Source organism: Peribacillus sp. NPDC101480, from assembly GCF_050277335.1.
Classification (GTDB): Bacteria; Bacillota; Bacilli; order Bacillales; family DSM-1321; genus Peribacillus.
Genome location: NZ_JBNNSB010000007.1, coordinates 57,672 through 115,342 on the forward strand (window position 1 = coordinate 57,672; position 57,671 = coordinate 115,342).

At 41.1% G+C, this 57,671-nt stretch carries 57 protein-coding genes (2 of these 57 cut by a window edge); 44 read left to right on the forward strand and 13 right to left on the reverse strand.

Annotation, left to right across the window (positions count from 1 at the left end):
- From ACQKMF_RS21120 to ACQKMF_RS21135, 4 genes are all read left to right on the forward strand, one after another.
- Window positions 1–181 carry the end of an ABC transporter ATP-binding protein gene (locus ACQKMF_RS21120; protein ID WP_427574810.1) on the forward strand. The gene continues 884 nt to the left of window position 1, outside the view, so 181 of the gene's 1,065 nt are visible here — the last part of the coding sequence; its start codon lies off the left edge, out of view; the stop codon is at window positions 179–181.
- Window positions 182–197: 16 nt separating this feature from the next.
- Window positions 198–1,916 (forward strand): adenine deaminase C-terminal domain-containing protein, encoded by a 1,719-nt coding sequence (locus tag ACQKMF_RS21125; protein WP_402940762.1) that lies wholly within the window; start codon window positions 198–200, stop codon window positions 1,914–1,916.
- A gap of 198 nt (window positions 1,917–2,114) precedes the next feature.
- Window positions 2,115–2,267, forward strand: coding sequence for a hypothetical protein (locus ACQKMF_RS21130; RefSeq protein WP_153246156.1), 153 nt, complete (start codon window positions 2,115–2,117; stop codon window positions 2,265–2,267).
- 654 nt (window positions 2,268–2,921) lie between these two features.
- Window positions 2,922–4,826 (forward strand): endonuclease MutS2, encoded by a 1,905-nt coding sequence (locus ACQKMF_RS21135; RefSeq protein ID WP_427574812.1) that lies wholly within the window; start codon window positions 2,922–2,924, stop codon window positions 4,824–4,826.
- A gap of 164 nt (window positions 4,827–4,990) precedes the next feature.
- Here the strand turns inward: ACQKMF_RS21135 and ACQKMF_RS21140 are convergent, their stop codons facing one another.
- Window positions 4,991–5,134 carry a YrzO family protein gene (locus tag ACQKMF_RS21140; RefSeq protein ID WP_133350491.1) on the reverse strand — a complete coding sequence of 48 codons (144 nt, stop codon included), beginning with the start codon at window positions 5,132–5,134 and terminating at the stop codon, window positions 4,991–4,993.
- 33 nt (window positions 5,135–5,167) lie between these two features.
- Window positions 5,168–6,127 carry a DMT family transporter gene (locus ACQKMF_RS21145; RefSeq protein ID WP_427574814.1) on the reverse strand — a complete coding sequence of 320 codons (960 nt, stop codon included), beginning with the start codon at window positions 6,125–6,127 and terminating at the stop codon, window positions 5,168–5,170.
- Between the two features lie 137 nt (window positions 6,128–6,264).
- On the opposite strand from ACQKMF_RS21145, the gene ACQKMF_RS21150 reads away from it, so the two are divergent.
- The 5 genes from ACQKMF_RS21150 (at window position 6,265) to ACQKMF_RS21170 (ending at window position 10,448) form a co-directional block, all read left to right on the forward strand.
- Window positions 6,265–7,161 carry a LysR family transcriptional regulator gene (locus ACQKMF_RS21150; protein ID WP_402940772.1) on the forward strand — a complete coding sequence of 299 codons (897 nt, stop codon included), beginning with the start codon at window positions 6,265–6,267 and terminating at the stop codon, window positions 7,159–7,161.
- 417 nt (window positions 7,162–7,578) lie between these two features.
- Window positions 7,579–7,755 (forward strand): hypothetical protein, encoded by a 177-nt coding sequence (locus ACQKMF_RS21155; RefSeq protein WP_402940775.1) that lies wholly within the window; start codon window positions 7,579–7,581, stop codon window positions 7,753–7,755.
- 317 nt (window positions 7,756–8,072) lie between these two features.
- Window positions 8,073–8,777, forward strand: a complete 705-nt coding sequence (locus tag ACQKMF_RS21160; protein WP_402940778.1) for a hypothetical protein — start codon at window positions 8,073–8,075, stop codon at window positions 8,775–8,777.
- Window positions 8,778–9,049: 272 nt separating this feature from the next.
- On the forward strand, window positions 9,050–9,904 hold the full coding sequence (locus ACQKMF_RS21165) for an RNA polymerase sigma-70 factor (protein ID WP_427574817.1): 855 nt from the start codon (window positions 9,050–9,052) through the stop codon (window positions 9,902–9,904).
- An 82-nt stretch (window positions 9,905–9,986) separates the two neighbouring features.
- Window positions 9,987–10,448 carry a carboxymuconolactone decarboxylase family protein gene (locus ACQKMF_RS21170; protein ID WP_264895571.1) on the forward strand — a complete coding sequence of 154 codons (462 nt, stop codon included), beginning with the start codon at window positions 9,987–9,989 and terminating at the stop codon, window positions 10,446–10,448.
- A gap of 64 nt (window positions 10,449–10,512) precedes the next feature.
- Here ACQKMF_RS21170 and ACQKMF_RS21175 read toward each other — a convergent pair whose 3' ends face one another.
- From ACQKMF_RS21175 to ACQKMF_RS21190, 4 genes are all read right to left on the reverse strand, one after another.
- Window positions 10,513–10,740 (reverse strand): hypothetical protein, encoded by a 228-nt coding sequence (locus ACQKMF_RS21175; protein ID WP_402940784.1) that lies wholly within the window; start codon window positions 10,738–10,740, stop codon window positions 10,513–10,515.
- The gene (locus ACQKMF_RS21180) at window positions 10,740–11,060 is read right to left on the reverse strand and encodes a YbjQ family protein (protein WP_402940787.1); all 321 of its coding nucleotides are present in this window, start codon (window positions 11,058–11,060) and stop codon (window positions 10,740–10,742) included. Before ACQKMF_RS21180 ends, ACQKMF_RS21175 begins: the two co-directional genes overlap by 1 nt.
- Before the next feature lie 449 nt (window positions 11,061–11,509).
- The gene (locus ACQKMF_RS21185) at window positions 11,510–11,674 is read right to left on the reverse strand and encodes a hypothetical protein (protein WP_427574820.1); all 165 of its coding nucleotides are present in this window, start codon (window positions 11,672–11,674) and stop codon (window positions 11,510–11,512) included.
- Between the two features lie 17 nt (window positions 11,675–11,691).
- Complete coding sequence (locus ACQKMF_RS21190) at window positions 11,692–12,381, reverse strand: response regulator transcription factor (RefSeq protein ID WP_402940790.1); 690 nt, start codon at window positions 12,379–12,381, stop codon at window positions 11,692–11,694.
- 259 nt (window positions 12,382–12,640) lie between these two features.
- Here ACQKMF_RS21190 and ACQKMF_RS21195 point away from each other — a divergent pair, with 259 nt between their 5' ends.
- The 4 genes from ACQKMF_RS21195 to ACQKMF_RS21210 all read left to right on the forward strand — a co-directional run bounded on the left by ACQKMF_RS21195 (window position 12,641) and on the right by ACQKMF_RS21210 (window position 17,423).
- Entirely contained in the window at window positions 12,641–14,425 is a 1,785-nt protein-coding gene (locus ACQKMF_RS21195; protein WP_402940793.1) for a LytS/YhcK type 5TM receptor domain-containing protein, read from the forward strand.
- Complete coding sequence (locus tag ACQKMF_RS21200; protein WP_402940796.1) at window positions 14,422–15,168, forward strand: LytR/AlgR family response regulator transcription factor; 747 nt, start codon at window positions 14,422–14,424, stop codon at window positions 15,166–15,168. Before ACQKMF_RS21195 ends, ACQKMF_RS21200 begins: the two co-directional genes overlap by 4 nt.
- Window positions 15,169–15,309: 141 nt before the next feature.
- Window positions 15,310–17,103: a carbon starvation protein CstA gene (cstA, locus tag ACQKMF_RS21205; protein WP_402940799.1), complete on the forward strand. Its 1,794-nt coding sequence runs from the start codon at window positions 15,310–15,312 to the stop codon at window positions 17,101–17,103.
- 164 nt (window positions 17,104–17,267) lie between these two features.
- Window positions 17,268–17,423, forward strand: coding sequence for a DUF1540 domain-containing protein (locus tag ACQKMF_RS21210; RefSeq protein ID WP_065310844.1), 156 nt, complete (start codon window positions 17,268–17,270; stop codon window positions 17,421–17,423).
- A gap of 436 nt (window positions 17,424–17,859) precedes the next feature.
- Here ACQKMF_RS21210 and ACQKMF_RS21215 read toward each other — a convergent pair whose 3' ends face one another.
- The 4 genes from ACQKMF_RS21215 to ACQKMF_RS21230 form a co-directional block, all read right to left on the reverse strand.
- A complete protein-coding gene (locus ACQKMF_RS21215; RefSeq protein WP_427574823.1) occupies window positions 17,860–18,501 on the reverse strand; it encodes an O-methyltransferase in 642 nt (213 codons plus the stop codon).
- Window positions 18,488–18,823 carry a hypothetical protein gene (locus ACQKMF_RS21220; RefSeq protein WP_402940806.1) on the reverse strand — a complete coding sequence of 112 codons (336 nt, stop codon included), beginning with the start codon at window positions 18,821–18,823 and terminating at the stop codon, window positions 18,488–18,490. The genes ACQKMF_RS21215 and ACQKMF_RS21220 overlap by 14 nt, the downstream gene beginning before the upstream one ends.
- Before the next feature lie 433 nt (window positions 18,824–19,256).
- The gene (locus tag ACQKMF_RS21225; RefSeq protein ID WP_101224365.1) at window positions 19,257–19,685 is read right to left on the reverse strand and encodes a MarR family winged helix-turn-helix transcriptional regulator; all 429 of its coding nucleotides are present in this window, start codon (window positions 19,683–19,685) and stop codon (window positions 19,257–19,259) included.
- 133 nt (window positions 19,686–19,818) lie between these two features.
- On the reverse strand, window positions 19,819–20,910 hold the full coding sequence (locus ACQKMF_RS21230; protein WP_260356778.1) for a low temperature requirement protein A: 1,092 nt from the start codon (window positions 20,908–20,910) through the stop codon (window positions 19,819–19,821).
- Window positions 20,911–21,154: 244 nt separating this feature from the next.
- Between ACQKMF_RS21230 and ACQKMF_RS21235 the strand changes: the two genes are divergently transcribed.
- From ACQKMF_RS21235 to ACQKMF_RS21355, 25 genes are all read left to right on the forward strand, one after another.
- Window positions 21,155–21,715, forward strand: a complete 561-nt coding sequence (locus ACQKMF_RS21235; protein ID WP_427574826.1) for an NADPH-dependent FMN reductase — start codon at window positions 21,155–21,157, stop codon at window positions 21,713–21,715.
- 170 nt (window positions 21,716–21,885) lie between these two features.
- A complete protein-coding gene (ycaC, locus tag ACQKMF_RS21240; protein ID WP_101224362.1) occupies window positions 21,886–22,527 on the forward strand; it encodes an isochorismate family cysteine hydrolase YcaC in 642 nt (213 codons plus the stop codon).
- A 1,014-nt stretch (window positions 22,528–23,541) separates the two neighbouring features.
- Complete coding sequence (locus ACQKMF_RS21245; protein WP_427574828.1) at window positions 23,542–25,116, forward strand: BglG family transcription antiterminator; 1,575 nt, start codon at window positions 23,542–23,544, stop codon at window positions 25,114–25,116.
- A 36-nt stretch (window positions 25,117–25,152) separates the two neighbouring features.
- Window positions 25,153–25,608 carry a PTS sugar transporter subunit IIA gene (locus ACQKMF_RS21250; protein ID WP_427574830.1) on the forward strand — a complete coding sequence of 152 codons (456 nt, stop codon included), beginning with the start codon at window positions 25,153–25,155 and terminating at the stop codon, window positions 25,606–25,608.
- Complete coding sequence (locus ACQKMF_RS21255; RefSeq protein WP_048883162.1) at window positions 25,605–25,871, forward strand: PTS sugar transporter subunit IIB; 267 nt, start codon at window positions 25,605–25,607, stop codon at window positions 25,869–25,871. Before ACQKMF_RS21250 ends, ACQKMF_RS21255 begins: the two co-directional genes overlap by 4 nt.
- Before the next feature lie 17 nt (window positions 25,872–25,888).
- Complete coding sequence (locus ACQKMF_RS21260; RefSeq protein WP_048883161.1) at window positions 25,889–26,155, forward strand: PTS sugar transporter subunit IIB; 267 nt, start codon at window positions 25,889–25,891, stop codon at window positions 26,153–26,155.
- Between the two features lie 31 nt (window positions 26,156–26,186).
- Window positions 26,187–27,455 carry a PTS ascorbate transporter subunit IIC gene (locus tag ACQKMF_RS21265; protein WP_230177169.1) on the forward strand — a complete coding sequence of 423 codons (1,269 nt, stop codon included), beginning with the start codon at window positions 26,187–26,189 and terminating at the stop codon, window positions 27,453–27,455.
- Between the two features lie 119 nt (window positions 27,456–27,574).
- On the forward strand, window positions 27,575–28,420 hold the full coding sequence (locus ACQKMF_RS21270; RefSeq protein WP_230177170.1) for an HAD family hydrolase: 846 nt from the start codon (window positions 27,575–27,577) through the stop codon (window positions 28,418–28,420).
- A gap of 1,058 nt (window positions 28,421–29,478) precedes the next feature.
- Complete coding sequence (locus tag ACQKMF_RS21275; protein ID WP_101224356.1) at window positions 29,479–30,504, forward strand: LacI family DNA-binding transcriptional regulator; 1,026 nt, start codon at window positions 29,479–29,481, stop codon at window positions 30,502–30,504.
- 265 nt (window positions 30,505–30,769) lie between these two features.
- On the forward strand, window positions 30,770–31,537 hold the full coding sequence (locus ACQKMF_RS21280; protein ID WP_101224355.1) for an SDR family NAD(P)-dependent oxidoreductase: 768 nt from the start codon (window positions 30,770–30,772) through the stop codon (window positions 31,535–31,537).
- 34 nt (window positions 31,538–31,571) lie between these two features.
- A complete protein-coding gene (locus ACQKMF_RS21285) occupies window positions 31,572–32,759 on the forward strand; it encodes an iron-containing alcohol dehydrogenase (protein ID WP_427574835.1) in 1,188 nt (395 codons plus the stop codon).
- 4 nt (window positions 32,760–32,763) lie between these two features.
- Complete coding sequence (locus ACQKMF_RS21290) at window positions 32,764–34,197, forward strand: aldehyde dehydrogenase family protein (RefSeq protein ID WP_427575031.1); 1,434 nt, start codon at window positions 32,764–32,766, stop codon at window positions 34,195–34,197.
- Between the two features lie 63 nt (window positions 34,198–34,260).
- Entirely contained in the window at window positions 34,261–34,884 is a 624-nt protein-coding gene (locus tag ACQKMF_RS21295; protein ID WP_063594732.1) for a hypothetical protein, read from the forward strand.
- A 2-nt stretch (window positions 34,885–34,886) separates the two neighbouring features.
- Window positions 34,887–35,585 carry an alpha/beta fold hydrolase gene (locus tag ACQKMF_RS21300; RefSeq protein ID WP_427574837.1) on the forward strand — a complete coding sequence of 233 codons (699 nt, stop codon included), beginning with the start codon at window positions 34,887–34,889 and terminating at the stop codon, window positions 35,583–35,585.
- 54 nt (window positions 35,586–35,639) lie between these two features.
- Window positions 35,640–36,416: an HpcH/HpaI aldolase family protein gene (locus ACQKMF_RS21305; protein ID WP_427574839.1), complete on the forward strand. Its 777-nt coding sequence runs from the start codon at window positions 35,640–35,642 to the stop codon at window positions 36,414–36,416.
- 56 nt (window positions 36,417–36,472) lie between these two features.
- Entirely contained in the window at window positions 36,473–37,711 is a 1,239-nt protein-coding gene (locus ACQKMF_RS21310; RefSeq protein WP_427574841.1) for an ester cyclase, read from the forward strand.
- 64 nt (window positions 37,712–37,775) lie between these two features.
- The gene (gene hisD, locus ACQKMF_RS21315; protein ID WP_427574843.1) at window positions 37,776–39,044 is read left to right on the forward strand and encodes a histidinol dehydrogenase; all 1,269 of its coding nucleotides are present in this window, start codon (window positions 37,776–37,778) and stop codon (window positions 39,042–39,044) included.
- Window positions 39,045–39,265: 221 nt separating this feature from the next.
- Window positions 39,266–40,489, forward strand: a complete 1,224-nt coding sequence (locus ACQKMF_RS21320) for an MFS transporter (RefSeq protein ID WP_101224458.1) — start codon at window positions 39,266–39,268, stop codon at window positions 40,487–40,489.
- A gap of 439 nt (window positions 40,490–40,928) precedes the next feature.
- Entirely contained in the window at window positions 40,929–41,897 is a 969-nt protein-coding gene (locus ACQKMF_RS21325; protein ID WP_101224349.1) for an ABC transporter substrate-binding protein, read from the forward strand.
- A gap of 85 nt (window positions 41,898–41,982) precedes the next feature.
- The gene (locus ACQKMF_RS21330) at window positions 41,983–42,987 is read left to right on the forward strand and encodes a FecCD family ABC transporter permease (protein ID WP_402940849.1); all 1,005 of its coding nucleotides are present in this window, start codon (window positions 41,983–41,985) and stop codon (window positions 42,985–42,987) included.
- Window positions 42,984–43,997, forward strand: coding sequence for a FecCD family ABC transporter permease (locus tag ACQKMF_RS21335; RefSeq protein WP_427574846.1), 1,014 nt, complete (start codon window positions 42,984–42,986; stop codon window positions 43,995–43,997). Before ACQKMF_RS21330 ends, ACQKMF_RS21335 begins: the two co-directional genes overlap by 4 nt.
- A gap of 15 nt (window positions 43,998–44,012) precedes the next feature.
- Window positions 44,013–44,804 (forward strand): ABC transporter ATP-binding protein, encoded by a 792-nt coding sequence (locus ACQKMF_RS21340; RefSeq protein WP_230177179.1) that lies wholly within the window; start codon window positions 44,013–44,015, stop codon window positions 44,802–44,804.
- A 170-nt stretch (window positions 44,805–44,974) separates the two neighbouring features.
- On the forward strand, window positions 44,975–45,952 hold the full coding sequence (locus tag ACQKMF_RS21345; protein ID WP_427574848.1) for a zinc-dependent alcohol dehydrogenase family protein: 978 nt from the start codon (window positions 44,975–44,977) through the stop codon (window positions 45,950–45,952).
- Window positions 45,953–46,141: 189 nt separating this feature from the next.
- Window positions 46,142–47,452 carry an amidohydrolase family protein gene (locus ACQKMF_RS21350; protein WP_402940859.1) on the forward strand — a complete coding sequence of 437 codons (1,311 nt, stop codon included), beginning with the start codon at window positions 46,142–46,144 and terminating at the stop codon, window positions 47,450–47,452.
- A 138-nt stretch (window positions 47,453–47,590) separates the two neighbouring features.
- The gene (locus ACQKMF_RS21355; protein WP_402940862.1) at window positions 47,591–47,857 is read left to right on the forward strand and encodes a hypothetical protein; all 267 of its coding nucleotides are present in this window, start codon (window positions 47,591–47,593) and stop codon (window positions 47,855–47,857) included.
- A gap of 51 nt (window positions 47,858–47,908) precedes the next feature.
- On the opposite strand, the gene ACQKMF_RS21360 is transcribed toward ACQKMF_RS21355, so the two are convergent.
- Window positions 47,909–48,862 carry a bile acid:sodium symporter family protein gene (locus tag ACQKMF_RS21360; protein ID WP_101224343.1) on the reverse strand — a complete coding sequence of 318 codons (954 nt, stop codon included), beginning with the start codon at window positions 48,860–48,862 and terminating at the stop codon, window positions 47,909–47,911.
- 275 nt (window positions 48,863–49,137) lie between these two features.
- Between ACQKMF_RS21360 and ACQKMF_RS21365 the strand changes: the two genes are divergently transcribed.
- The 4 genes from ACQKMF_RS21365 to cobT all read left to right on the forward strand — a co-directional run bounded on the left by ACQKMF_RS21365 (window position 49,138) and on the right by cobT (window position 52,342).
- Window positions 49,138–49,554: an RrF2 family transcriptional regulator gene (locus ACQKMF_RS21365; RefSeq protein ID WP_101224342.1), complete on the forward strand. Its 417-nt coding sequence runs from the start codon at window positions 49,138–49,140 to the stop codon at window positions 49,552–49,554.
- A gap of 114 nt (window positions 49,555–49,668) precedes the next feature.
- Window positions 49,669–50,376, forward strand: coding sequence for a nitroreductase family protein (locus ACQKMF_RS21370; protein WP_230177184.1), 708 nt, complete (start codon window positions 49,669–49,671; stop codon window positions 50,374–50,376).
- Window positions 50,377–50,627: 251 nt separating this feature from the next.
- On the forward strand, window positions 50,628–51,164 hold the full coding sequence (gene lepB / locus ACQKMF_RS21375) for a signal peptidase I (protein WP_402940867.1): 537 nt from the start codon (window positions 50,628–50,630) through the stop codon (window positions 51,162–51,164).
- Between the two features lie 131 nt (window positions 51,165–51,295).
- Window positions 51,296–52,342: a nicotinate-nucleotide--dimethylbenzimidazole phosphoribosyltransferase gene (gene cobT, locus ACQKMF_RS21380; RefSeq protein ID WP_402940870.1), complete on the forward strand. Its 1,047-nt coding sequence runs from the start codon at window positions 51,296–51,298 to the stop codon at window positions 52,340–52,342.
- A gap of 87 nt (window positions 52,343–52,429) precedes the next feature.
- On the opposite strand, the gene ACQKMF_RS21385 is transcribed toward cobT, so the two are convergent.
- Window positions 52,430–53,833, reverse strand: a complete 1,404-nt coding sequence (locus ACQKMF_RS21385) for a sigma-54 interaction domain-containing protein (RefSeq protein WP_427574854.1) — start codon at window positions 53,831–53,833, stop codon at window positions 52,430–52,432.
- Window positions 53,834–54,077: 244 nt separating this feature from the next.
- Between ACQKMF_RS21385 and ACQKMF_RS21390 the strand changes: the two genes are divergently transcribed.
- Together ACQKMF_RS21390 and ACQKMF_RS21395 are read left to right on the forward strand one after the other, a co-directional pair.
- The gene (locus tag ACQKMF_RS21390) at window positions 54,078–55,751 is read left to right on the forward strand and encodes an alpha-keto acid decarboxylase family protein (RefSeq protein ID WP_402940876.1); all 1,674 of its coding nucleotides are present in this window, start codon (window positions 54,078–54,080) and stop codon (window positions 55,749–55,751) included.
- Window positions 55,752–56,744: 993 nt separating this feature from the next.
- Window positions 56,745–56,948 carry a hypothetical protein gene (locus tag ACQKMF_RS21395; RefSeq protein WP_101224336.1) on the forward strand — a complete coding sequence of 68 codons (204 nt, stop codon included), beginning with the start codon at window positions 56,745–56,747 and terminating at the stop codon, window positions 56,946–56,948.
- 673 nt (window positions 56,949–57,621) lie between these two features.
- On the opposite strand, the gene ACQKMF_RS21400 is transcribed toward ACQKMF_RS21395, so the two are convergent.
- On the reverse strand, window positions 57,622–57,671 hold the 3' portion of the coding sequence (locus tag ACQKMF_RS21400) for a C40 family peptidase (RefSeq protein WP_402940880.1). 1,108 nt of this gene lie beyond the right edge of the window; 50 of the gene's 1,158 nt are visible here — the last part of the coding sequence; its start codon lies off the right edge, out of view — the gene reads right to left on this strand; it ends in the stop codon at window positions 57,622–57,624.

Genomic DNA, 57,671 nt, shown 5'->3' on the forward strand with positions numbered 1-57,671 from the left:
TCAGGAAAATAGTTTACCTGGCCGAGTCAAGGTAAGTACGTATCTTGGAAGAAGCTATCAATATGTCGTTGAAACTCCAATAGGGGATTTCACTGTGAACAAGGAAATGGCGGAATCCTATCGGACGGGTCAGGAAATCATCCTTGAAATTCCGAGAAACCAGATGGTGCTTGTTGACTAGCTTAGGAGGGTAAGTTATGCGAATGGATATGCTTGTAAGGGATATCAACGTGTTTAACAGCTATTTTAAAAGATTCATTAAAGGGAATGCAGCCATCAAGGATGGAAAGTTCTATTATATTGGAGAACGTGAATTGGATGCCTTCGAGCCGGATACAATCGTCGATGGACAGGGGAAGTATATGGTTCCAGGTCTGATCGATATCCATCTCCACATTGAAAGTACGATGGTGACGCCTGCGACTTTTTCCTACGGGTTAATCAAAAACGGTGTGACGACGATCGTGCCGGAACCGCATGAAATGGCCAATGTTTTCGGCATTTCCGGTGTGAAGGAAATGATCAAAGCAAGTCAAGATTGCGTAGCGGATATGTTTTATGCCATCCCGAGTTCCGTTCCAGCCACATCGATGGAAACAACAGGCGGTTCGATCGAAATAGATGATATTGACGAATTGATGCAAACAGAGGACATTATATGTCTCGGCGAGATCATGAATTACTATGAGGTCATAACCGACCCGGATTGCAAAACGAATAAGATCTTGTCCCATATCCGTTCCCGTTATCCAGATTTGATCATAGAGGGTCACGTTCCAAAGCTGCTCGACTTGGACTTGCAAAAGATTATAAATGCCGGAGTGAATTCAGATCATACACACCAGACTGTGGAAGGGATGGATGCGAGGATCGCTGCCGGGATGTTCATTGAGATTCAAGAGAAATCAATGACTGAAGAAGTGATAGATTACTTGAAGGAAAATCAGGTGGATGAACATTTCTGCTTTGTCACCGATGATGTCATGACCGATTCTTTCCAAAACAGAGGACATCTGAACGTCCTTTTAAAGAAAGCCGTTCAAATGGGGATGACTCCGGAAAAAGCCATTTATGCATGCACCTATACACCTGCACAGCGGATGCGGATGTATGACCGCGGCGCCATTGCACCTGGAAAAACAGCAGATTTCCTGCTGCTATCGGATTTGGAAACATTTGAAATTGAACAAGTATACAAAAAAGGTGAGCTAGTTTATGAATCTTCACGGCCATATGTCCAAGAAGTGAAGGAAGAACAATTTCCTGAGCATTTCTATCAAAGTGTGAAGCTTGCGGAACTTACCGAAAACGATTTTAACATCACGATCCCGGATAGGCTTGAAAGCAGCAAGTGCCGGATCATAAACGTGCAGAACGGTTCTACTTTCACATCTGAAACCAATGATCATTTAGATGGGAAGAATGGTCAATTAAGCTGGGAGGAAAGCCCTTATGGTTTAATCGCCACATTCGAACGATACGGGAAAAACGGTAATCGGGCACACGGGTTGATTACCGGCGATGTATTGAAGCGTGGAGCTGTCGCAACAACCTATTCGCATGATAACCATAATCTTTTGGTGATTGGCCATAACAAGCAGGATATGATGATTGCCGCTAACGAAGTAATAAGGAAGCAAGGCGGTGTCTGCTGCGTCCACGATGGCAAGGTCCTATCGATGATTCCTCTGCCGGTAGGAGGGATTCTTTCCGAAGAGCCGATGGACATCGTATCAAAGCAAGTTCAGCACCTGACAGATGCACTTAAATCGTTAGGCTACGAACATTATAATGTCATTATGTCATTAAGCACCTTATCGCTTCCTGTCAGCCCGGCTCTGAAAATAACCGACCATGGATTGATCAACGTGAACGAAGGGAAAACAGTCCCTCTCATAATGAGTGATGAAGCTTAAACCGAAAAGGGGATTATCCAATGGATAATCCCCTTTTATTAATGACTTACCTGGCGTCAAATGTTAGCTGGACTTGTTTATTTTCATATAATTACCATTAAGGTAAAAATATGATAAAATAGAGGAACAACTGAGGATAGAGTGGTAGGTCACGCTTTGCTTTTCCATCTAATGATAGATTGGAAAGGAGGTGACCGCTTGATTCATTTCTTATTGAACTTGATTACAGATATGGGTAAAGAGATATTTGTTGCTGTAGCAACCAGTCTTATCCTGTCTATGTTCGCCAAGAAACGGAAAAAGAACCACTCATCCTCCCAAGATGGCAATGGTTCTTCTTCTGACGATTAATTAAGTTAGTTGTGACCAGCCACTCTTGCTAGTTGTCAGCCTCATGTTAGCGCATGAGGCTGTTTTTAGTTTATGTCAATATAAGGATAACATACCCCGATTTTAAAGTAAATATTCAGACAATGAAAAGGGGAGAACCATGGGCTTGGCTGCATTGTTTTCTTGAATCTTTTAATAAAAATTTGGAAAATGGCAAAAAACGAATTGACTCTTTCTTACTGATATGGTATGTTAATTCCAATCTAAGAAAAGGTGTGGTGTTTTATGTCGGGAGTAGGTATCAACTAATTTAGTTGAATAAGGTATTTAATCACTGATATGTCAGTGGATTACGTATGCCTTTTTTCACAGTGTAATTCTGCATTGTGAATACCTACCTTAAGACTGCTTCCTTTTCCATAAATCGTGTAACATGCAGGTGTTACGGCGAAAAGCATGGTGGGATTTGTCCTATCATGCTTTTTTGTGTACGCAGGTCTATTCGAGCTGCCCTATTTGTTATCGATTTTAGGCACTTATCCATGGATAAGGCCGATGCCCGCAGGAGCTTTCTACTCAAATGGCTTGTTCATTTGTAAAGGTAGGGGGGACCATTGCGGGCATTTTTTGGATTCGGGAATTTTAATCACTCACTCATTCAAGGAGGATCATTAGATGAATACAATGACTTATGAAAAATTACAATATATCCAACTCAAGGAAATGGTTAAAAATCATTGCGTAAGTGGTTTAGGGAAAGCGTTATTGGATCAGCTTAAGCCGAGCAGCACCTTGAAGGTCGTTAAAAATCGTTTGAACGAGACCACGGAGGCAAGGAACTTACTGAATGCGGAAAGCCATATTCCCTTAAAAGGCATTTCTCATATTGGCCTCCATATCGACAAACTGGAAAAAGGAATGATTTTGGAGCCGTCAGAGTTAGTGGCGATAGCAGACTTCTTAAGAGGCTGCAGGAATATCAAGAAATTCATGACCGATAAAGAGTTCTTTGCACCGACACTGCATTCCTATGCCCGCTCCATGACTGAATTCAGGAGCATCGAAGAAGAAATCCAATTCACCATAAAGGGAAATTCTGTCGTTTCCGAAGCAAGCAAGGACCTGAAACGGATTAGGAACCAAATCATCAAGACAGAAGGTAAAATAGAGGAACGGCTGAATAAGTTCTTGAAGAGCGGAGCCAATAAAGAGTTCATTCAGGAATTTTTCATCAGTAAAAAGGATGATCGCTACACCATCCCGATCAAAGCCTCCTATAAAAATCAAGTGGCCGGAACGATCGTGGAAGTATCCGCAAAAGGGGCTACCGTGTTCATTGAACCTGCCTCTGTTACGAAATTGAATGCAGAATTGGCAAGCTTAAAAGCGGAAGAATCGATGGAAGAGTATCAGCTTTTGGCCACATTATCCGGAACGGTTTTCGAACAGCTGAAACCAATCAAGATAAACATCGAGTTAATCAGTCAATATGACATGATCTTCGCAAAAGCCAAGTTCAGTAAAAGCATGGATGCCATCGAACCGAAAATCAATGATCACGGGTATATTAAATTAACGGGCTGTAAACATCCACTATTGCCGCAAGACAGCGTACCTTTGGATTTTGAAATCGGTAAGGACTATCGCAGCTTGATTATTACAGGCCCTAATGCCGGGGGGAAAACTGTCGTGCTGAAAACGATCGGCATCCTTACATTGGCTGTCATGTCAGGACTGCATGTTGCCGGGAAAGAGGGGACGGAGCTTGCCGTCTTTGACCAGGTATTCGTCGATATCGGTGATAATCAAAGCATGGAAAATGCACTGAGCACGTTTTCATCGCATATGAAAAACATCTCGGAAATCATGGGGGCTATAACCAATAACTCCTTGCTGCTGTTCGATGAAATCGGGAGCGGAACGGAACCGAATGAAGGAGCCGCATTGGCGATTGCCATCCTTGAGGAATTTTATCAAAGGGGGTGCATAACCGTTGCGACGACCCATTATGGTGAAATCAAGCGCTATTCGGAAATACACGGTGATTTCATGAATGCGGCCATGCAATTCAACAGTGAAACACTTGAGCCAAAATATAAGCTGTTGATCGGTCAATCCGGGGAAAGCAATGCCCTTTGGATAGCCAAAAAAATGAATGTCCGTGAAAAAGTTCTGCAAAAGGCAAAGCTCTATATCGAAAATAAAGACTACGACTTGGAGCATGTCCAGGAAAGTAAAATCAAAAAAGCGAAGCCAGCGGACGTTCCTAAAGAATCATCTTATGAATATGAAGTCGGCGACAAAGTGAAGGTAAGCGAACTGAATGGGCACGCGATCGTTTATAAGAAAAAGGACTCCTACAATAATGTCGTCGTACTTTTCGAAGATACCTTCAAGGAGGTTCATGCCAATAAGCTCGAGCTTGAAATAAAGGCCGTCGATTTATACCCTGAAGGCTATGATCTCGATTCTTTATTTGTCAGCTACAAAGAAAGGAAATTGAACCATGACTTAGAGCGGGGATCGAAAAAGGCGCTAAAGAACGTAGCAGCGGATATCCGGAAGAAGCTTGGTGAATAGTACGATCATCAAAAATGCAAAAAAGGCTGCAGGCAAAAAGAGCTCTATCCAAATTTGTGCAAGCAAAAAAACTGTAGACAAACTCGATTTTCATCGAGTTTGACTACAGTCTGAAGCCTCTCTAAATGAGAGGCTTTTTTACATTGTATTGCCAAAAGTCTATTTTATTGAATTCTTTTCCTTCTTTCATTATACAGATTGATCAATTCTGCATTTTGCTCATTCATCTTTTTCACATTCTTATTAATCGTTGCCAATTCCCAAAGTACAGCCAATCCAAAGATTAGCATAAGCGTTAATAAATCCATTGTTGCCCTCCTATTGATGTTGTGTACCTTTAATTAAATGATTCTTTTCAATTGGATCATTTCCTTAACCCGGGAAGGCAAGTTCTTTCTTTGAAAATAATTGTTTTGAATCAAAGCATATATCACTAAAAAAGTTCCGAGTAATTCGTAGGATGATAGTGATCCTCCTTGGATGAAAACGATGGCCAACGTGGTGATTGGAACTAAATTGATAAATAGGATTCCATTGATCGGCGTTAAAAGTTTAATGCCTAAATTCCAGCTTAAAAGAGCTATGGCACCAGGGGAAATAATCATGAAAATCATCTCGCCATAAATGGATTGCATAACCTCTGCCGTAGGGACGGACAGGCCCATTGCCGTTGCGAGGAATGTTATGATGGCTGATACGGCTGTTCCTAAAATGCACGTTAAAGTTGAATAGCGAAGTGTTGACCATCCGTTGAATTGGTTGCCGCCCATCGTATAAATAACCCACCCTATAACCCCGATAAGAATGAAAAGGATAGGGATGATACTATCTTTCAATAAAAATACGAATGATAAGCTGCCATTGGTAATGACAAGAATGGCCCCTATCAAGGCAAGGAACATGCTGGCGATGGTATACTTCATGGGTCTGGCATTTTTGAAAACCCACAGAATTAAAATTGAAATCATGGGCATTAATGATTCCATGATGGAGGCAACAATCACCCCGTTATGTCCCAGTAAGTCTTGACCTGCGAAAATGAGAAAATTGTATACAGTGAACGCCATCGTCCCAAAAAACAATAATTTCTTTCCTTGCCCTTCCAGGCTAAAAGACTTCTTACCCTCTTTAATTAAAAGCAATATCCCTAAAATGACGCTAACAGCTAAATATCGCAAAAAAGCGAAATAAAAAGGATCAATATACATTAAGGCCCTTTCTGCAACTGGAAACATCGCTCCCCAAGAAATGCTGGCAGTCAGACATAAAAGTGCACCGATTAAAACTTGATTTTTTTTCATAAAAGCTTCCCCTCAAAAATAATGATTGATTTAATTCCTATACACACCTTATGATAAAGTCATTATCATGTAAAATGACTTAAAATGAATATAATCATCATTATTAATGATAGTTGAAAAGGGGGGGGGGCACTTTTATGGAAATGCGGGATTTGCAAATATTCCAGTGCGTCGCTAAATATGGCAGCGTAAGTAAGGCGGCCGTTGAGTTGAATTACGTCCAATCCAATGTAACGGCGAGGATTAAGCATTTAGAGCAGGAGTTACGGACGCCTTTATTCAACAGGCATAAACGTGGCATGTCTCTAACTGCGGAGGCCAGAAAAATGCTGGAGTATGTAAACAAAATTTTGCTTGATGTGGAAGAACTCAAGCAAGTATTTCTGGATAGTGAAACACCTACAGGGATATTGAATATCGGTACAGTTGAAACGGTCAGCGATCTTCCCAAGATTCTAGCCTCCTATCATAAACAGTATCCAAATGTCGATTTATCCATAAAGGCGGGGTTAACAGAAGACTTAATCAAAGATGTCATTGAACACAGGCTGGATGGCGCTTTTGTTACAGGACCGATCAAACATCCGCTCATTCAGCCATACGATGTATGTACAGAAAAACTTGTATTAGTTACAAGAAATGAAACATTTAACCTTGAAGAAATCATAACAGAACCATTTTTAGTATTCAGTCAGGGGTGTGGCTATCGCTCTAAACTGGAACAATGGCTGAGGGAAGAAGAAGTGATGCCCAAAAGGATTATGGAGTTCAATGTATTGGAAACGATCTTAACCAGCGTAACACTCGGCCTTGGCATTACCCTCGTACCACATTCGGCGGTAAATCACCTAACAGCCAATGAAAAAGTCCACGTGCATCCAATTCCGGAAGAATACCGCAATATCTCGACAGTTTTCATTCACCGTAAAGATGCTTATATGACAAACTCGATGAAAAGCTTCTTGCAAACGATTGAAGCTCATCATGAAAACCTATTTAAGCAAAACCCTGGACCTACTCCTGAGCTGATATGAAGGAGGAGCAGCAAATCGCTTTACATAGAATGATAGGGGATCGCTGAAACAATTATTTTAGGCTGCGAAACTATTCATAAAAAGTAAAACATGGGGATACAGGGACAGCGATATAGCATAGTATGGTATTTATTATTGCTTCGGTTTCCTTATGCTTGTCGTTTATTAATCATGTTACTTCTAGAAAGTATTTAGCATTAACCAAAGGTGGACCAAACGTTAACTTGGAAAAGCATTTGTGAATTATTTAGACAAAAGCCAACGATTTCGTTGGCTTTTTGTCTGTACAATCATTTCAATTATCATACATTCAAATAACCTACTTAAACTAAACTGGTAGTTTAACTATAGAAAAATTGTATTACTTTTCATAAATTGGGAAAAAATATAAATAATAACAAGAAGGAGGGAACAGAGATGGAAGTAAATATGAGTGTTGAAGAAGTCGTGAATCAAATTTCTGACTTAGTAGAAAAAGAAGGGAAGCTACCTCGAAAGAAAGAGGTAAAGAAGTCAGATCCGGAGTTAATGAAGAATGCATTGTATTATTTTCCTAGTTGGGATACTGCAGTAGAACATAGCATTGGATCTTAACCATAAACGATACATAAACATTTATTTTTCAAATTAGTAGAAGTTATGAAGGCCGCCAATTGGCGGCCTTTTGAACGTGGATTTTTTACATTATCATACATTCAAGCACTCCCTATTCAAACTATCTATTGAATAGTTTACTTAAATAAAGATATAGACGCATCAAAGTGAATCGATCTCATATTTTCTTTTCGGAACGAGTGGAGTATCGATCTTTTTTAGTCGATAAATTCTGATATTTCAATGAAGCATAGTGTAACTTTTTTCCATATGGGACCGTATAATAATTTGTTAAAACACAAGAAAAGAGGGTTCCAATGAAAAAGATATTGTTGATTTTGGCAGCCGTTTTTTTGGTAACAGGACTTAGTGCTTGTAAAGGAGTCCAGGAGGGAAATAAGGAATCTCCGCCAATTTCAGAAAAGCCAAATGATAATCCTAAGCAAACCGACGGGCAAGATGAAGATTCTTCAGGTGAATCGGGTGAAAATCCGACAAAAGATCTGCCAAATACGAAAACGGATACGATCATATTAGAAGGTATGGAAGAACCATTCCAATTCACGCTTCATCATAGTCAGGCATTGGGATTCTCAACCTACATCGTGGATGACATGGTCGTTGAAGAGGCTAGTTCTGGTGAAGGAGATACAATGATTGTTTTTGCAAACTTTGCAGGCAAGAGAAATGAGGACGCCAAAGTTCAGATATTTTCCAAAAGTGAGGGTACGAATGCGACAATAGAAGAACAGGCGGAGTTTGCGAGGGAAGTTGTGATAAGCAACGACTTTGAGATAAAACAGCGATCTGATAATTCGCCTAACCGATTTGATTGGTCTGAGGTGGAATTTGACATTAGTCAGAAGGGCAGTAATTATTCCATATTGGGTACAGTGTCGGTTTTTCAACATGGCGACCGCGTTTACTATGCAATCGTTCAATACCCGGAAGAATATGAAGAAGGCTTCATACCGCGGGTTGTAAAAATGTTTGATGATATCGTATGGTATGAAGCACCTTGATAAATGAGTTTCCAAAAATGGGTACACCATTTGACAGATGATGGTCATATATTTGTCTAAAAAGTGGGCATAAAAAGGAATCCTGTTGAACGGTAGGTAGCTAGTTTGTCTACAGTCTGAGAGCAGCTCTTTTGCTGCTCTTTTTTGTATGATAGGATTGTCTGCTTTATTCAGATTAAGAAGGATAAATGATTGGGTTAGAGAATAATTAGTGATAGGATTTCGAAAACGAATTTGATAGAAAATAGGTGAAGCAAGTGGAGTTGGATACATTGTATAAGACATATCGACCGTTTCTTTTTTCCATCGCATACCGGATGCTCGGATCGGTTACAGATGCAGAAGATATCGTTCATGATTTATTCCTGCAGCTTAAGCTTGATACCGACGAAATTAAGGACATGAAAGCATATCTTGCGAAAATGACGACAAACCGCTGTCTGAATTTTTTAAAATCAGCCCGTAAGAGAAGAGAGGTTTACACAGGTCCTTGGCTGCCAGAACCTCGGGTAAACGAAACAAATCAGCCTCTAGATAAGGTCGTAACGGATGAAACGGTTGCATATGCCTTCCTCGTTTTGCTGGAACAGCTTTCACCTGTTGAAAGAGCGGTTTTCGTGCTTAGGGAAGCATTCACTTACAGCTATGAAGATATCGCCGAGATGCTCGAAAAGAATGAAGTGAACTGCAGAAAGATCTACAGCCGGGCTAAGCGGAAATTACAGAATGATAGGCCTGTCCATCCGGAGGATACGAAACATGTCGATCTTTTGGCAAAAAAATTCATAAAAGCATCTGCGACAGGAAACTTTGAGGAGTTTTTGGATCTTCTTACAGAAGATGTTGTCCTTGTTACTGACGGCGGAGGAAGAGTGCTTTCTGCATTAAATCCAATTGTAACCAAACAGCGCGTATCCTCCTTTCTTAAAGGCGTTTCTGCTAAAGGTGGTTTCATAGGAGAACTTCTTCCGGTTATGGTCAATGGTCAGGAAGGAATTTTGCAAATGAAAGAAGGAAAGCCTACCAAAGTCATCTGCTTTGAATTAGATCCAAAACAAAAAAATATCCGCAAAATCTTCATTGTCACCAATCCCGATAAATTAAATCATATTCCTGTGATAGATTGAGGGCTCTCTTTTTTTGATGTCACAAATCAAACCTCTATTTTGTCTTATAGTGGAACCTAAAAAGATAATGGAGGAGATAGACATGGAACAACGGATTAACTACATGAAGACAAATCGTGAAGTGGTCAAATTAATGATGGGTTTGGAGGAGTACAAGAAAACAACGGAAATCGATAGCACATTAATCGAATTGATTAAAATTCGCGCCTCTCAAATCAATGGCTGTGCGTACTGCTTGGATATGCATACAAAGGATGCCCGGGCGATGGGTGAAACGGAACAAAGAATTTACTGTTTGAGTGCTTGGCGTGAAACACCATTCTATTCTGATTCGGAAAGGGCAGCGTTGGAATTGACGGAAGCGGTCACGGTCATTTCTGCAAACGGTGTACCTGATGAACTGTATGAGAGGGTCCGCCTTCATTTTGATGAAAAACAATATATCGATCTCGTTACCATAATTATCACGATCAATGGCTGGAACCGATTGGCCATTTCAGCCCAAAACATACCAGGGCACTATAAGCCTGTAATGGAAAAATAATGTCGTTATCAAAACCCCTTGTATGGTTACAAGGGGTTTTAATTGTAAAAACGTGGCTTTTTAATTATTTTTCTTTTTTATAAAAGCGTTCACCCGTATCAGGATTATAATACACCCTTGTTTTTTCTCCAGTCACGGGGTCTATATTTATTTCATCTGTCGATTTAAATCCATCAGGAACTTTTACACCGTGATTGCGTTTAAACCGTTTATCATAGATAAAGTATCCAAGTAAAATGCATAAGATAACTATAATAATTTGTAATATATAGTACCCTATGATGAATTTCATTATATTTTCTCCACAATGACGGCGGTTCCATATGCAACAATTTCGCTCATATTTTTACCGATTTCCCCAGAATCATATCTCATCATTATAATTGCGTTTGCACCCATTTCATTGGCATTTTTTATCATACGGTCCATAGCTTCTTTTCTTGAATCTTCAAGCATCGCTGTATATTGCTTGATTTCTCCGCCTACCAGGGATTTTAACCCTGCCATGATATCGCCGCCAATCCCTCTACTTCTTACAATTAGACCGAAGGCAGGCCCTTTTACCTCTACAATTTTGTACCCTTCAATTTTTTCTGTGGTAACTACCAACACATTAATCGCCTCCGACTTATTACTTTATTATGAAATTTTCCTGAACTGAAAGCATAAACAAATGATCCAAGTTCGCATGAAGTTTAAACATTCCCTTTAGTTCCTTTTTTATCAAGCGCAATAATCATTCCTTTAAATTTTACCATAATATAAGCTTTATCCCCCTTAACAATAGATAACATATTTCGGGTAAGCATAAAAAATCCCATTTCGCAGAAAAGAAATGGGATTAAATTTATTGGTGTTTTTACTGCTGATTTTTGATTGTTATATATGTGTGTAGATTTATGATGCTCATGATACTACTGTGAATGCCCATATAAGCTCTTATATGGGCTAGCTCTATAATATTAGTGTTTTGTAGGATTACATCAAGTAGTAAATAGTATCAACTTATAGGTAAATAATGAAGGTCTCTCAAGAGTTTAGACTTAAAAGGCCTTCATAATTTATTTTTCTTTTTTTTGAATTTGAGCGATTAAGATAAGTAATATACCTAAAATAAACAACGAGATAAATATATTGAAAGATTTTACATATCCTACTGGGAATAGTGCAGCACCAATTAATGATATAACCCCTAGTGTATAAAAAGTTCTGACTCTACTAATCATAACTCCTCCTATAAGTACTAAAAATAGCGGTTATTTATCTTTATTTCATTAAGAATTTCATACAATTTATTTTCATAGTGTAAGCTGATTAATTGTGATCTGGATGTAACATCTAGTTCTTCAAACATTTTATTTACATAGTTACGAACTGTAGAAACACTTATATTCAGATTATCAGCTATTTCTTTATCTTTGAGACCTTGAGTTATATTTTTTATTATTCGCAATTCAACTTCATGTTGTTGTTCCCTGGTGATTAAAGATGATGTATCTGTTTTTATTATCTCTTCTATTAATAATTTCTCACGATACACATGTAACTCGTAGGAGATTTGATTAGCGAGCATTTCAGAAATCATTTCGAAATTTCCATTATCATCCTTTGTGATTATACCAACATACCCTTGCAATTCCTTATTTTTAATTTCATGGATCGGGGAAGATAAAACACTAAAATACTTCCCGGAGATTTGATTTTTAGTTTTTACAGTAGTATTTTGCAATGAACTTAAAACAAATGCATTATTTTCAACAGATTCTTTTATAACCAAATTACATATATCTTTATGTTCAAAATTACTCTTAGAGTATAAAATATTTAGCTCTTTATCAAAGATAAATATAGTAGTTTCAAAATTAAACTTGAAATTCTTAATACTATTCAATACTTTTTTACTGATATAAATGATTTGATTTTTCAATTCCATATTCATACCTCATACTTGTTCCTAAAATGAAATACCTGTTTACTCTCCTCGCTTCACAATAAACTATTTTACCTTGTGATGGGTTCCAAAAATGATGATTGCTATTTCAGAAATGATACGGCACGTCGGGTTTGGATTTTATTCAATTGCTAACTTATTTACACAGAGTATTGATGAAATTCTAAAAATAATGCTTATACACCCATCTCCTAAACCTAAAACAAAATTCGACAAGGATTTCATGGCTGGTGTAAGATGAATGAAAAAGCCAGAAATGGGGGTGAATGCTTTGGTTGATTTATTACCGTCGCTGTTTGAAAAAGTGGGGATCATCGTGATTGCTGCCTTCCTGCTTTCTTATATGAAACCGTTTCGGCAAATGATAGGCCATGAACATGAAATGTCGAAGAAAATCATGTTTATCGCACTTTTTGGAACATTCGGCATCATAAGTAACTATACAGGAATCGAAATCGGAACTCATGCCATGCCGGATGGTGATTGGCATGCTGAGATTGCTCCCGATAACGCGATTGCTAACACAAGAATTATGGGCGTGGCTATCGGCGGTCTGCTGGGAGGACCCTTTGTTGGGTTGGGAGTAGGTTTGATTGCGGGGCTTCACCGTTATTTTCTCGGAGGCTTTACGGCGGGGGCTTGTGCGATCGCTGCAATTTTGGCTGGGGTTTTATCGGGTCTTTTGGGGAAAAGGCGCCGAAAGCATGGGATGATTACCCCTTGGTTTGCCCTGCCCATTTGCATGGCATTGGAAGCGATCCAAATGGGCATCATCCTGGTGACTACCAAACCATTTGAAAAGGCGTGGGAGCTCGTACAAGTAATCGGGATTCCCATGATCATCATCAATGGGTTCGGGACTTTACTATTCATGCTCATCATTCAGTCGATCACAAGGGACGAAGCACGGACTCGGGCCGTACAAACCAATCTTGCGTTCCTGATTGCGGATCAGACTTTGCCCTTTTTCCGGCAAGGTCTGAATCAAACTTCATGCAAGAGAATAGCCCAAATCATCTTGGGGCTGACTGAAGCCGATGCCGTGGCCATTACCAATGATCATAGCGTACTTGCCCATGTTGGCTCTGCGTCTGATCACCATGTCCCTAAGGTGGGAATAGCGACAGGCTTAACGAAAAAAGCCCTTGAACAAGGGAAAATAATCGTGGCCAAAACAAAAAAGGACATTTATTGTTTTCATGATCAATGCCCATTGCAAGCGGCCGTAGTCCTGCCGTTGCAGGTCCAACAGAAAACGGTCGGGACTTTGAAGATGTATTTCAAGCATCCGGATAAATTAGGCCAAGTGGAACAAGAGTTAGCTGAAGGATTGGCCAAACTATTTTCCACTCAATTGGAACTCGCTAAAGCGGAAATGCAAACGAAATTATTGAAAGATGCTGAAATTAAGGCATTGCAAGCACAGGTCCATCCGCATTTTTTATTCAATGCAATCAATACGATATCTGTTCTATGCAGGACGGATGTCGAGAAGGCAAGAAGTTTATTGCAGGAGCTCAGTGCTTTCTTTCGCTCTAATTTACAAGGAGCCCGACAAATCCTGGTGCCGCTAGAAAAGGAATTAGAGCATGTTAATGCTTATTTATCACTGGAGCAGGCGCGTTTTCCAAATAAATTTCATATCGACTATCGCATTGAGCCAAGGCTGAATGAAGTTCTTATCCCTCCATTCACGTTGCAGCCACTTGTTGAGAATGCGGTACACCACGCATTTCCACATGTGAAAAGCAAAGGTCAAATCATCCTTCACGCATACTTTAAAGACGATGCGATGCGCATTGTTGTGGAAGATAACGGAAAAGGGATTTCAAGCGGGAGAATAGATGAATTGGGTAAGCATGCTGTAGAATCGGCTAAGGGTACAGGAACGGCCCTTCATAATATCAGTGAACGGCTGGAAGGGATCTATAAAGGACAGGCCAGCCTCTCGATAGAAAGTGAGACGGGACACGGAACAAAAGTGAAAATATCAATACCACTCGAAAGGAGCATATGGCAACGATGATGAAAGCATTTATCGTAGAGGATGAACCACTGGCAAGAGATGAATTGAAATATCTATTGAAGAGAAGCAGGCAAGTTGAAGTCGTGGGTGAGGCTGAGGGGATAGAAGATGCCATAAGGGATATATCCCGACTTAAACCTGAACTTGTCTTTTTGGACATTGAGCTTGCAGATGGAAATGGCTTGCATTTGGCTAAGCAATTGGCGGAACTTGACCCCGCACCATCGCTTATTTTTGCGACCGCTTATGATGAGTTTGCCCTCCAAGCCTTCGAGTTATATGCATTTGATTATCTATTAAAGCCATTTAATGAAAAAAGGATTCGGCAAACATTGGATAAGCTCATGAAGCAGCGTCAAATCGGGAAAGACGAATCCAGGACATCAGCTTCCGCCAGCCGAACCGCGGTGGAACAGACAGGTAAATTGGCTGTAGTGATAGATGATCGGATCGTTTTGATCGACCGGGATCATATTTTGTTCATAGGACTCATGGAAGGAAAGACGATCATTAAAACAGAGGAAAATGAATATAAAATCGGTGACCCTCTCATCGTGCTTGAAAAGAAGCTCGATAAGCGCTCATTTTTACGGGTGCATCGTGGTTTTATCGTGAATGTCATCCATATTTCTGAAATACAGCCTTGGTTCAACTCGACTTATAATCTCATTATGAGTGATGGATCAAACATCCCGGTAAGCCGGACGTATGTGAAGGAGCTAAAGCAGCTCATCGGTTTTTAAAAATTTTCATAATTCTGCATTTTATCTTCTTGATAATGCAATCTATCCCTCGATATCTGCATTATAACTTGAAAACCCATTGAATTCGCTTTCATTGTGATATCATTTTTTTACGATGTAAGTAATAGAGGGGGTTCAAATATGAATGCGGTTACAATTGTCATAGGCTCCATTTGTATATTAATGATTGCCTACCGTTTATACGGGACATTCATAGCACTCAAAGTATTAAAACTTGATGATTCCAAGCCGACTCCGGCCCATAAATTAGAAGATGGAAAAGATTATGTTCCAACAAATAAATGGGTGGCATTCGGCCACCATTTTGCAGCCATTGCTGCGGCTGGTCCTTTGGTGGGTCCGATCCTTGCAGCACAATTCGGCTATTTGCCAAGTTTATTATGGCTTTTGATCGGGGCTGTAATCGGGGGGGCCGTTCATGATGCCGTCGTGCTCTTCGCGTCGATGCGTAAAGACGGCAAATCCCTTTCGGAAGTTGCGAAAGAGGAACTTGGACCTGTAGCAGGATTCTGTACAGGACTAGCGATGCTTTTTATCATTACGATCACGATGGCAGGACTTTCAATGGTCGTGCTGCATGCTTTGGAAAATAATCCATGGGGGACGTTTGCTGTCGGGATCACCATTCCGATTGCCATGGGTGTAGGGCTTTACCATAAAAAAACCGGCAACCTGAAAGGGGCGACCATCGTCGGGTTCGCGCTCATCATGGCCGGAATTTTACTTGGTCCGAACATTCAAGGAACGGCACTTGGTGAATTATTGACACTTGAAGCGAGTACACTTGCCATCATTTTGCCGATCTATGCTTTCTTTGCTGCCGCATTGCCTGTTTGGCTGCTGCTGGCACCACGTGATTACTTGAGTACATTTATGAAAATCGGTGTATTTGCCGCATTGATTATCGGTGTTTTCGTCGTGAATCCAGAAATCCAGTTTCCTGCGTTTACCGAATTCATTAATGGCGGGGGCCCGATCGTAGCCGGTCCAGTTTGGCCTTTCATTTCAATAACCATCGCCTGTGGGGCGATTTCAGGATTCCATGCATTTGTCGGATCAGGCACAACTCCAAAAATGTTAAACCGTTGGAGTGATATCAAATCCGTTGGTTTCGGAGCGATGCTTGTCGAATGTGTCGTCGCCATCATGGCATTGATTGCTGCGGTTTCGCTGCAGCCAGGAGATTATTTTGCGATTAACTCCACACCTGAAGTATTTCAAACATTAGGCATGGAAACCGTACACCTTGACGAGCTCAGTGAAGAAATCGGCATTAATCTGGAGGGACGGACAGGCGGGGCAGTTACACTTGCTGTCGGCATGACCTATATTTTTACCGAAATACCCTTCTTTGACAAACTGGCTTCATTTTTCTTCCAATTCGTCATCATGTTCGAGGCGGTGTTCATATTAACCGCAATCGATTCAGGGACACGTGTTGCCCGGTACTTGATCCAGGACTTCTTCGGGGAGTTCTATAAACCATTAAAACGAGTCGACTGGCTGCCAGGGAACATCTTCGCCAGCGCGTTAGCCTGCTTTATCTGGGGATACCTGCTTTACTCTGGGGACATCGGTTCGATCTGGGCACTCTTTGGCGTATCCAACCAGCTCATGGCTTCGATTGGACTCATCATCGGTGCGACCGTCGTATTGAAAATCGCAGACAAACGCTGGTATATCTGGACATGCCTAGTACCCCTTGCCTACTTATATGTAACGGTTAATGTAGCAGGGTACTGGATGGTGAAAAACGTATACCTGAACCCGGACTCTGCAGGATTCAGCATCTTGAACGGAGTATTATCGATCACCATGTTAATCCTGGGCTTGATCATTCTGGTTGCCGCCTTGAAAAAATGGCGGGAGCTTTGGAAAATACCTCAAGCAGAACTATTGAAAAGATCAGCATGAGCATAAAAAAATCCGGGCGGAAGCTGCCCGGATTTTTGTTCGCTGCGAATGTTAAAAAATGCCCTTAATTCCGTTTTCCTTAAAATTAGACACAAAAACCTGAAAAAGGAAAGTATCAATAACCCCAACTTTGTTAATGATAGCAAATGAGGAGGTGTAATAAGATGGCAAAAGATGTTCTATGTGAAGTGAATAATTGTAAATATTGGGATTCTGGAAACAAATGCAGTGCTGATGCTATTTATGTTGTAAGCCATAAAGGGAATCAAGCATCAAATAGCAAAGAAACGGATTGCAAAACATTTGATCCAGAAATTTAAATCATCGGGGGTAACCATCAACTGGTTACCCTTCTTTCATATTTATTATTGATAATAAAAATCATTTTCATTCAAGATTATAGAAATTCATATTATTTTTTCTTCATGGAATGGATATTTGGGCGATATATTTGAGAGTTTGATCGATAAAATCGTGAAATTGATCGATAAAATCGAAAGTTTGGTCGATATATACTTGAGATTGAGCGATATATCGAGAATTTGATTGATATATACGTGAATTTGAACGAAATACTCAAGAATTCGCACTATACTCGTGAGTTTGGGCAGTTTACTCGTGAGTTTGGGCAGTTTACTCGTGAATTTGAGCAGTTTACTCGTGAATTTGAGCAGTTTACTCGTGAGTTTGAGCAGTTTACTCGTGAGTTTGGGCAGTTTACTCGTGAATTAAGAAGTTTTACTCGTGAGTTTGCACTTACCTGAGAATTACTTTTGAAATAGTCAGCCCATCACCGATTGGAATTAGCATGGATTCCAATTGAGGGTGATTGGCCACCTTTTCATTGAATGCCTTCATAAATGCAGTGTAATGTTTAGGTTCAGCATCCGGATCTGCGACACTGCCCCTCGCAAGTACGTTATCCATGACGATTAAAGCACCCGGTTCTGCCAGTTTAATGCAATATTGCAGGTAATTTTCATAATTGTCCTTGTCAGCATCTATAAAGAAAAAATCAAATTTCCTGTTATCACGCTCAAGTTGTTCAAGGCTTTGCAGAGCTGCTCCGGTCATATATGATACTTGGTCGCCAAAGCCAGCTTTGGATAGATTGCGATAAGCTAACTTTGCGTATTCCTCCTTTAATTCAAGAGAGGTTAATTTTCCTTCGCTGCCGAATCCCCTGGCAAGGCAGATTCCGCTATACCCCCCAAGAGCGCCTATTTCCAATACATTTTTAGCTCCTGAAATGGATATAAGCATAGTAAGAAGTTTTCCGGATGAGGGGGATACCGATATGGACGGCATTCCGTTTTCTTGTATGGACGAAATGACTTCTTCCAAAAGGGCATCTCCGGTATAAAACACTGAGTCGATATAACTGTTAATTTGTTTCATTCATTTCCATTCCTTTCTCATTGGAAGTTTCCTTTTCTTCACTTTTCTTATTGGCTGCTTCATTTTCTTGTATTTCAAATAATTGAATGAACTCGTTGATTAACATATCAATTGCTTTCAATTCACCGACTAAGATTTGATTGATGGATTGAAACTCTGGTTTATCTAACTGTTCCATAATGGTTGAACGTTTAAGATTCATCATCTCTAAAAAAGCAATTGCCCTTCCGCGGCGAAACGTTTTGGGGCCACGATGGTGTGAACCATGGTCTTTATGCCTGCCACCGTGATGTCCATCTTTTTTGAATTTTTCATCTCTCATGTTATAACCTCTTTCTATGTATACATATGTATACACTTTCTCTTTTTATAATGTATACATTTGTATACAAAATGTCAACTGATAATCGAGTAGAATAATCAAAATGCAGTAATAAAAAGTTCGTCTAAATTGTTATTTAGAGAGGAAAAAAAAGACTTACATTCAAAGAATTTTTTTGCAAACAGACCGGTTTGTATTAACCAAGGGCAATTGGGATAGCGGTCATGGTTTCCCCATTCTCTGCGAAGCAAAATGGCTACTTGACTGATGTGGCAAATGATTTACCGGCAGCTGCCGCCTCAGGTTCAACACTTGTATTAAAATTTGTTTGATTTTCGCCATCGTGAATGTGGTGCTTCATTGTTCATGAAAAAACCGAAGTAACAAAGATAAAAAAACAGATCACCATTCAAACGGGTGATCTGTTTTTTTATTATTTTTGAACTTTACTAAGTAAATCTAAAAGCTGTTGTTTTTCCGTCTCGTTCAAGTTGGAAAACTGTGATGCCTGAAAATGCTCTTGTTTTGGAACGACTTCATGAAAAAACTCTTTTCCTTCATCAGTCAATGAAAGGTATTTTGTTTTCCATTCCTGCTCCCGTTTAATCAATCCCATTTCTTCCATTTTCCTTAATAGTTGAGTGATATTGCCTTTCGTCACAAAAAGCTTGTTTGCCAGTTCTTGCTGAGACAATCGTTCATGGGAACCCACTTGAACCAAGATATCGAATTGGGCTGCCGATAGATTCCATTTCTTTAAATGTTGATTGGATTCCCTGATACTCTGATTATATATTCGTGTGATTCGGAACCATAACATTAAACCTAGTCTTTCCTCATTATTAGATGTGAAGGGATGCATGAATGTCACCTCATACTTTCTTTGTCCCAATCAGTTTATGAATAAACTAATTAGGTGTCAAATGCAAAAACTTCCAACTTCTATACAAAGAAACCAGTATAATCATTCGATACTGGTTTCTTTGATTTCTTTATTATGTAGTCGTTAGTTTAGCAAAGATAATAAAAAACAGTGTTAATTCGGCTATAATCACAATATTTGGTACACCTACAAACAAATTAAAAATAAAAAAGAGTGCTAAAATCCCTAAAAATAGCCCTAAATGATAAATTTGCAACCGCTGGTGTTTGTGTCTATATTGGTGGAAAACAAAAGTGGTTGAAATGAAATAGAGCAATACGGAACCAAAAACAAAATAGAGGATGAATGAATAATGGACCTCATGTAAAAACAATAATCTGATGGCTGCTGCAATCATGCTTATAGACATTAAAATAAACAGATGTCCGTAAATGATGATCTGGCCGGAAGATTGTACAGACTTGTCGACTTTCTTCTCCATGTTATCAAAATATTGCCACCACATAGCTATTATCAGGGCAAATGAAATGATGGAAAAGGCTATCGAATCCCAATTTCCTTGTTTAGGTTGAATTACCGCAAGAGTGCTGACAAGAGCTTCCCCAAAGAGAATGATGGTAAATAGACCAAAGCGCTCTAACAAGTGGGCCGTATTTGTAGGAACCTTTTCTAAGCACTTTCTTCCAAGGATCGGGACAATGATATCAATCAGAATACCCAAATACAACACAGCATACCGAAGCCAAGAATCAAAAAGGACGGAGAATAATGAAATGGCGATTCCAATCCAAAAATACCTTCCCAAAAAAAGTGCTGCCTTTTTTCTAAATCCCTTTTCAATCCGCTGTACAACAAGATATTGGATAGCAGTCACGGCTCTCAATCCAATATAACCAATTAAAAAAGAAACATAATAAGGATCAAAATCAGCAGATAAGCTTGATGTCATGATCAGGACAAAAAACATTTGCAATATCAAAAATAGCCGTTGATGAAATACATCCTTTCCAAACCGGTTAATAAATATGGTTTGCCCTACCCAAGCCCACCAGATAGGAATAAAAATCAATACGAACTTTAATAAATACTCTAGATGTATATAACCATCTTCAACATGCAGTAAAACATGAGTTGCGCCCGCAACGGCCGCCACAAATAACAAATCATAAAAGAGCTCTAACCATGTAACTTTCTTTTCATCCATCTCTGCACTCCTCCCGATCGCCTTATAGTTTATAGTATGTTGGAAATATTCAGAAAATGGAAGGGGGGTTCAATATAACTTTGGGGAAATCAATTTAGAATTCATGATCCATTATAAAAGTTCTATTTACCCAATATTAAGTTAAGCCAAATTCAGTAAATATGTAATTAGGAATAACGTCACTTTTTAAGTTTTGGTATTTTATGGTACTATAGGAGATGATTTCAAACGGGGAGGGAAGTAGATGACCAGAACCATCGGCCTTATTTGTGGCAGTTTACGGGAAAATTCTTATAATCGAATCATTGCTCAATCATTGACAGAAATGGTTGATTCGTATCAATTTCGCTGGATCGAAATTAATGATCTTCCATTGTTTAACGAAGACTTAGAAATAAGTGGGGTTCCTGAAACAGTGGCATCATTTAAATCCGCCATCCAGGGCGTCGACGGTATCATTATCGTGAGTCCAGAGTACAATTCTGGAATACCAGGCGTATTAAAAAATGCATTGGACTGGGCATCAAGACCTCGGGAGTTCGCTGTTCTTACCAAAAAACCAGTTGGTCTGATTGGAGCTACTCCTGGTGGAATGGGAACTGCATTTGCTCAAATGCAAATCAGGCAAGTATTAGAAGCCATGCAAGTTCATGTTCTTCCATTTCAAAAAATGCTGATTTCGCAAGTACATAAAAAGATTGATCCTGATCGGAAAGTGCTTACTGACGATCAAACAAAACGTTATCTTGAGCGTTATTTACAACAATTCATACATTGGATCGATCACACTCCAATTATAGATTAACAATAAATGATTCTTAATCTATATATGATTGACAGGCTATGAGTTTATAGATAAACTAAAAGCAACGATCAGTTAAGTTATAAACTGACTGGAACCAACGAAGGAGTTGGGGGGATTTCCCTACATATGAACTTTCTTCGATAGCTTTTAATAAAAGGAGGACTTTAAAAATGTCTGATCTCTATTCCCGTCTTTCCAAAGATGATGCTGCCGTTCTTCTGGTGGATCATCAAACCGGTCTTATTTCCGGGCTAGTGCGTGATTATGGTGTTGATGAATTCAAGAACAATGTTATGGCTCTGGCCAATACAGCTAAGTTTTTTGATTTACCAGTCATTTTAACGACAAGCTTTGAAAACGGACCAAACGGACCGCTCATGCAAGAATTGGAAGAACTCTTTCCTCACGCACCAAAAATAGCTCGGCCTGGACAAATTAACGCATGGGATAATGAAGATTTTGTTAAAGCAATCGAAGAAACTGGAAAAAAACAACTTATCATCGCGGGAGTGGTTACAGATGTCTGTGTTGCTTTCCCGGCACTTTCCGCTTTAAAAGCTGGTTATGAAGTATTCGCTGTCACTGATGCTTCTGGAACAGTAAGCAAACAGGTAGCTGATGCGGCTTTAGCGCGTATGGCCCATGGCGGTGTGCAGCTTATGAACTGGTTTAGCGTAGCGTGCGAATTACAACGTGATTGGCGCAACGATGTCGAAGGTTTTGGAGCTTTACTTTCCAGCCAGCTTCCTGGTTATCAAAATATCATCGGAAGCTATAGGGGGGCTCAGCGCGATTTCAGCAAGCAGATCTAGATTGTGTCTTTATCCAAGTTGAATAAGGGAGGGGACATTATGTCCTTCCCAGTTTGTAAACAAAAAGGTTTCGGAATGTTCTCATTCCGAAACCTTTTTTATTTTTTACCGGATTTGAAGCGTTCTTAACCGCGTTTTATAAGCTGCAGCTTTCAAACAAAAAAAGAATGTACCATAATTATTCTTCAAAACCTTATTCACTTGAATAGTTAGAGGATACCCTTTGTAAAGTCTTCTTTTTGTTTATCGTTTTTTGAACCATTTTTTTATCATTATGCATTCTCCAATTAATAAACCTACTAGAACATAAGTAATGCCTATAAAATAATCTGGATTTTCAAATAAAATGTCTGCAAGTATTGTACCAATAAAAATCCCTAAAAGAATAATAATATATGATTTATATCTAAACCTTAGGTAATTAAACATGAAAATACAATTCCTCACTTTTTTAGTTAGTATATTACGCATTGTAATCTAAATATTTTGAATTTACAAATAAAAAGAGGAGGTTTTACCTATGGAAATGAGATTTTTAGTCTATTGGTTGCCTTTTTCATTACTTTTTCATTATTTTCAAGTAGTACAAAGCATTTGCTTCTTAAAAACATGAAAAGCAAGAAGTATTGTTTGAAGGTACTAGCGGTGTGAATTAGTAATCTGGAATGGAAGGTAAAAAGACTCCTGCGGGAGATACGTGTCCAAGGAGACCGAAGGCGAAAAGGCGCACCTAGGCAGCTCCCAGAACGCCTGCAGAAAGCGAGTGCCTGGAACGTACAAGGAACACCCCCTCCAATAGTGTGTGCAATTTCATTTTAATACTGCATAATGCACTTTTAATTCACCCGCTTTTCTACAAGGCAGAATGGTAATTGACCTAGCAAGGATGCAGTATTGTGCACAAATGTTTATAGAGTATATTATTGTGCAGTACCTATGACAACATTCGGACTGAGAAACGCTACATTTTTAATAAGAAGTGAGATATCGTAGAAGCAGGGAGAGGGATTGAGAATGTTTTTAGATGAAAGAAGCGCCAATTTACTAAAACTATTACAGCATTCGCCCATTTCAAAAATGAAAGAGCTTGAAGCCCAAACAGGTCTGACGAGAAGGCAAATCCAATATGGTCTGAGCAAAGCGAATGACTGGCTCCAATTTCATGGATATCAACCGATTCAATATAATCGTGAAATGGGCTACTCCTTTTCTGAAACAATCAGGGATGAAGAATTGAATGTAAAACTAACAAAACGCAATTATATATTTTCAGAGACAGATAGGGAAAAGGTCTTTTACCTCATGATCCTGTTAAGCCGAGAGGAATTGTCCGTCTATCATTTCCAAACGATCACCGGGCTTTCACGAAATACGGTGCTGAAGGATTTAAAAAGACTTAAAGAGAAGAACAGGGACATATCGCTCAAAATCCAGTATTCCAAACAAGATGGCTACGTGGTGATTGGGGAAAGCCGAACAAAGAGATATATCATCGAACGTCTTGTGCATGATGTACTGAACAGTCCCAATAGTGAATGGATCATGGAGTGCATATGGGGAAATCATGAAAAGCAAATCAGCTCGATCCGGTTACAGCTTGAAAGGGCCGAACGTAAATTGGGCATCACCTTTACGGATGAACGGCTTCATGAACTGAGCTATTTATTTCTATGTACAGATCAGCTCATAGGAAAAGGGGAAGAGTTACAGGCAGATGAGAGCTGGGCACCGTTTGTTGCGACGGAAGAATACAAACTGGTTGAGGAAATGACCAGGACGAATGCCTTTCAATCAGTATGGAGCGAAACGGAAAACTTATACGCAACCTTACATTTACTGAGCATGAATCGAACGAAGGATATTTCCCCTCTTAAGGATGATGAAGTCATTCAACACCTTTTGCAGGAAATCGTGGAAGAGTTCGAGAGGCTGGCATTTGTTCACCTAAAAGACAAAGAGCAGCTATGCCAACAATTATACGTTCATTTTAAACCGGCATATCATCGCCTGCGGTATGGCCTCCCGCAAATGAATCCGATGACGGGACGGGTGCAGAAGGTATATCCCGAACTGCATCATTTGACAAAAAAATCTCTGTGGGTGTTGGAGAAAGAGGTTGGCTGTCCAGTATCAGAAGAAGAAGTGGCATATTTCACAATCTATTTTGGCGGATGGCTGCGCAGGCAAGGAACTACATTGGATGATCGAAAACGGGCGATTGTCGTATGCCCGAATGGTATTGGCATCAGCAATATCCTCATTTATACATTGAGGGAATTATTTCCTGATATTTTGTTCCTGGATGTTTTGTCCGTTAGGAATGCGGCTGAATACCCACTGTCGTACGATCTTGTTTTCTCGACAGTGCATATGAGAACAAAAGCGGCATTATTCGTTGTACCGCCGATTTTGGAAATGCAGGACAAACATACATTACGCCAGCAGGTCATGCAGGAATTGTATGGATATACGAGTGAAACTGTGGATGTTGCAGCTTTATTAAAGATCATTGCCAAGTATGCAACCATCCATGAACAGGATCAGCTTGAAAAGGCTTTGAAGTCGAATGTGTATACCCATACACCATAAATAACCCAATTTTCTTTAAAGGAGGCAGAGAAGCCTGTGTTAGAAGAACTGCTCAATATGCAAACAATCCAATTACAGCAGCAAGTTTCCGATTGGAAAGAAGCCATTCAAGTCGCGGCCAAGCCTCTCGTGGACTTAGGTACCGTCGAAGAACGATATGTGGATGCCATGATTGAGGCAATAGAAACGAATGGACCATATGTAGTGATAACGCCTGGAGTGGCGATTCCCCATGCACGTCCGGAGCAGGGGGTCAGGTCTTTATCCATGAGTTTGCTGAAATTGGATGAGGCCGTGGACTTTGCGCCGGATAAACCGGTCCGCCTGATTATCATTTTGGCGGCCGTAGATAACGATTCGCATCTTCGGGCATTGATCCAGCTTACTCAATTATTGAATGAGCCAGCCAATATAGAAGAAATCTTAAGCACTTCAGATAAATCGGTCCTTATGGAGTACGTTCATAAATATTCGAAGGAGGAAGCGGAATGAAAATCATGGTAGTATGCGGAAACGGATTGGGAAGCAGCTTCATCATGGAGATGAATGTGAAGAAAGCATTGACGGAAATGGGGAAGACAGCCGAGGTGGATCATACGGATCTGGCATCTGCAAAAACGGTTCAGGCTGATATTTTCCTGGGAGCGGCAGATATTGTCGGTCAGCTGGATGATGGAACCCGGACGATCGTCACACTGGAGAACATGATGAGCATCCCTGAAATCAAATCAAAATTGGAAATGCACGTAGGATAAAAAAAGGAGAGATTGATATGAAGAAAATCATGGTAGTATGCGGTAATGGATTGGGAAGCAGCTTCATCATGGAGATGAATGTGAAGAAAGCATTGACGGAAATGGGGAAGACAGCCGAGGTGGATCATACGGATCTGGCATCCGCAAAAACGGTTCAGGCTGATATTTTCCTGGGAGCGGCGGATATTGTCGGTCAGCTGGATGATGGAACCCGGACGATCGTCACACTGGAAAACATGATGAGCATTCCTGAAATCACATCGAAATTGGCTTCACATCTATAAGAAGAAAACATAAAGAAGAGGGGGAGAGGCAATGCTGGAACTTATCATGAATGACATCTTGGGTACACCTTCCATACTTGTGGGGCTGTTTGCCCTCATCGGACTGCTGTTACAGCGGAAATCCAGTGCGGATGTCGTATCTGGAACGCTAAAAACCGTCATGGGCTTCATTATCATCGGAGCGGGAGCGGCGGTGCTCATTGGCGCCCTTGATATATTCAGTAAAATGTTCGATCATGCATTCAACGTACAAGGCGTCATACCGAATAACGAAGCCATTGTCGCAGCCGCCCAAAGTGATTTTGGGACTTCGACTGCACTTATCATGGTATTTGGTATGGTTGTCAATGTTTTGCTAGCTCGTTTCACGCCATTTAAATATATATTTTTAACGGGACACCATACCTTATTCATGGCTTGTTTACTTGCAGTCACCCTATCGGTCGGCGGGCTCAGCGGATTTCCGCTTATCTTGGTCGGCTCCATTCTATTAGGAGTATGCATGGTGATGTTCCCAGCCCTCCTTCAGCCATACGTACGGAAGATTACCGGCAGCGATGATTTTGCCATCGGCCATTTCGGCACAATCGGGTATTTCGTATCCGCGACTGTGGGAAAATGGTTTGGAAATAAGGAAAAAACGACAGAGCAAATCAAGGTTCCTAAATCTTTAGGATTCCTGAGGGATACATCTGTCGCTGTATCGCTTACGATGACGATGTTCTTCGTGATCGTCGCATTGTTTGCCGGACAGAACTATATTGAAACGGAATTATCCGGCGGTTCGAACTTCATCGTATTTTCTTTCATCCAGGCGATAACATTTGCTGCAGGAGTCTACATCATCCTTGCGGGGGTACGGATGTTAATTGCTGAAATCGTTCCTGCATTCAAAGGGATTGCCGATAAAGTGGCGCCGAATACAAAACCTGCATTGGACTGTCCGACCATCTTTCCATTCGCTCCAAATGCAGTGATCATCGGGTTCCTATTCAGTTTCCTTGCTGGACTATTATCCATGTTCCTCCTTCCGGTACTAGGATTGAAAGTAATCGTTCCGGGACTTGTACCGCATTTCTTCACCGGAGCTGCAGCAGGTGTTTTCGGAAATGCCACAGGAGGCAGACGAGGAGCGATGCTTGGATCATTTGCCAACGGACTCATCATCAGTTTCCTGCCGGCGATACTCCTGGTCTTCTTGGGGGATGTAGGGTTTGAAGGGACCACATTTGGTGATTCGGACTTCGGTGTGGTCGGTCTCTTGATCCTGAGTGTCATGAAACTTTTAGGATTATCCTAAACTTTTATACTAATAAGGTACAGAAATAAAAATATATGAATGAAACCAGCAGCCTAACATCTTCTAGATAATGGGCTGTTGGCATTTTCATCATCATTCTGATTTTTGAGGTGATTTTCATGACCAACAAGGCAATTGTGCTCGATTTGGATGGCACGACATTGAACGAAAGAAATAATGTGAATGAGACGCTGGAACAATACATAGGCGAACTCAGGAAAAGCGGTAAACTGATTTTCATTGCAACAGGAAGAACGCTGGAAGAAGTGAGGGACGTTTTGCCGTCCGGCATGGAAGCCGATGGAATGGTGACCGCCAATGGAATGTCCGTATTCATCGGAAAGGAACAAATAGTAGAACACGCCCTGTCGACGGAACTTGTGGAGGAATTGGTAGCAAAAGCAGGAGCAGAAGAGATTTTTTACGAAGTTCATCCGAATGATGGAACACGGATGGCATTACTTAAAGATAAAGACTATATGGTTAAACAAGGTTTGATACCAAAACCTGAGACAGTCGATGAAAATGAATGGCTATCAAGACAGGATGCAGTCGAAGACAAAATAAGATGGTCGGAACAATTGGATATAAGCAGCGTCGCCAAGATCTACTTTTTCAGCAATGAAATGAATACGATTCGAAAATGGAAAGCGGAGTTGGGGAAAATCAAGCAGTACAATGCCTTTACCACAGCTTCCTCCACCCATCATAATGTAGAAGTGACCGTGGAAGGCATCACAAAAGCAACAGGCGTTCAACTGCTGCTGAAACATTTTCAGCTAGCACCCGAAAATATCCTCGCAGTAGGCGATGGCGAAAATGACCTCCCGCTATTTAAACTCGCCGGACATTGCGTTGCCATGAAAAATGCCACTGACCTTGTCAAAGAACAAGCCGATGAAGTGACGGAGTATTCATATCGAGAAGATGGACTGTATCGCTTTTTAAAGGCTAAGTTTCACTGAAACCTGGAAGGCGAGTGCCTTACGTTCCAAACAACGTGTAAGTTTTGACAACTTAATTATATCTACAAAAGGGGTTCGGAATGGTATCATTCCGGACCTTGATATTAAACAAGATTCCTTAATGGTTTTAAACTGTTTGAAACCCTCAAAGGATTGAAGAAATTTGCGACACTCCTGCCGAATAACTGGCTAGCCGAGACCCCACAGACGCTTACGTCGAGGAGGCTTGGCAGACAGTCGGCGGAAAGGGAGCGGATTTCTGAAATGACTCCGACCGTTATTTAAAATTACAGGCAACTCAATTAATACTAGTTTGTCGACATAAGAGGGGCGGACACCCCGACCATGATATTAGGACAAGATTCCTTAATGGGTTTTTGACTGTTTTATGAAACCCTCAATGGATTGAAGAAATTTGCGACACTCCTGCCGAATAACTGGCTAGCCGAGAGCCCACAGACGCTTGCGTCGAGGAGGCTTGGCAGACAGTCGGCGGAAAGGGAGCGGATTTCTGAAATGACTCCGACCGTTATTTAAAATTACAGGCAACTCAATTAATACTAGTTTGTCGACATAAGAGGGGCGGACACCCCGACCAAGATATTAGGACAAGATTCCTTAATAGTTTTAAACTGTTTGAAACCCTCAATGGATTGAAGAAATTTGCGACACTCCTGCCGAATAACTGGCTAGCCGAGACCCCACAGACGCTTGCGTCGAGGAGGCTTGGCAGACAGTCGGCGGAAAGGGAGCGGATTTCTGAAATCAACGCCGAACGTTTTTTAAAATTGTATGCAATGTCTACGTCTGGAGCCAATCTTTAAAGATCGGCTCTTTTTCATATAGGATATGAAAAGCTACAAAAGCTGCTTCATTCACTTTATTTTCCGAAAATTTTAACCTCACACAATCCAAAACCCAAAACTGTTCCATAACTGGAAGTAAAATTTTAAATATTATGATATATTAAAGGGAAATCATAATGTTTATTTTGTATAAATACGTTAGTTTAGTTTCCTAGGATAACAATTACTAGACGTAGAAAGGATTAATGAAGCATGAAGAGAGTGACGACAGAAGATGTGGCAAAAATAGCGGGTGTTTCACAATCGACCGTTTCCAGGGTGTTGAATGATTACCCCTATATTAAGAAAAACACGCGTGACAAGGTTCTTGCTGTAATTAATGAGCTGGGTTTTACAAGGGATGAAATAGCCAGAAGCCTTGTTGAAAAAAGAACCAAATCAATAGGTTTGATATTAGGGAGCATTTCAAATCCATTCTTTGCTGAAACGGCGGAAGTCATTATAGAAAGGGCACAGGAATTAAAATATGATGTCATCGTTTATAACACGGGGCATAAAGATGAAAACTTGGAACAAGCCATTAATTTGCTGATTGGCAAAAGGGTAGAGGGAATCATTCTTACAAGCGTTAGTAAAAACTATACTGAAAAAATCAAAAAGTTACATGATAATGGATTTCCAGTATTATTATATAATAGTTTCCTCGATATCAAGGACGTTAACTTTATCGTAATGGACAATAATAAAGGTGCCAGGCTCGCTGTTCAGCATCTAATAAAATTAGGACATAAAAAAATTGCGAAAATATCCGGTCCATCCAAATACTTGGCAACATATGAGCGAACGGTAGGTTATAAAGAAGAGCTGATGGAGAACGGATATGAGATTGATGAAGGTTTGATTTTCAATAGCGAATTTTCCTATGACAAGATTTATTCATTTACAAAAAAACTGCTGAAAAAGAAGGACAGGCCGACTGCAATCATTGCCGCATCAGATCAGATGGCTCTCGCAGTCTTAGATGCAGCTTCAAGTCTGAATTTGAAAATCCCTGCTGATTTATCCGTTGTTGGGTTTGATAATATAAGATTGTCCTCTAATGAATTTATAGGGCTGACCACAGTATCTCAACAAATGGATCAAATGTCCTTAACAGCTTTGGAAAAACTAATCTTTCTCATAGAAAATAAAGAAACATCATCTTCATCTATACAAATTTTTCTTAAGCCTGAATTGATGGTCCGTAAAACAACAGGGCCTGCCCCCATGCAAGACTAAGGGTAAAGGCAGGTTTTGGGTTGGGCCTTAAGTGTATTTTTTATTAACACTCCTTATATAGAAATCGGTCACTTTTAATATATAAATTAAAGTTTTTTAGACTTAATATTATTTTTACTATTTACAAAAGTCAGAAAGTTGTTTATATTGTAATTTGTAATCGCTAACAAGTATTTTGCATAATTTTGAATACGTATTCAAAACCAAAATGCCAAATGCCTGAATGTAAAAAAATCGCCTCGATGAGGTAAAGATAGGTGATAGATTGGATATAAATCATTTATTTAATTTAAGCGGTAAAGTGGCTATCATAACAGGCGCAAGTAAAGGAATCGGTAAAGACTTAGCCCATTTGCTTGCGCAGGCCGGAGCCGATATAGCGATAGTTGCCCGCAATAAAGAGCAACTCGAAGAAGCTGCACATGAAATTGGGCAAACCGGTGCAAATGTTTTACCCGTTTCATTTGACTTAACAAAGGTTGAGGAAACGGCGGAAGTAATGGAAGGGATATACAAACACTTCGGTAAGATTGATATTTTAATAAATAATGCAGGAATTAACGTGGCAAAGCCAGCTGAAGTGCTGACATCGCAAGATTGGGATACAGTACTGGACATTAATTTAAAAAGTGTATTTTTTACGAGCCAAGCTGCAGGGAAGTATATGATCGACCAAAAAAAAGGCAAAATCATAAATATGTCTTCGCAAATGGCATTCGTCGGTTATTACAAACGGGCTGCATACTCCTCCAGTAAAGGCGGAATTACACAGCTGACAAAAGCGCTTGCGATAGAATGGGCACCATATCAGGTCAATGTCAATGCCATTGCTCCAACTTTCATTGAAACACCGATGACCAAGCCGATGTTTGAAGATGAAACGTTCAAAACTGAAGTATTGAGCAGAATTCCGCTTGGCAGACTTGCTAAAACGGAGGATTTATTTGGCGGCGTGGTCTATCTGGCATCGGATTGTTCAGATATGATGACAGGTCAAACATTGGTGGTTGATGGCGGTTGGACTGTCTGGTGAGTTTTTTGAATACGTATTCAAAGGAGGGGTAATCATGTCTATTGCTCAAAATATAATCCAAGATTTTCGAATGCCGACAGTTTTCCGGGTTGGTGTTGGGGCATTTACGACGTTAGTAAAGGAAATCGAAGAGCTGGGAGCCAAGAAGGTTGCGATTGTAAGTGACAAAGGTCTGGAAAAAGTTGGCGTTGTTCAAAAAGTGTTGGATCACATTAAGCCCCTATCCGTACCAACCATTACATATACGGAGATTTCGGGAGAGCCGACGTTTCAGCTATTGAAGGAGGCCGTACTAACGCTGGATGCCGAAAAATGTGATGTAATCATCGGAATCGGCGGGGGAAGTGCGCTGGATGTAGCAAAAGCAACAGCAGCTTTATGCGGGAAAGACGATATAACAACTTATCTAAACGGTGAAAAAGTGGTGAAATCGAGAACGGTCAAATGCATTCTTTTGCCGACAACTTCAGGAACAGGTTCGGAAGTGACGATGAATGCCATTTTCGGTGATGAAGAGCAGCAAGTAAAAAGAGGGATCGTAAGCCCGGTATTCCTTCCGGATGTAGCGATCATCGATCCGGAATTAACCATTTCCTGCCCGGCACGAGTAACCGCGGCATCAGGGGTGGACGCCTTTACACATGCCATCGAATCTTATATTGCCATCAAGGCTACACCGCTTACGAAAGTTTATTCAGAGAAAGCAATGAAACTATTTCCTTCGAACATTGCGAGAGCTGTCCATAACGGAAATGATTTGGATGCACGGACAGGAATGAGCTGGGTAAGTTCGTTAGCGGGTGTGGCTCTAGCAAATGCAGGGGTTGGGGCGGTTCATGCACTGGCCTATCCGCTAGGCGGTAAATATCATATTGAGCATGGTGTCGCAAATGCCCTTTTAATGCCATTCGTTTTCGAAGTGATTGGGAAAACATGCACGGAAGAAATGATGGAGGTAGCGTCCTTTTTACAGCTGGGTGATTTCAAATCACAGCCAAGCGAAGCATTGAAGGCAGTTGTTGATTATATGTATCAGCTTCTGGAGGATCTTGATTTACCTACATCGTTATCAGAACTTGGGATTGAAGAGGACTCATTACCGATGCTGGCGGAACAGGCGGCTAAAATTGATCGCTTGCTATCGAACACTCCTTATAAGCTAAATGAACAAAAGATTCTCGGAATCTATCAAAGCGCCTTTAAAGGAAGGGTGGGAAACTGACTTGATCAAGACAAATTCCGATAAAAAGAGATTATACATCGGCGGCGAGTGGCTGGCAGAAAAGAATCATTACGATCTTCGGTCCCCTTATTCCGGCAAAGTGATCGCGCAAGTGCCTTTGGCAGAAAAGGAGACGGTACTAAAAGCGATAGAATGTGCGGAACAAGGTGCAAAAGAAATGAAAAAGCTAACAGCCCTTGAGCGCTCCAATATCTTGGAACGTGCAGCCGAAATTTTCAAGGAAAGGCTTGAGGAATGTGCATTAATACTCGCTAAGGAAAATGCTAAGCCATTAAAGGCGGCAAGGGGCGAAATTTTACGCACGATTGAAACATACAAGTTTGCAGCAGAAGAGGCAAAACGGATTCATGGTGAAACGATTCCGATGGATGCCGCTAAAAATGGCAAGGGCCGCTTTGCTTATACAAAGCGTGAACCGCTCGGCGTCATTGCTGCCATCACACCATTTAACTTTCCATTTAATTTAGCGGCACATAAGCTTGGTCCCGCGTTTGCTGCAGGCAACTCGGTCATTTTAAAACCGGCTTCACAGACACCGCTTAGTGCATTGGCCGCAGCCGGAATTTTTGAAGAAGCAGGTTTACCTAAAGGCGCCCTGAATGTTGTCACAGGTAAAGGAAGCGTCGTTGGCGATGTATTGGTCACTGATCCGAGAATTAAAATGGTCACATTTACAGGAAGTGTCGAAGTCGGCTTGGGGATCAAAGAAAGAGCTGGCTTGAAAAAGGTGACATTGGAGCTTGGTTCCAATTCTGCTGTCATTATCGACAGTGCTGCTGACTTGGATGCCGTTGCACAGCGCTGTGTCGAAGGTTCCTTTGCCTATTCAGGTCAGGTTTGCATCTCTGTCCAACGAATTTATGTACAGGAAGATTTATATGAGTCATTTTTGCAAAAGTTTACCGAAAAGACGAAACAGCTAAAATTTGGAGATCCGGAATCAGAAGATACAGATCTTTCCGCGTTGATCAGTATAAATGAAGCAAAACGAGTGGAAGGGTGGATCGAATCGGCTAGAAACGCTGGAACGGAAATCGCATATGGCGGTCAAAGAACAGGTGCAATCCTTCATCCAACCATTATCAAGAATGCGGGGTCAACACAGGAGGTAAGCTGCCAAGAAGCATTTGCCCCCATCGTTTCAGTGAATTCCTATAGCACATGGGATGAAGCCATCGATCTTGTGAATGATTCTTTATACGGCCTTCAAGCAGGCGTCTATACAACTTCGATGCCAAAAGCTTTTGATGCTGTTGAACGGCTTGAGGTCGGAGGTGTCATCGTGAACGACATACCATCGTTCAGGGTTGACCAAATGCCATATGGCGGTGTGAAAAACAGCGGGACTGGCAGGGAAGGTGTTAAGTATTCAGTCGAGGAAATGACAGAATTAAAACTAGCCGTCTTTACTCTCTAAATAGCGCGGTCATGAAAATAAAAAAATGAAAAAAATCAACGAACACGGAAGGGGAAAATCAAAATGTCAGTACAAGAGCCTAAAGTAAAAAAAGCGGTAACGAATGAGGAAATGGAAAACAATTGGATCGTCCGTTTTGATCAAATGAAATCAAAAGGAATACCGTTAATGTTCATTGATAGTATCATTCCGGGTCATCAACGTATCAACTATACATTAATTGGTGATACAGCAAGCGAAAATGATAATTTCACTCCTGAAATTACCGAGCCGCATGGTTTTCAAATCGGAATGGTGAAAGCCCAAAAAGGGAACGGTCCTGCTTACCATACGCATGATTACATTGAATCCTTCCTTCCTCTTTCAGGAAAATGGCGTTTTTACTGGGGGAAGGGCCCTGATGAAATTGATGGCGAAACGATCATCGATCAATGGGACTTAATTTCATTACCGCCAGGCTTATGGAGAGGTTTCGAAAACATCAGTGAAGAAGATGCTTGGATCTTCGCCGTTCTTGAACAACATAAAGTATTTGATGGAAAAGACCCTTACTGGTCACCAAAAGTGATCAAGGATGCAGCTGAATATGGATTCTTTGCCAATGATTTAGGCAAAATGATTAAACCGGATAACTTTGAAGAACTTGAAAAGGAAATTGCCGATAAATTAAAAATGGGTGAAAAATAAGAATGGCTAAAGTCCCGCTCATTTTGCTTCCTGGTACGCTTTGTGATGAGCGTCTATGGGAAACGGTGAACCTATCAGATCTTGCTGATGTGAAAGTCTGTGATGTATCGAAGGCTGATACTATAGAAGGAATCGCAAAGTCGGTATTGGAAGAGGCACCTGATAAGTTTGCACTTGCAGGTTTATCCCTGGGTGGCATCATTTCTCTGGAAATCATGCGAATAGCACCAGAACGGGTCATAAAGCTAGCGTTGCTTGATACGAATCCAAACCCTCCAAGCCTTGAACAAATCGAAGGTTGGGAGAGGTTCATCGATATGGCGAATAACGGTCAATTTCTGGATATTACTATCAATCACCTTCTGCCGGTGTTAATCCACCCAGACCGAAGAAATGATGAAGGATTAGTTTCAACGATCATCGATATGGCTGAAAAAGTCGGGATCGAAGGATATATCAATCAGTTAAAAGCAGTGATGACGCGCTATGACCAACGTCCCATCCTTTCTACTATTTCATGCCCGACCATGATTTTGGTAGGAAGGGAAGACAGGGTGTGCCCCCTGCACATGTCCGAGTTTTTAACGGAAAACATCCCGGCGGCGAATCTTGAAATCATAAGTCATTCAGGCCATTTAAGCCCTTTGGAACAGCCTGAAAAAGTAAGCGCTGCATTGAGGGAATGGCTGTCATGTAATTGAAATGCTGGGAACTGGATTGAACAAGATACAGTCTGTAGAAAGAGAGGGAAGACAATGAAGAATAATGCCATAAAGGAAAAAATCAAACGCGGGGAACAAGTTCTTGGTGCATTTTTAGGGATAAATTCCCCGCCATTAGTCGAAATGCTCGGTTATGCCGACTTTGATTTCGTCGTAATAGATGACGAGCATGGTGCATTCAGTGCATCAGAGCTTGAAAACATTATCCGTACGGCAGATTCTATTGGGCTTGTCCCGATCGTCCGGGTTTCATATGACCCTTCCAGTATTCAAAAGGCTTTAGATCGCGGAGCAAAAGGTGTACAAGTACCAATGGTCAATACAAAAGAAGAGGCACTTGAGGTAGTTAAGCGGGCTAAATTCCCTCCATATGGAAATAGAGGAGTATCGTATTCCACCAGACCGGCGCGTTACGGAAAAGATGGCGGAAAACACTATTTAGATGAGAGTAATGAAAATGTTATGATAATTGTGCATATTGAAACGCTCGCTGCAGCAAACAATTTTGAAGACATTGCAACAGTTCCTGGTATTGATTTGGCATTTATCGGTTCTACAGACCTCTCGGTGAACATGGGATACCAACTAGAAGGGGCAAGTCATCCTGAAGTGCAAAAGGTCATCGATGAACTGTTCATAAAAGGGAAAGAGCTCGATATGCCAATTGGTACCGTTGCCAGTAACAGCGCTGCCGCTAATGCGGCTTTTGACAAAGGCGCCCAATATGTCGGGGTCATATTGAATAATGTGATTACGTCTGCGTTAAATGATGTTGTCTCTGTAAGCAAGGCCACTCAATCTGTTAAATGACTTTACAAGAAGTACAGCATTTCAACGAAACTATTTAAACGAAAAGGATGGTTATAATGGCAGACAAAAAGACAGGTTCAGTGCAAGTATCTCCAAAAGAAGAAAAAACAGCAACGAATGCAAGCCAACCGGTCAAGAAAACACCGAACTTCATCTTCTATGCGGATGCTGAAGACGTTAATATGCTCGATACAAAAGATGATTATGATTACATTAATATAGAAGAAACGAATCAAAAGAAACAGAGGATGAACGGCTTTGACCCGGAATACAATAACATCGTTGATTATATTGTGAAAATCACACGTCAAATCTGGAAAGAGAAAGACATCGGACTTATTTACGATACGTATAGCACAAGCATATCCGTTCATAAAGGGTTGATCAATAGCCATGGGGTTAACGAAGTCATCTCAGGTACGCTGCAAACCTTGCATGCTTTTCCGGATCGGAAAGGGCTGGGATGGAGTGTAATCTGGTCAGGGGATGATGAAGCAGGATTTTTCACTTCACACCGGGGGCGTTCAGTTGCAACGAACCTTGGAGATAGTTTATACGGTCCTGCCACCGGAAAGAAAGTGATGTTCAGAACAAGCGCTGATTGTATGATCTTAAATAATAAGATATACGAAGAATGGCTTGTGATGGATACATATCATCTTGTCCTGCAACTTGGCTTGGATCCGGTCGAGTTTGCTAAAAAAATGGCTAGAAGTACGCAGAAGCTTGCTCCTTCGATACAGTTTGGATTTAAAGAGACAGCAGAAACGGGGCTACCTCCCAAACTATTCACGCCATCCTCTGATGAGTTCGAGATAGGGGAGTTCATGCAGCTTGTATTCAATCGAATTTGGGCTCGGCGCTCATTTAATTTTGTTCGGGAATATTATGAGGAAAATGCAGTCGTTCATTATGTCTGCAACAAGGATGTAATCGGAGTAAGTGAAATTCAAGGAATGTTCATGAGCCTCTTTGCCTCCATACCGAATGGGAAAGTGATTCTTGAGAGGGTAACTTGTAATAGACGCGGCTCTGACAGTGATTGGGATGTAGCTGTTCGCTGGAGAATACAAGGAGTGCACGAAGGAACGGGATACTTCGGAGCCCCTAGCGGAAAAGCCATTGATATTGCCGGCATCAGCCACTATAAAATCCGCAATCAAAAAATTTCGGAGGAATGGCTATTGTTTGATGGAATGGAAGTTTTGCGTCAGATCTATTTGCCTGATGAAAACGAATCACAACAAGATGGTGAATCCACAATCGATGACGGGAATTTTACCGGCGTATCATGATTGGCCAGTTGACGGCTGTTCTGCAGCCGTCACTTTACTAAACAACGATTAGGGGGAAAATAGGATGGAATATATGAAAAAAGCGGATTTAGTTGAACAGACCTCTTCACATGAAGTGGAACAAACGGTGAAGTCCATTATTGAAAATGTAAAAGCAGGCGGGGATGATGCCGTACGGGAATATGAAAAAAAATTCGGTGATTCCGATCGTCCTGTCCGGGTTAGTGAAGAAGAGATCGAGCGTTGCATCAATACTCTTCCTGAAGAGGTAAAAGTTCTGATTGATAGAGTCGTGGAAAGAGTATCCGATTTTGCTAAAGCACAGTTGAACTGCCTAACTCCATTCGAAAAGGACTTTGGCGAGGGTATTAAAATGGGCCATAGAATCGTACCGATCGAAAAGGTGGGGGCTTATGTTCCAGGCGGGAGATTCCCGTTATTATCATCAGGACCCATGGTCGTTGCCCCGGCAAAGGTAGCAGGAGCAAAAAGGATCGTTGCAGCAAGCCCGGCCAATTATGAAGGCGGCATCCATCCGGCCGTTTTATATGGCTTGATCCGCTCCGGTGCAACAGACATTTTTGCAATTGGCGGGGCGCAGGCCATTGCTGCCATGGCATATGGAACCGAATCCATTCCGGAAGTGGATATCATCGCTGGACCAGGTAACCGGTTTGTCGCAGAAGCAAAACGTCAGGTGTTCGGTAAAGTGGGCATAGACCTTATTGCCGGACCGAGTGAAGTGATGGTATTTGCTGATGATTCGGCTTCACCTCAGAAAATAGCGGCCGATTTACTTGCCCAGGCTGAACACGATCCGTACGCACGGGCCATTCTTGTCACAACGTCCAGAACGGTTGCCGAAGAAACAGAAAAAGCAATCGAAGGATTTTTGAAAACATTCTCACCATCTTCCCCTGCACACGAATCATGGGAAAAAAGAGGGGAAATCATTTATGCAGATTCATTACAAGAAGGACTGGATATTTGCAATGATTATGCCATTGAACATCTACATTTGCATATCAAAAATAGCCGCGAATTGATGGATAAACTAAATAATTATGGATCATTGTTCCTTGATGAAGGAAGTTCCGTCGTCTTCTCTGACAAAGTATCTGGAACGAACCATACATTGCCGACTCAAAAGGCAGCAAGATATACAGGGGGACTTTGGGCAGGAAGTTATGTGAAAGTCATGACACATCAGGAAATTACAGGTCAGGGCATTCAATTCCTGGCATCCCATGCGGAAGATCAATCCGAAATCGAAGGCTTGGAAGGCCATAAATTATCGGCTACAGTCAGGTTGACAAAGTGTGCTTCTAAATGATTATGATTGCTGAAAACGCATTCAATTAAGGAGCATGCTTCTGGTGCAGCCCCTTGAAGAAATGGATACTACCATTCTGCCTGAAATAGTTTCAGGTGGATGGGCAGTATCTGCAGATTAGATCCTAACCCTGAAAAATATATGAGAATATGTGTAAATACTAATAGCATCGCCTTTCTGTCCAGTGGGACGAAAGGGAGGGGAATGAAAGGGTGGAATATATGGACAAAACTAAAATTAATAATCGGAAAGAAACCATCTTATTCTTTATCATTAGCTTGTTGTTCTTTGTCACCATTACCGCATTTGATCCATTTATCTCCTCTTATGCTAAGGATCTTGGGTTCGATTCAGTTATTATAGGCAGTATAATCGGAATTTCAGGGATTGTGGCCTTATTGACACGACTTCCGATCGGTGTATTTTCGGATATGCTGCATAAACGAAGATTGTTTATCCAAATGGGGTTGCTGATAACCATTGTAATGTGGACGCTAGCCTTTTTCATACCAAATGCTACCACATTGTACCTTGGGAAAATTTCGGATGGTTTAACTGGTTCCACCTGGGTTATTTACAATGTTATGTTCGCCTCTTATTTTGGTGTGAAGGAAGCTGCAAAAGCAGTGGCGATATTGGGTGTTGCATCGCCGGTTGGCTCCATACTAGGGACAACCATCGGTGCATTAGTGGCCAATAGTTATGGGTATCGGTATAGCTTTTTAGTAGCGGTGGCCGCCGCCATACTTGCGTTTGTTTTAACATTTTTCACAAAAGACCTCAGCATTAAAGGGGTAAAAGTAAAATACGATAAGAAAATACTTGTTGAGCAAATCACCGATAAAAAAATCTGGGTCATTTCCGTTTTGGCAACGATTGCTTTGATGGTCACCATTGGAACAAGGGATACGTTCACACCTTTAGTTGCTACCGACCTTGGAGCAAATCCGCTATTGATTGGCATGCTGGCAAACACACACCTGATCATATATGGCTTAGCCGCAGGATTATGCGGAGCCCTTTTTTATAAAAAAATCGGTTTAATGAATACGGCGATTTTGGGAGCGGTATTACAAGGGGTCATCATCATATTGATTCCTTATGCTGAAAATTTAACGATGCTTTTTCTATTGCAGGCATTCCAAGGTTTCGGTTACGGGCTGATCTTTACGGTCGTCACTTCCTGGGCTGTTGAAAATATCCCGGAGATTAAACAATCTACGAGAATGGGCCTGTTCCAAAGTTTATATTCGGCTGGAATGTTTTTGGGACCCGTCCTAATTGGCATCTTGATTGAAGTGTTTTCAAGATCCACAGGTTACCTGATCATGGGGGCATTATCAATTGCTTCAACCATTCTTATCAAAACCTCCATAAAACGCTCAAAAAAAGAAGCTTCTAATGAAGAATTTCCTCTTGAAGAGATGCTGATAAATAGAAAATGATTCATTGAAACAGGCAAGAGCAGACCTTAACGGGTTTGCTCTTTTTATTTTGAGTCGGATCCTAAAAACTACTATTTGTCATTTTAGTCTGAGCGTCAAACCAATATTAGTTAACATTTGAGTTTGTAGACAAAAAAGGTATTACCTAAAATTTCAAAACAAAGTTGATGGGAGCGAGTGCCAGCAGTGGAAATCTACGCTGGTAAATCTTGATAATCTAAGACTATCATAGGGTCCAATTTACTTCACGTTATCAATAAAATGCATGCAGATTGTCTTAATGGCCATAATGATTTTTATTCACAAAATTTCATTAATATTGACCGCATCAATCTATGACTTTATCATAACAACAGGATAATGATAATCATTTTCAATTATGAATGTATTCGTCGGATAAGAAGTTAAGTAGTTATAGATGACGGAAAGGGTGCAAAAAATGAGAGAATCTAGAAAAGTAAGAACATTTGGGGGAGGAGCATTCATCCTGTTATTTACGATTATGATGGTGTTAACAGGATGTAATAATTCTCAAAAAACAACGGAGGCAGAGAAGACATCTGCCGCAACAAAGAATCAAGAAGTAAGGACGATTAAGCATGAAATGGGAGAAACGGAAATTAAAAACACTCCTAAAAAAATAGTTACGCTTGAGTTATCTTTCGTTGATTCTTTAAATGCCCTAGGGATAAAACCTATCGGGATTTCAGATGACAACAAAAAAGATATGATTACAAAACTTGTTGGTCAAGAAATGGATTATACTTCCGTAGGAACACGTGAGCAGCCTAATTTAGAGGTTATCAGTTCTTTACAGCCGGATTTAATCATTGCAGATGCTGAGCGACATAAAGGGATTTATAAAGATTTACAGCAGATTGCTCCTACCGTTGTCTTAAAAAGTCGGGAATCTACATATCAAGAAAATCTGGATTCTTTTAAAACGATTGCAAAGGCAGTAAACCAGGAAGATGCTGCAGAAAAAAGATTGAGCGAGCATGAAAAAACGATTAAGGAACTTAAATCAAAGCTTACTGTTGATTCAAATATGACGGTTTTACCAGCAGTTGTACGAGATACTTCATTCCAAGCCCATACTTCATCTTCGTATGATGGAGAATTGCTTGAGCGCATGGGATTGAAAAATGCCATTCAGCAGGAACTGCCACATGCCGAAATGAATCTGGAGCAGCTTGTCGAGATTGATCCGGATGTGCTGCTTTTAGCGAACAATGAGGGTAAGTTACTTACTGATGAGTGGAAAGACAATCCTCTTTGGAAAGACTTGAAGGCTGTAAAAAACGGACAAGTGTATAGTGTTGATCGAGATTTATGGACGAGATACCGCGGTGTTGTATCCGCAGAGGCCATTGCTAAAGACACTTTAAAAATGCTTGGAGAAGAATAGACGAACAAAAGCGAAGTAAGAGATCCCATTCTTACTTCGCTTTCCATTAGGTTTAAATTTTGTCAGGAAGTGTGTTGTATAGAAAATGGAAACTGTAGGTAGAAGTAAACTGAAAGTGTTATGTACGGCTATAGCTGGGATCGTTTTGTTAATTTTAGGTATCCTGACGAGTATTTCTGTGGGAGCGTCCGATATTGATGCATCAATGGTTTTGAAGTCCTTTTTTGAGGCCGACTCGTCCAAGGAACAGACTATTATAAGGACTCTTCGATTGCCACGAGCTTTAGTTGGAGCGTTGGTCGGTGCTAATTTAGCGGTAGCGGGTGCTCTCATGCAGGCTATTACCCGGAATTCATTAGCTTCTCCACAAGTGTTTGGTGTTAATGCCGGTGCCTCATTTTTTATTGTGTCAGCTTTTGTTTTCTTTCCTAACCTTTCTTCCGTGTCTCTAGTTTGCGTTGCATTCATTGGTGCAGCAGTGGGAGGGATGGCAGTCTATTCTTTTGCTTCGGGGGGAGGAATGACCCAAGTGAAGCTGGCATTGGCTGGAATGGCTGTTCACTTTTTTTTATCTTCCTTAACGCAAGGCATGATCATCTTTAATGAACAAGCAAAAGATGTGCTCTATTGGTTAGTCGGGTCTATTAATGGAAAAACATGGGCTCACGTGAACATGATCCTTCCTTGGTCTCTTTTCGGTCTGCTTGTTGCTGCCATGTTCTCTCGATCTGTTTCGATCCTTGTCTTAGGAGAAAATATGGCGCAGGGACTTGGGCAGCGGGTGCATCGAATCCGTATTTTAGCAGGAATATTGGTGATCATTTTGGCAGGATCTTCGGTTGCCGTCGCAGGCCCAGTGGGATTTGTGGGATTGATCATTCCTCATATCGTCAGGAGACTGGTGGGCGGGGATTATCGAAGGATCATCCCTTTTTCTGCATTATTCGGCGCTTTACTCTTAGTTTACGCAGATATTCTCGCACGTTTCATTGCTTATCCTTTTGAGTCGCCGGTAGGCATCGTAACCGCTATGATCGGTGCGCCATTCTTCCTTTATTTAGCTAAGAATGGGAGGAATATTAAGCAATGAAATTAAAACGGACATTTGGGTTGAAATCAACTTTGCCCCCGTATTCTATTATCCTGTTGCTGACGGTTACCGTGCTGATTTTAGCAATGGTGAGCCTGGGCTTAGGGGCCATTTATATTTCACCTTTAGAAATTCTCCAAAATTTCCTTGGAAATGGCATGCAAAGTCAGACATTCATTTTGCACAACTATCGCATACCGCGCATTCTAATTGCCGTGATAGTGGGGGCCGGATTGGCAACGGCCGGAGCCATTCTGCAAGGAGTCCTTCGAAATCCGCTGGCTTCTCCAGATGTGATTGGGGTAACAAAAGGGGCCGGATTGGCAGCAGTTATCGTCATTGTTTTATTTCCGCAATCGCCCATTATCATACTGCCTCTTTCAGCTTTTATCGGCGCTGCGGTCATGGCGGCCATTTTGATGATATTTATTTATAAAAAAGGAGCTCAACCAAATACGATAGCTTTGGTCGGAATCGCTCTAGGGGCCATATGTCAAGCTGGCATAGAGTATTTCATGGTCAAGTTCCCGGATGATGTAAACACGACACTGCTGTGGTTGACTGGCAGTCTATGGGGAAGAGGATGGGATCAAGTATTCATTTTGCTTCCATGTCTTGTGCTTGTACCTGTATTGATTGCATTGACGTCTAAAATGGATGTACTGAGTCTTGGAGACGATATAGCTACAGGTCTCGGTGAAAGATCAAAATCACTGCGTTATATTTTGTTAAGTGTTTCTGTCATATTAATCGGAGTCTGTGTAGCAGCGGTTGGTTCGATCGGGTTCATTGGTTTAATTGCCCCCCATATTGCACGGAGGATGGTAGGGTCAAAATTCAAGGTATTACTTCCTGCTTCAGCTCTTTTCGGTTCTATCTTTCTCCTCGTTGCCGATAGTCTTGGAAGAGGATTATTCCCTCCAATAGAAATACCCGCCGGAATCATCACTGCGGTGATTGGTGTACCATATTTTTTATATCTATTACGCCGTGAACGAAAAATAACATAAGGAAGGCTGGCGATCATGACAACATTATCAGCAGAGCATCTTTCTCTCTCTTATGGATCAACTCAAATCATTGAAAATATCGATTTAGAAATTCCCGAAGGCAAGATCAGTATAATCATTGGCTCCAATGGTTGTGGCAAATCAACCATTCTGAGGTCTCTAGCTAGATTATTGATGCCTCAGCAAGGCACGATCTATTTAGATGGAAAAGCAATTCATCAGCAGTCTTCCAAGGAAGTGGCGAAGAAATTGGCCATCTTACCCCAAGCTCCGGAAGCTCCGGAAGATATAACCGTTAAAGAACTATGCTATTATGGCAGGCATCCGCACAAGGGCTTATTTTCCAGACAAACCCCGGAAGATCATAGGATTGTCGACCGTGCATTATCAGCAACAAAAATGACGGAGTTTGCTGATCGGACATTGGATGCATTATCTGGAGGACAAAGGCAAAGAGCATGGATTTCGATGGCTTTAGTACAAGAAACCGACCTTTTACTGTTAGATGAACCGACAACCTATCTCGACTTAGCGCACCAAATTGAAATATTGGAATTACTGCGCGATTTAAACGTAACTTATGGACGTACGATAGTCATGGTTCTGCATGATTTGAATCAAGCGGCACAGTATGCCGATCACCTGATTAGCATCAAGAAGGGAAAAATCTATAAAGAGGGACCTCCTGAAACGGTATTCACAAAAGAGATGATCAAGGACGTCTTCAGACTGGAATGCTGTATTATTGAAAATCCAGTAGATCAAACGCCCCTATGCATTCCAATTGGTTTATCTAAAGAGTATTAGAAAAACTAACGACGATCGTGCCGGATGGAATAACGAATTACAGAAGTCAACATATTCATTGTTGGCTTTTTTGCTTATTTACGATGTTGAGAGGGATAGTTAAGATATTTTAGATCAAGAGTATAAATGATAGAATAGATAGACATATATATTAAAGGAGACTTAGTATCTTGGAAGCCAAATGTGTTAAATTCTATGAGTTTGGGAATCCGGAAAAGGTTTTAAAAGTTGAAAATAAACTTATTCAAAAACCTTTAAACGGGGAAGTCCTCGTTCGGATGACCACACGTCCCGTTAACCCGTCTGACTTGCTGCCCATTCGCGGTGCATATTCTCACCGAATTCCCTTGCCTTCCATACCTGGTTATGAAGGGGTCGGCATTGTTGAAGAGGTGGGTGCTTCGGTTTCGAAAGAACTGGTAGGCAAGCGTGTTCTGCCTTTGCGCGGTGAAGGGACCTGGCAGGATTATGTTAAAACATCTGCGGAGCTGGCCATCGTCATTCCAGATTCACTTGAGGACCATATAGCAGCGCAATTATATATAAACCCGATAACCGCATGGCTAATCTGTACAGAAGTATTAACATTGAAACCGGATGATGTTTTACTAGTAAATGCCTGCGGATCTTCCATTGGCCGCATCTTTGCCCAGTTATCCAGAATTCTTGGATTTAAGCTGATTGCTGTAACGAGAAACAATAAGTATACGGAAGAACTGCTTAAACTTGGTGCTTCATATGTGATCGATACGTCAAGATCATCATTGCATGATACAGTGATGGAAATGACGGATGGGCGCGGAGCGAAAGCGGCCATAGATTCAGTGGGCAGCATCGATGGCTCAGAACTCGCTTTTTGCGTTCGGCCAAATGGCATCTTATTAACGATTGGCCTTTTATCGGGACAGTCTGTGAATTGGGCAAAAATTTCCGAAAGGACAAAAGTGAATGTTAAAATGTTTCATCTTCGGCATTGGAATCAGCAGGCTTCCGTTCAAACCTGGCATGAAACGTTTAATCTTTTGATGGGGTTCATCGCTGATAAAAGGTTGAAATTCATGATGCCGGATTCCTACTATGGTCTTCAAGATGTGAAAGAAGCCATGATTGTCACAGGCAATAGAGGGAAGATATTTTTAAGCAATTGATTTTGCAATAGTCATCCACTATGTGGTGGTAATTGAAGAAGCATTCATCTTGGAGCACTTCCAATAGGTTCCTAAGGTAAATGGAAATGTCCCTTGATAATATGGAATTACTTGATTACATGTAAGGTGCTAGTTTAGAATGCGGAATAGAACATGTTAATACATGTGACGACTTTGGAGGAAATACTTATGAAAACAATATATGTGAATGCTACATTTTTTACTATGGACAAGGAAAATCAAATCTTTGAAAACGGCATGATGATTGTACAAGATCATACCATATCCTACATCGGCCAGCATGATGAACAACAATTGGCAGATGCAGATCAAGTGGTCAACCTTGGCGGGAAATGGATTATGCCAGGCCTTGTGAATGCCCATTCGCATATTGTAATGACCCTTTTACGCGGTATCGGGGACGATATGCTGCTGAAGCCATGGCTTGAAACGAAAATATGGCCGATCGAAAGCCAGTTTACAACGGAAATCGCCTCTGTAAGTTCACAGCTTGGCATCATGGAAATGATGAAATCAGGAACCACGACATTTTCGGATATGTTTAATCCTAATGGAATAGATGCGGGTGCTGTCATGGAGACGATAGGCGAAACAGGAATGCGGGGAGCCTTTTCCTACACGATCTTCAGCTTGGGTACGGAAAAAGATCAAAAGGCGAACCTCATGGGAGCTGAGCAGTTTTCAAAAAACTATAAAACGTTTGCCGATGGCCGCCTGACTACAATGGTCGCACCACATAGCCCATATGCCTGCACACCTGAAGCGATTATGGAAAGTGCACGGATTGCAAAAGAGAATGATTTGATGGTGCACATTCACGTATCGGAAACGGACTTTGAAATCCTCGACATCGAAAAACGTTACGGATCCCGTCCTGTCGAGCACCTTCGCCGTCTAGGGCTGTTCGATCAGCCTACCGTGATGGCACATGGAGTGGTTCTCAATGATGAAGAGCGGGCAATCCTAAAACAGCATGATGTTCGCGTTGCCCATAATCCAATCAGTAACCTGAAGCTCGGATCTGGAATAGCAGATGTCGTCAGCCTTCTTGATGAAGGCATTAAAGTGGGAGTGGCAACAGATGGCGTTGCCTCCAATAACAACTTTGATATGTTCGAAGAAATGAGGACGGCTGCATTACTGCAAAAAGGAATGTATAAGGATGCCACAAAATTCCCTGCCCAAACGGCACTCGCCATGGCCACAAGAATGGGTGCCGAAGCAGTAGGCATGGGTCATACAGGATCACTGGAAGCTGGTAAAAAAGCAGATTTCATCACCATTTACCCATATGACAAAGAACATCTTCAGCCATTGAGTGAAGCCTATTCGCACCTGCTTTATGCAGCACGCGGAAATGATGTATGTGATGTATACATTGATGGCAAAAACGTCGTGAAAGATGGCCGCTGCTTAACGATCGATGAAGAAAAAGTAATCGCCGAAACAAATCGTCTGCAAGGTACCTTATCACGATAATGCAGATGTGAGAACAAAAAAAGGAGCTGCCATTTGCAGCTCCTTTTTTATGGATTAAGTTAAGCGACGAAAATTGGTTGTAGGTCAATTAATCTGGTTGCACGTCGGAATAAATTTGTAGGGGATAATTCGTGTCAAATGGCATTCAAAAAAATTTACCGCCAGTATTGTAGAATAAATAGATCTCAACACTTAGAAACCCGTCGTGAGTCCAGTTTCTTGGAAATATGGAAACAAAGGAAGCCGATAAAAAATATTAATAAGAAAATAGGTATGGCAAAAACGGTAAAAAACGAAAAGACGAAAAAAATGCTGCTGACCCCAAATATTAACCAACTGGTAATCAGCAAGCAGCTGGATAAAAAATCTTTGACAGCATGGATCATGAATTTCACCACCGTATGAAGATCTATGTAATGATTATACACTATCTTCCAATCATGTTGTTTCGACGGCTCACCCTTCATTCACATCACGATGGAAATGCCTTTCCATGACATAGCCAAAAAAGGAGGCAAGCATTTGTTGAAAAAGCATCCCAAGTACAACGGGTACCGCGACGGCAGCAGGGAAATAGGCGGTTGCAAGAACGGCTCCCGCACTGATGTTTCGCATGCCGCCTGTAAATGTCAAAGTGATGATATCCGCCTTATCCCATCTTAAATATGCCCCGACCATCCAAGAAATGGCATACCCAGAAGCAGCTATGAACAAAACCAAGAAGGCCATGATCATTAATTTCTTATCGAAATGGGTTAAGTAAGGCGCGATTTTTGAACTGTTCAATATGACTACGATTCCAACGCTTATCTTGGAAAATGGAGCTAAGCGGGGGGATAGTGTATATTGTATCTTCCCTTTTGTAGCTTGATTCAAGAACATGGCAAGCATGGAGGGAAGAACGACCATACCGATTAATCCTTTCACCATCGAACCTAAATCCATTTCGATCGAACCGCCTCCAAAAAGGGATACACTGTATGGAACGATGAATGGCGAGAGTAGGGTGTCGATCAAGATGATCGTTAGGGCAAGTACGGCATTCCCATTATAAATGGATACCCAGATCATACTGGTGACACCGGTTGGAATCACTACAGCCAGGACTAGGCCGGTTATCGTGAAAGCATCACCATGGAACACTAAATGGCCGAGTCCAAAAGCCCAAACAGGCATAAGCATATGAAGGATGATCAATACGATGAAAACAGGTAAAGGGTGGGTGACTGCCTGTTTAAGAGATTCAAAGTTGGAGCCTAAACTTCCGGAAAAGGTAATGAAGGCAAATATCCATGGGACAAGAAAGGTGTAATCCATAAGGTGTTCGGCCAATAATACCCCAATAACCACGCTTATCGGCGTGATAAGGGGCATAATTTTATCCATTTGTTCATTTATTGTTTTCAGCATGATTCATCCACTTCCTGAGTAAAGTAAATTCTATTAAGTAAGTTTACCATATTCCTAAAAATATAATTTGTAAGACAAGAAATTTGTCTATATCTTTTTTGGATTTTTAAAAAAGATTACTATCACTGCCCTGGAACTCGCATCGTTCCAAAAGGGCTTCAAGCTTTCCCCGACGAGGGAGGGTTCATTAAAAAGAGGTTTTAGGCAGGATTGTTCGATGCATCGTTGTATATTCATTGAAAAATAGTTTAAAGTAGAGGAGAGAGGTGAAAGAAATGTCAGAAAAGGTTTCCAGTATTATGTGGTTTAGTCTTGCCGTACAAGCCCTGCTTGTTCTTGCTGATCATGATGGATTATGTAATAGTAATAAATTGGCCGATAAGCTTGATTCGGAGTCAGGTTTTCTTAGAAAAATATTAAGTAATTTAGTGAAGGCCGGGCTGATTCAAGCGAAGGAGGGCAGGGATGGGGGATATTCACTTGCCAAAAATCCCGAACAAATCATTCTTGCAGACATATACTCTGCGATTAAATCGGAACCTTTCTCAAAAGGCTTTCTTGATGTGAATGATAAAAAATGCTTTCATCCATCTTCTAGAGAAGCGTTATGCGGTTTGAAAAACGAGATGGAGAGCTGGATTATACACGGCTTGGAACAAAAGACGATTGCTGACTTACTATCAAAATCTTAATGTGAAAAACGAAACTGACAAGGTTTCGTTTTTATTAAACTGTATTTGACAAAAGAACAGTATGCATTATATACTGTTCCTGTATTAAATACAGTTAAATGGAGGTCATTATAAATGACAAAAAATATAATGAGTAAAGAAGAGTACCTAAATAAATCGAAAGAATTGAATATACCGGTCGAAAAGCCCAAAGTCCTTAATGATACGGATTTCATTACGGTAGCAAATGAACGGAGATCTGTTCGCCAGTACGATCCTGAATACGTGATGACTGAAGAAGAAATTCGTGAAATTCTGGATATTGCGATTCAAGCACCATCTTCTTCCAACTTGCAGCCATGGAGATTCCTTGTGATTCAAGATAAGCAAACCCAGCAAGAATTGCTTCCCATCGCAAATAACCAACAACAAATCGTCGACGCATCTGCTGTCATTGCCGTTTTAGCTGATATTGAAGGTTACAAAAATGCAGAGCGGATTTATGGTGAATTAGTCAATAAAGGGATCATGAAGAATGAAATCAAAGAGCCATATGTAGCCTCTATTCTGCATAATTACGGAAACTTTTCTGCTGAAAAGGCTTTAAGTGTAGCCATGATTGACGGTGGCTTGGTTTCCATGCAGATCATGTTGGCTGCAAAAGCAAAAGGATACGATACAGTACCAATGGGAGGCTTTGATGAAGCCAAATTTGTCGATGCATTCAATGTACCGGAAAACTTCAAGCCTGTCATGTTAATTTCCATTGGAAAAGGAACTAAAGCAGGGTTTGAAAAAGTTCGTTTGCCACTCGATACTATATTGACTTGGAATAAATACTGAGGAAAGAACGTAGTAAGAGGATAGCTGAAATTTGCTATCCTTTTTTTCATGGTTTGAGATTGGCATTGAAAATGATTTAATCTCGCAAGCGATAAATGTATATGTTACAATTTTTCCATATATTTCTTTGGAAAGTCACCTCGAAAGTCCCCGACCGCAAAAGGATATTTATGGGGATAAGCAGAGCTAAAGAATTGCGCTGAAAGCCAATAATTGGTTTAGCCGTTCACAATGGATGGGAGGGAGTCCTTATGAAAAGTGAAGTGTTTTCGTGGTTGAAAGCCATTTTATTCGCTTTAATGATCGTGTTCATTTGCCAACAGTTTTTATTTACGCCAGTCACAGTAAAAGGTGAATCAATGGAGCCGACTTATGAGAATGATGACCGGATCGTGGTAGCTAAAATCGGAAAGCCGGAGCGCTTCGATATGGTTGTATTTTATGCTCCGGACGCTGAAGAGAATTATATAAAAAGGGTGATCGGTTTACCAGGTGACAGTGTCGAAATGAAAGATGATGTCTTATATATCAATGGGAAAAAGTATACGGAACCATATTTGAAAACAAAAAAAGGGGAAATTCCGCCTGAAGAAAATCTGACGGAGAATTTCAGCCTGAGTGATTTACTTGGGAAATCCAAGGTACCTGCGGGTCATTTATTTGTCATGGGGGATAATCGGAGGAACAGTTGGGATGGAAGAAGATTTGGTTTTATTTCTGAAGAATCACTTGTGGGCAAAGTGAAATTTCGTATTTACCCACTTAATGAAATGGGAGTGCCGAAGTGAATTGAACACAGTAAGTACAAGTGAAAGCTTAGAGGATAATTATGTGGACTAAGTTGTATTTATAGCAGATGATGGATAAGAACCTTTTCCTGTGGTTAAGGTTTTTCATTTTGGATTGTGGGGGTATTAATATGACGAATGGGTTAGCTGCCATCTCCATCCCGATGCTGGATGAAGAAATGGGACGGCAGGTTAAAGGACATGTCGATTCGCTGACGGTTCCTAAGGGAAGTTTAGGCCGGCTTGAAGAATGGATAATCGAACTGGCCAAGATGACAGGAGAGGCATTTCCAGACATTTCGAAACCGGGGGTTATCGTGTTTGCGGCCGACCATGGAATTACGGAAGAAGGGGTTTCGGCTTATCCAAAAGAAGTGACGGAACAAATGGCTCTCAACTTCCTGAATGACGGTGCCGCAATCAATGTATTAAGCCGGGCGATAGACGCTTACTTGGATATTGTCGATATAGGGATCGATGCAGATATCGAGGCACCAGGGTTAACTTCGAGAAAAGTCCGCAATGGAACTAGAAACTTTTATAAGGAAGAGGCGATGACAAAGGAAGAAGTAATTCAAGCGCTTGAAATTGGATATGAGCGTGCAGAGAAAATGATTGCCCATGGTGTGAACTGCCTGATTCTTGGTGAAATGGGAATCGGAAATACGACATCCAGTACCGCCATCATCTCCATCGTAAGCGGGAAAAGCGTCGAATCACTAGTGGGGCAGGGAACAGGATTGAATTCAGAAGGCATTTTACATAAGCGAAGAATAATTGAGGAAGCGATTTCATTAAGAAATCCCAATCCTGATGATCCAATCAACATTTTGATGAATATCGGTGGATTCGAAATTGCAGGTATGGCAGGGGCCATGCTTGCTGCAGCGAATAACCGTATACCGATTCTTGTTGATGGTTTCATTACAACCACGGCTGCTGTATTGGCAAACCTGATTTCCGGACGTGCAGTCGATTATATGTTTGTTGGACATCGATCTGCAGAACCTGGTCATAGAACGGCCATAGAACTGCTTGGCAAGGAGCCGATCCTCGACCTGGGAATGAGAATCGGGGAAGGAACAGGGGCTGCCCTGTCATACCCCATCCTTAAGGCAGCGACATTGGTCATTAAAGAAATGGCAACATTTGAATCTGCAGGCGTGTCAAATAAATAAGAAACAGGAGACCTTCGATACGCTGGTCTCCTATTTATACAGGTTAAAAAGGTGGATACTGCATTGAAATATACACTCATCCCGCTGTTACTTAATGGGCAGGTGTTCTTTATATTTCTTCATTTTCCTGACGACGGAAGGCTGGCTGATACCTAAGAATTTAGCCATTTCATATGTGGACTTGCATTGTTTACTCGCTTTCATCATCATCCATTTTTCGACTTGTTCGAGGGCGGTATTGAGATCACTATCATCAACCATCATATTGTCGATCATTAGGGTATCATCTATTTTCTCCAAAGATTCTTGTACATGGAAATGGGAGGGGAGAAAGCCTGGGAAAATGATGGAGTCTTCCGAGGTCAAAATGAGCCGTTCAATCAGGTTTTCCAATTCACGAACGTTTCCTGACCATTTATGCTGAATCAGTATTTCATAAGTGGAAGGGTGCAACTTCTTATCTGTCTTGTATTTCTTGTTGATAATTTCGAGATTATGATTGATTAAGATGGCAATGTCTTCTTTTCTTTCGCGTAATGGAGGTATTTGGATCGGAATCACATTTAAGCGGTAATACAAATCTAGCCTGAATGTTCCCTTTTCCACCATTTCTTCAAGGTTTTGATTGGTTGCAGTCACAAGCCGAAAATCTATCCTATACTCTTTTTTCCCGCCCACTCTTTTAAAGGTCTTCTCTTGCAGGACATTTAATAATTTCACTTGCATATCCAGGGGAAGCTCCCCGATTTCATCCAGAAATAAGGTTCCGTTATCTGCTTGTTCCACCAGCCCCTGCTTCCCCTGCTTCTGCGCACCAGTGAAAGATCCCGCTTCATATCCAAACATTTCGGATTCAAAGAGACTTTCTGGGATGGTACTGCAGTTGACTTCGATGAATGGCTCTTTGCTGCGGTAACTCTGATTGTGCAGCCGCCGGGCAAATACGCTTTTTCCCACACCGGATTCCCCAAGAAGCATGACTGTCGCATCCGTTTTGGAAACACGGTGTATCGTTTTGGCGATTTGCCGCATTTCCTTACTGCGATAGATCAGCTCCTCTTGTTCCCTAAGTTCCTCGACCTCCGATTGGTATTCTTGAATCTTTTTCTCCAATTGACCGTACTGATCCTGGAGGTTCCTTATTTCAGTTTGATCTTGGGCATAGCTGACGACACGAATCAATTCACCATCCTCATCAAAGATGGGGTAGGCAGTCGACATGACGATTTTTCCCGTCTTCGTTTGCTGCATGATCTGGACAGGTGTTTTCTCTTTCAATACCATGGCGGAAATCGACGGTGAAAGGATTCCTTCCGTTTCGAGCTGGTAAACGGATTTCCCAAGATAATGTTCTGGTTCGATTCCATATATCCACCAATGGTTAGGATTCGTGAATAAAATGAATCCTTTTTCATCGGTCACGGTAATATTATTATTGGAAGTGTTGATGATGCATTCCAAAACTCTTTTAACATTGTTATCACTCATCATTTTCCCCCTTATCCACTTTCCAGTGATTCAAATATAAATCAAAATCAGAGGTGAATCAAGAATTTTCAGATATCTTGATTTGGAATTGAATCATTTATGAAAGCATGCCTGCGATAATCACTCACTTCATACATCAAAGCTAAAACTAGAGTAATAGAGTAGCGAACTGCCTTACTTACGGTTAACCTACATATGTTTGGGTATAAATAAAGTATAGAGTAATCGATTTGAAGGAGTGATTGAATTGGCTTTGAAGAGAACCTTGGGACAATTTTTATACGACTGCTTAAAAGCAGAAGGCATTACAGAGATTTTTGGTGTGCCTGGAGACTATAATTTCTCATTGCTAGATACTTTGGAAGATTACGATGGGATTGAGTTTATTAATGGACGAAATGAACTCAATGCTGGATATGCAGCGGACGCATATGCCCGGGTGAAGGGCATGTCGGCACTGATCACCACCTTTGGTGTCGGTGAAATGAGCGCATGTAATGCAATCGCTGGCGCGTACAGTGAAAATGTGCCGCTCATACATATTGTCGGCTCGCCAAAGTCCATGATGCAACAGGAGAAGGAGCTTGCCCATCATACGTTAATGGACGGAGATTTTGATGTTTTCCGTAAGGTTTATGAGCATATCACCGGTTATACGGCGATCCTTACACCGGAAAACGCGGCTAGGGAGATACCGGCTGCAATCCGAATCGCGAAAGAAAAGAAAAAGCCGGTTTATTTGGTAGTGGCTATCGATCTCGTTGAAAAACCGTTGATTTCCCACAGTGAGGCTTATGAGAATGCGGCCAAACCGAATGTCAATGCGTTGCAGTCAGCAGTAAAGCATATAAAGGGTATGTTAGAACATGTAAATAAAGCGGTTCTGCTTGTCGACGTAAAAACACTTCGCTATAACTTGCAGAAACCTGTACTTCAGCTCGCTGAGAGATTAAATGTTCCAGTTGCTTCATTAATGCAGGGGAAAAGCGGGTTTGATGAGAGCCACCCCCAGTATATTGGTGTATACGGCGGAGCTTTCGGAAGTAAGGATGTAACTCGGACTGTTGAAGAAGCGGATTTCATCATAGCCGTTGGTGCTGTTTGGTCAGACGTCAATACTTCCAAAGGTACAGCAAAGCTTGACCCGTTGAAAATGGTGGAAATTCAACCTGACACTTTAAAAGTGGGGGAAGCCAGTTATATGAATGTCATGGCGGAGGAAATTCTAAGTGCGCTCCAGGACATTGGCTACCGGCAGAACGAATCTGTCGGAAACATCTCGTTTCCGTATGACACAATGGTGGAAGACCCGTCAGCACCACTGAAAGCGGCTTCCTATTATCCTCGAATTCAGCAAATGTTGAAGGAAAATGACATTGTGGTCACGGAAACAGGAACATTCTCTTATGGCATGTCACAGGTCAGATTGCCGAAAGGGGCGACCTATATTGCTCAGGGAGGCTGGCAAAGCATCGGTTATGCGACGCCCGCAGCTTTCGGAGCTTGTATAGCGGATAGAAACCGGCGTGTTCTTTTGTTTACCGGGGACGGCTCGATTCAACTGACAGTACAGGAAATAAGCTCGATGCTGGAGAACGGCTGCAAGCCCATCGTGTTCATCCTCAACAATAACGGCTATACGATTGAAAAATTCTTAAACGTAAAAGTCGATATAGAAAAACAGAAATACAACGAAATACCAGAGTGGGATTATACAAAACTGGCTGAAGCGTTTGGTCAAGAGGCATTTACAGCAAGAGTCGAGACGAATGGTGAACTGGATGATGCCATTACAAATGCTCAGGACATGAACGCCGATAAACTTTGCCTTATAGAGCTGGTCGTGAAAGATCAAATGGATGCACCGGATTATTTGAAAAAAATAAGGCAGTACCTTGAAGAGCAAGAGAAACTAAAGTAATTCATGTACGAAATTCCCTCACTCCTGATTTAAACACTAGAATATATACTTTATGTTTTGTTTATGAATCTCACTAGATAGAAGAATTATGCGACACTCATGCCGAATAACTGCTGGCCGAGACACCACAGGCGCTTGCTTTGAGGTAGCTTGGCATACAGCCGGCGGAAAGGGAGCGGATTTCTGAAATGAAGCTGGAACGTTTTTTTAGTAGAAACTGTAGGCGAACTTGCTCTTCATCGAGTGTGGAGACAAAATGGGTTTCGGAGTCCGAATAATGAGGTGAAAGTCGAAAAAAATTCGTGAACGGTCGAATAAAGTGCCTCAACGGTCGAATAAAGTGCGGGGTAGGTCGAATAAAGCGCCTCAACGGTCGAATAAAGTGCGGGGTAGGTCGAATAAAGTGCCTCAACGGTCGAATACTGTCCGGGATAGGTCGAATCCAGTGCATGTACGACCGAATACAGTGAGGCTTAGGCCGATAAACTGTGTCAACGGCCCAAGACAGTGCAGATGTTCGAATACCTTGCTCCGGCCTTGATGGTTTTTACTGTAACCGTTATTGGATAGAAGAATTATGCGACACTCCTGCCGATTAACTGACTGGTCGAGACACCACAGGCGCTTGCTTAGATGTAGCTTGGCAGACAGTCAGCGGAAAGGGAGCGGATTCTTAAATGAAGCTGGAACGTTTTTTTAGTAGAAACAGTAGGCGAACTTGCTCTTCTTATTAATATACAGTCTTAAAAGGTCTTCTGTGATGAAGGCCTTTTTTTGTTGGTAATCTAGATACTGCACGGCCCGATCAAGGACAAGAATTGCAAGTTTCAGAGTGACAATACCAGTATTGGTACCTGTCATTTCAAAATTGAAACCAAGAATTTTTAAACTAATAGTATTATGAAAATGTCACTAAGTAATAGGGAAAATATTTCTCCTAAGTAGAGAAAACCATTCTTTTTAGCAATTTCTGTAGAGAAGGAGGCACAAAAAATGCGTAAAAATGTATCATTAGCGCGGTTAATAGAGTCGAATAAAGAAAATCTCAACAATAATCAGCCGTTCATAGATCTTATAGAAGAAAAAGTCCATAGAAAGCAAGTTGAAATGCAGGAAAGGCATTTAACAAAACAGGCAGGTGAGGAAAATGTTATTAAGAAAGGCTTGGTTATTACAACAAACGATTACCTTTCATAGAAAAAAGAAGGATGAAATAGCCCAACGAAAGGAATTATCCAGCTTTGAAGGAGTCCGTATCAGTAATCAACTGAATTATGCGATTGTGGAAATGCAAAGGTTAATGCGCGAGGTATGAGGAAAGAGGGGATAAAAAAGGTTAGCTTAAATTTGTATATTATTAAGTGAAGAGTTTTAACTAAAACTACCTATTCAGATTATTAAAATGAAAAAAGAGGTGATGATACTTAGTAAGTATTGGTCTTATAAAATGCTTTTAACTGGTGTGTTTATCATTGCTACGATTATCTTTTATAAATTTGGGTTTACTAGTGAAGGTTTAGTTTATTTTGTATGTCTTGCAATAACTTTTAAGTGTGTTGAGTATTTTTAATCGTAAAATCAATTATAAAAAAAGACTTAATACTTTAACGAATAAAAAATAATAACATTTCATTTCCAGTTATGAATAACAAACCACATTTGGATTATCCAGCTTGGAAGGAGTCCGTATCAATAAACAACTTAATTATGCGATTATGGGATGCAAAGGTTAATGCGCTAGTGAGGATGAGAAGGGGTATAAGCCATAACACCAGTTGGCGGCTATTTGACATTATCATACACAAAAAGCGTGTTTGATCTTTTTTATCAAAACACGCTTTTTGCTCTTTATCGTTTACTGCCATCACATTTAGTTAAGAACTCGGACTGCCTTCACAAAGCTAGGTCCCCAGTAAGAAT

Excerpts from the sequence above, each read along its gene's own strand:
- ACQKMF_RS21270 (WP_230177170.1), top strand. The coding sequence starts at position 27,575 with ATGACCAACAAGGCAATTGTGCTCGATTTGGATGGCACGACATTGAAC.
- ACQKMF_RS21310 (WP_427574841.1), top strand. The coding sequence starts at position 36,473 with ATGGCAGACAAAAAGACAGGTTCAGTGCAAGTATCTCCAAAAGAAGAA.
- ACQKMF_RS21245 (WP_427574828.1), top strand. The coding sequence starts at position 23,542 with ATGTTTTTAGATGAAAGAAGCGCCAATTTACTAAAACTATTACAGCAT.
- ACQKMF_RS21330 (WP_402940849.1), top strand. The coding sequence starts at position 41,983 with ATGGAAACTGTAGGTAGAAGTAAACTGAAAGTGTTATGTACGGCTATA.
- ACQKMF_RS21230 (WP_260356778.1), bottom strand. The coding sequence starts at position 20,910 with ATGGATGAAAAGAAAGTTACATGGTTAGAGCTCTTTTATGATTTGTTA.
- ACQKMF_RS21355 (WP_402940862.1), top strand. The coding sequence starts at position 47,591 with ATGGCATTCAAAAAAATTTACCGCCAGTATTGTAGAATAAATAGATCT.
- ACQKMF_RS21370 (WP_230177184.1), top strand. The coding sequence starts at position 49,669 with ATGACAAAAAATATAATGAGTAAAGAAGAGTACCTAAATAAATCGAAA.
- ACQKMF_RS21340 (WP_230177179.1), top strand. The coding sequence starts at position 44,013 with ATGACAACATTATCAGCAGAGCATCTTTCTCTCTCTTATGGATCAACT.
- ACQKMF_RS21195 (WP_402940793.1), top strand. The coding sequence starts at position 12,641 with ATGAAAAAGCCAGAAATGGGGGTGAATGCTTTGGTTGATTTATTACCG.
- ACQKMF_RS21300 (WP_427574837.1), top strand. The coding sequence starts at position 34,887 with ATGGCTAAAGTCCCGCTCATTTTGCTTCCTGGTACGCTTTGTGATGAG.
- ACQKMF_RS21145 (WP_427574814.1), bottom strand. The coding sequence starts at position 6,127 with ATGAAAAAAAATCAAGTTTTAATCGGTGCACTTTTATGTCTGACTGCC.
- ACQKMF_RS21220 (WP_402940806.1), bottom strand. The coding sequence starts at position 18,823 with ATGAGAGATGAAAAATTCAAAAAAGATGGACATCACGGTGGCAGGCAT.
- ACQKMF_RS21160 (WP_402940778.1), top strand. The coding sequence starts at position 8,073 with ATGAAAAAGATATTGTTGATTTTGGCAGCCGTTTTTTTGGTAACAGGA.
- hisD (WP_427574843.1), top strand. The coding sequence starts at position 37,776 with ATGGAATATATGAAAAAAGCGGATTTAGTTGAACAGACCTCTTCACAT.
- ACQKMF_RS21225 (WP_101224365.1), bottom strand. The coding sequence starts at position 19,685 with ATGCATCCCTTCACATCTAATAATGAGGAAAGACTAGGTTTAATGTTA.
- cstA (WP_402940799.1), top strand. The coding sequence starts at position 15,310 with ATGAATGCGGTTACAATTGTCATAGGCTCCATTTGTATATTAATGATT.
- ACQKMF_RS21190 (WP_402940790.1), bottom strand. The coding sequence starts at position 12,381 with ATGGAATTGAAAAATCAAATCATTTATATCAGTAAAAAAGTATTGAAT.
- ACQKMF_RS21320 (WP_101224458.1), top strand. The coding sequence starts at position 39,266 with ATGGACAAAACTAAAATTAATAATCGGAAAGAAACCATCTTATTCTTT.
- ACQKMF_RS21265 (WP_230177169.1), top strand. The coding sequence starts at position 26,187 with ATGCTGGAACTTATCATGAATGACATCTTGGGTACACCTTCCATACTT.
- ACQKMF_RS21210 (WP_065310844.1), top strand. The coding sequence starts at position 17,268 with ATGGCAAAAGATGTTCTATGTGAAGTGAATAATTGTAAATATTGGGAT.
- ACQKMF_RS21285 (WP_427574835.1), top strand. The coding sequence starts at position 31,572 with ATGTCTATTGCTCAAAATATAATCCAAGATTTTCGAATGCCGACAGTT.
- ACQKMF_RS21305 (WP_427574839.1), top strand. The coding sequence starts at position 35,640 with ATGAAGAATAATGCCATAAAGGAAAAAATCAAACGCGGGGAACAAGTT.
- ACQKMF_RS21215 (WP_427574823.1), bottom strand. The coding sequence starts at position 18,501 with ATGAAACAAATTAACAGTTATATCGACTCAGTGTTTTATACCGGAGAT.
- cobT (WP_402940870.1), top strand. The coding sequence starts at position 51,296 with ATGACGAATGGGTTAGCTGCCATCTCCATCCCGATGCTGGATGAAGAA.
- ycaC (WP_101224362.1), top strand. The coding sequence starts at position 21,886 with ATGTCTGATCTCTATTCCCGTCTTTCCAAAGATGATGCTGCCGTTCTT.
- ACQKMF_RS21365 (WP_101224342.1), top strand. The coding sequence starts at position 49,138 with ATGTCAGAAAAGGTTTCCAGTATTATGTGGTTTAGTCTTGCCGTACAA.
- ACQKMF_RS21360 (WP_101224343.1), bottom strand. The coding sequence starts at position 48,862 with ATGCTGAAAACAATAAATGAACAAATGGATAAAATTATGCCCCTTATC.
- ACQKMF_RS21395 (WP_101224336.1), top strand. The coding sequence starts at position 56,745 with ATGCGTAAAAATGTATCATTAGCGCGGTTAATAGAGTCGAATAAAGAA.
- ACQKMF_RS21200 (WP_402940796.1), top strand. The coding sequence starts at position 14,422 with ATGATGAAAGCATTTATCGTAGAGGATGAACCACTGGCAAGAGATGAA.
- ACQKMF_RS21385 (WP_427574854.1), bottom strand. The coding sequence starts at position 53,833 with ATGATGAGTGATAACAATGTTAAAAGAGTTTTGGAATGCATCATCAAC.
- ACQKMF_RS21275 (WP_101224356.1), top strand. The coding sequence starts at position 29,479 with ATGAAGAGAGTGACGACAGAAGATGTGGCAAAAATAGCGGGTGTTTCA.
- ACQKMF_RS21175 (WP_402940784.1), bottom strand. The coding sequence starts at position 10,740 with ATGAAATTCATCATAGGGTACTATATATTACAAATTATTATAGTTATC.
- ACQKMF_RS21150 (WP_402940772.1), top strand. The coding sequence starts at position 6,265 with ATGGAAATGCGGGATTTGCAAATATTCCAGTGCGTCGCTAAATATGGC.
- ACQKMF_RS21170 (WP_264895571.1), top strand. The coding sequence starts at position 9,987 with ATGGAACAACGGATTAACTACATGAAGACAAATCGTGAAGTGGTCAAA.
- ACQKMF_RS21140 (WP_133350491.1), bottom strand. The coding sequence starts at position 5,134 with ATGGATTTATTAACGCTTATGCTAATCTTTGGATTGGCTGTACTTTGG.
- ACQKMF_RS21235 (WP_427574826.1), top strand. The coding sequence starts at position 21,155 with ATGACCAGAACCATCGGCCTTATTTGTGGCAGTTTACGGGAAAATTCT.
- ACQKMF_RS21295 (WP_063594732.1), top strand. The coding sequence starts at position 34,261 with ATGTCAGTACAAGAGCCTAAAGTAAAAAAAGCGGTAACGAATGAGGAA.
- ACQKMF_RS21335 (WP_427574846.1), top strand. The coding sequence starts at position 42,984 with ATGAAATTAAAACGGACATTTGGGTTGAAATCAACTTTGCCCCCGTAT.
- ACQKMF_RS21260 (WP_048883161.1), top strand. The coding sequence starts at position 25,889 with ATGAAGAAAATCATGGTAGTATGCGGTAATGGATTGGGAAGCAGCTTC.
- ACQKMF_RS21350 (WP_402940859.1), top strand. The coding sequence starts at position 46,142 with ATGAAAACAATATATGTGAATGCTACATTTTTTACTATGGACAAGGAA.
- ACQKMF_RS21325 (WP_101224349.1), top strand. The coding sequence starts at position 40,929 with ATGAGAGAATCTAGAAAAGTAAGAACATTTGGGGGAGGAGCATTCATC.
- ACQKMF_RS21135 (WP_427574812.1), top strand. The coding sequence starts at position 2,922 with ATGAATACAATGACTTATGAAAAATTACAATATATCCAACTCAAGGAA.
- ACQKMF_RS21155 (WP_402940775.1), top strand. The coding sequence starts at position 7,579 with ATGGAAGTAAATATGAGTGTTGAAGAAGTCGTGAATCAAATTTCTGAC.
- lepB (WP_402940867.1), top strand. The coding sequence starts at position 50,628 with ATGAAAAGTGAAGTGTTTTCGTGGTTGAAAGCCATTTTATTCGCTTTA.
- ACQKMF_RS21255 (WP_048883162.1), top strand. The coding sequence starts at position 25,605 with ATGAAAATCATGGTAGTATGCGGAAACGGATTGGGAAGCAGCTTCATC.
- ACQKMF_RS21185 (WP_427574820.1), bottom strand. The coding sequence starts at position 11,674 with ATGATTAGTAGAGTCAGAACTTTTTATACACTAGGGGTTATATCATTA.
- ACQKMF_RS21125 (WP_402940762.1), top strand. The coding sequence starts at position 198 with ATGCGAATGGATATGCTTGTAAGGGATATCAACGTGTTTAACAGCTAT.